Annotated in this window: 37 protein-coding genes; 4 read left to right on the plus strand and 33 right to left on the minus strand. The window is 43.6% G+C overall.

Annotated features, from left to right (window positions below):
* Nucleotides 1-192 precede the first annotated feature (192 nt).
* Both G587_RS0114095 and tnpA read left to right on the plus strand, forming a co-directional pair.
* A complete protein-coding gene (locus G587_RS0114095; RefSeq protein ID WP_026492793.1) occupies nt 193-1,515 on the plus strand; it encodes an IS4 family transposase in 1,323 nt (440 codons plus the stop codon).
* Nucleotides 1,516-1,739: 224 nt separating this feature from the next.
* Nucleotides 1,740-2,156 (plus strand): IS200/IS605 family transposase, encoded by a 417-nt coding sequence (gene tnpA / locus G587_RS22880; protein WP_081679465.1) that lies wholly within the window; start codon nt 1,740-1,742, stop codon nt 2,154-2,156.
* 598 nt (nt 2,157-2,754) lie between these two features.
* Here the strand turns inward: tnpA and G587_RS0114110 are convergent.
* From G587_RS0114110 to G587_RS0114205, 20 genes are all read right to left on the minus strand, one after another.
* Nucleotides 2,755-4,098, minus strand: a complete 1,344-nt coding sequence (locus G587_RS0114110) for a dicarboxylate/amino acid:cation symporter (RefSeq protein WP_026492794.1) — start codon at nt 4,096-4,098, stop codon at nt 2,755-2,757.
* A gap of 1 nt (nt 4,099) precedes the next feature.
* Nucleotides 4,100-5,620, minus strand: a complete 1,521-nt coding sequence (locus G587_RS0114115) for a clostripain-related cysteine peptidase (protein ID WP_026492795.1) — start codon at nt 5,618-5,620, stop codon at nt 4,100-4,102.
* A gap of 44 nt (nt 5,621-5,664) precedes the next feature.
* Nucleotides 5,665-6,168 (minus strand): hypothetical protein, encoded by a 504-nt coding sequence (locus G587_RS0114120; protein ID WP_026492796.1) that lies wholly within the window; start codon nt 6,166-6,168, stop codon nt 5,665-5,667.
* A gap of 173 nt (nt 6,169-6,341) precedes the next feature.
* Nucleotides 6,342-7,070, minus strand: a complete 729-nt coding sequence (locus tag G587_RS0114125) for a phosphatidylserine decarboxylase (protein ID WP_242830090.1) — start codon at nt 7,068-7,070, stop codon at nt 6,342-6,344.
* Nucleotides 7,071-7,162: 92 nt separating this feature from the next.
* Nucleotides 7,163-7,876, minus strand: coding sequence for a CDP-alcohol phosphatidyltransferase family protein (locus tag G587_RS0114130; RefSeq protein ID WP_242830091.1), 714 nt, complete (start codon nt 7,874-7,876; stop codon nt 7,163-7,165).
* The gene (locus G587_RS0114135; protein WP_026492799.1) at nt 7,855-8,898 is read right to left on the minus strand and encodes a lysylphosphatidylglycerol synthase transmembrane domain-containing protein; all 1,044 of its coding nucleotides are present in this window, start codon (nt 8,896-8,898) and stop codon (nt 7,855-7,857) included. Before G587_RS0114135 ends, G587_RS0114130 begins: the two co-directional genes overlap by 22 nt.
* Before the next feature lie 25 nt (nt 8,899-8,923).
* The gene (locus tag G587_RS22885) at nt 8,924-10,645 is read right to left on the minus strand and encodes a L,D-transpeptidase family protein (protein ID WP_051201052.1); all 1,722 of its coding nucleotides are present in this window, start codon (nt 10,643-10,645) and stop codon (nt 8,924-8,926) included.
* A gap of 101 nt (nt 10,646-10,746) precedes the next feature.
* Nucleotides 10,747-11,241, minus strand: coding sequence for a peptide deformylase (def, locus tag G587_RS0114145; RefSeq protein WP_026492800.1), 495 nt, complete (start codon nt 11,239-11,241; stop codon nt 10,747-10,749).
* Between the two features lie 67 nt (nt 11,242-11,308).
* A complete protein-coding gene (gene priA / locus G587_RS0114150; RefSeq protein WP_026492801.1) occupies nt 11,309-13,573 on the minus strand; it encodes a replication restart helicase PriA in 2,265 nt (754 codons plus the stop codon).
* Nucleotides 13,573-15,069: a UDP-N-acetylmuramoyl-L-alanyl-D-glutamate--2,6-diaminopimelate ligase gene (locus G587_RS0114155; RefSeq protein WP_026492802.1), complete on the minus strand. Its 1,497-nt coding sequence runs from the start codon at nt 15,067-15,069 to the stop codon at nt 13,573-13,575. The genes priA and G587_RS0114155 overlap by 1 nt, the downstream gene beginning before the upstream one ends.
* Before the next feature lie 194 nt (nt 15,070-15,263).
* Entirely contained in the window at nt 15,264-17,048 is a 1,785-nt protein-coding gene (gene recJ, locus G587_RS0114160) for a single-stranded-DNA-specific exonuclease RecJ (RefSeq protein ID WP_026492803.1), read from the minus strand.
* A 352-nt stretch (nt 17,049-17,400) separates the two neighbouring features.
* Nucleotides 17,401-19,680 (minus strand): protein translocase subunit SecD, encoded by a 2,280-nt coding sequence (secD, locus tag G587_RS0114165; protein ID WP_026492804.1) that lies wholly within the window; start codon nt 19,678-19,680, stop codon nt 17,401-17,403.
* 20 nt (nt 19,681-19,700) lie between these two features.
* Nucleotides 19,701-21,128 carry a thioether cross-link-forming SCIFF peptide maturase gene (gene scfB / locus G587_RS0114170; RefSeq protein ID WP_026492805.1) on the minus strand — a complete coding sequence of 476 codons (1,428 nt, stop codon included), beginning with the start codon at nt 21,126-21,128 and terminating at the stop codon, nt 19,701-19,703.
* A 122-nt stretch (nt 21,129-21,250) separates the two neighbouring features.
* Entirely contained in the window at nt 21,251-21,400 is a 150-nt protein-coding gene (scfA, locus tag G587_RS22890) for a six-cysteine ranthipeptide SCIFF (protein ID WP_022762634.1), read from the minus strand.
* 112 nt (nt 21,401-21,512) lie between these two features.
* On the minus strand, nt 21,513-22,817 hold the full coding sequence (locus tag G587_RS0114180; protein WP_035786831.1) for an HlyC/CorC family transporter: 1,305 nt from the start codon (nt 22,815-22,817) through the stop codon (nt 21,513-21,515).
* A gap of 2 nt (nt 22,818-22,819) precedes the next feature.
* Entirely contained in the window at nt 22,820-23,479 is a 660-nt protein-coding gene (locus G587_RS0114185) for an HAD family hydrolase (RefSeq protein WP_026492807.1), read from the minus strand.
* A 1-nt stretch (nt 23,480) separates the two neighbouring features.
* Nucleotides 23,481-24,872 (minus strand): MATE family efflux transporter, encoded by a 1,392-nt coding sequence (locus tag G587_RS0114190; RefSeq protein ID WP_026492808.1) that lies wholly within the window; start codon nt 24,870-24,872, stop codon nt 23,481-23,483.
* 148 nt (nt 24,873-25,020) lie between these two features.
* The gene (gene hisS / locus G587_RS0114195) at nt 25,021-26,289 is read right to left on the minus strand and encodes a histidine--tRNA ligase (protein ID WP_026492809.1); all 1,269 of its coding nucleotides are present in this window, start codon (nt 26,287-26,289) and stop codon (nt 25,021-25,023) included.
* Between the two features lie 101 nt (nt 26,290-26,390).
* Complete coding sequence (locus tag G587_RS0114200) at nt 26,391-26,663, minus strand: hypothetical protein (RefSeq protein ID WP_026492810.1); 273 nt, start codon at nt 26,661-26,663, stop codon at nt 26,391-26,393.
* Between the two features lie 132 nt (nt 26,664-26,795).
* Nucleotides 26,796-27,602 carry an alpha/beta fold hydrolase gene (locus G587_RS0114205; RefSeq protein WP_026492811.1) on the minus strand — a complete coding sequence of 269 codons (807 nt, stop codon included), beginning with the start codon at nt 27,600-27,602 and terminating at the stop codon, nt 26,796-26,798.
* A 152-nt stretch (nt 27,603-27,754) separates the two neighbouring features.
* Here G587_RS0114205 and G587_RS0114210 point away from each other — a divergent pair, with 152 nt between their 5' ends.
* Nucleotides 27,755-28,555 carry an FRG domain-containing protein gene (locus tag G587_RS0114210; protein WP_026492812.1) on the plus strand — a complete coding sequence of 267 codons (801 nt, stop codon included), beginning with the start codon at nt 27,755-27,757 and terminating at the stop codon, nt 28,553-28,555.
* A gap of 189 nt (nt 28,556-28,744) precedes the next feature.
* Here the strand turns inward: G587_RS0114210 and G587_RS0114215 are convergent, their stop codons facing one another.
* From G587_RS0114215 to G587_RS0114275, 13 genes are all read right to left on the minus strand, one after another.
* Nucleotides 28,745-30,052, minus strand: a complete 1,308-nt coding sequence (locus tag G587_RS0114215) for a GGDEF domain-containing protein (protein ID WP_026492813.1) — start codon at nt 30,050-30,052, stop codon at nt 28,745-28,747.
* An 82-nt stretch (nt 30,053-30,134) separates the two neighbouring features.
* Complete coding sequence (locus tag G587_RS0114220) at nt 30,135-31,415, minus strand: metallopeptidase TldD-related protein (RefSeq protein WP_026492814.1); 1,281 nt, start codon at nt 31,413-31,415, stop codon at nt 30,135-30,137.
* A gap of 134 nt (nt 31,416-31,549) precedes the next feature.
* Nucleotides 31,550-32,980 carry a TldD/PmbA family protein gene (locus G587_RS0114225; protein ID WP_026492815.1) on the minus strand — a complete coding sequence of 477 codons (1,431 nt, stop codon included), beginning with the start codon at nt 32,978-32,980 and terminating at the stop codon, nt 31,550-31,552.
* A 331-nt stretch (nt 32,981-33,311) separates the two neighbouring features.
* Nucleotides 33,312-34,196: an alpha/beta hydrolase gene (locus tag G587_RS0114230; RefSeq protein WP_026492816.1), complete on the minus strand. Its 885-nt coding sequence runs from the start codon at nt 34,194-34,196 to the stop codon at nt 33,312-33,314.
* Nucleotides 34,197-34,235: 39 nt separating this feature from the next.
* Nucleotides 34,236-35,585 (minus strand): MFS transporter, encoded by a 1,350-nt coding sequence (locus G587_RS0114235; protein WP_026492817.1) that lies wholly within the window; start codon nt 35,583-35,585, stop codon nt 34,236-34,238.
* Between the two features lie 107 nt (nt 35,586-35,692).
* Nucleotides 35,693-36,598: an AraC family transcriptional regulator gene (locus tag G587_RS0114240; protein WP_026492818.1), complete on the minus strand. Its 906-nt coding sequence runs from the start codon at nt 36,596-36,598 to the stop codon at nt 35,693-35,695.
* A 17-nt stretch (nt 36,599-36,615) separates the two neighbouring features.
* Nucleotides 36,616-37,983, minus strand: a complete 1,368-nt coding sequence (gene larC, locus G587_RS0114245) for a nickel pincer cofactor biosynthesis protein LarC (protein ID WP_026492819.1) — start codon at nt 37,981-37,983, stop codon at nt 36,616-36,618.
* 662 nt (nt 37,984-38,645) lie between these two features.
* Complete coding sequence (locus G587_RS0114250) at nt 38,646-39,413, minus strand: SDR family NAD(P)-dependent oxidoreductase (protein ID WP_026492820.1); 768 nt, start codon at nt 39,411-39,413, stop codon at nt 38,646-38,648.
* A 341-nt stretch (nt 39,414-39,754) separates the two neighbouring features.
* The gene (trxA, locus tag G587_RS0114255) at nt 39,755-40,072 is read right to left on the minus strand and encodes a thioredoxin (RefSeq protein ID WP_026492821.1); all 318 of its coding nucleotides are present in this window, start codon (nt 40,070-40,072) and stop codon (nt 39,755-39,757) included.
* Nucleotides 40,073-40,330: 258 nt separating this feature from the next.
* A complete protein-coding gene (locus G587_RS24610; RefSeq protein ID WP_051201053.1) occupies nt 40,331-40,879 on the minus strand; it encodes a LiaF transmembrane domain-containing protein in 549 nt (182 codons plus the stop codon).
* Complete coding sequence (locus tag G587_RS0114265; RefSeq protein ID WP_026492822.1) at nt 40,872-41,480, minus strand: hypothetical protein; 609 nt, start codon at nt 41,478-41,480, stop codon at nt 40,872-40,874. Before G587_RS0114265 ends, G587_RS24610 begins: the two co-directional genes overlap by 8 nt.
* A gap of 3 nt (nt 41,481-41,483) precedes the next feature.
* A complete protein-coding gene (locus G587_RS0114270; RefSeq protein WP_026492823.1) occupies nt 41,484-41,900 on the minus strand; it encodes a hypothetical protein in 417 nt (138 codons plus the stop codon).
* Complete coding sequence (locus G587_RS0114275; protein ID WP_026664930.1) at nt 41,897-42,463, minus strand: RNA polymerase sigma factor; 567 nt, start codon at nt 42,461-42,463, stop codon at nt 41,897-41,899. The genes G587_RS0114270 and G587_RS0114275 overlap by 4 nt, the downstream gene beginning before the upstream one ends.
* A gap of 448 nt (nt 42,464-42,911) precedes the next feature.
* On the opposite strand from G587_RS0114275, the gene G587_RS0114280 reads away from it, so the two are divergent.
* Nucleotides 42,912-43,802: a LysR family transcriptional regulator gene (locus G587_RS0114280; RefSeq protein WP_026492825.1), complete on the plus strand. Its 891-nt coding sequence runs from the start codon at nt 42,912-42,914 to the stop codon at nt 43,800-43,802.
* The last annotated feature ends 336 nt before the right edge of the window (nt 43,803-44,138 follow it).

The raw sequence follows: 44,138 nt of genomic DNA on the forward strand, positions 1-44,138 counted from the left end.
CCAATGTCATTAAGATAAGATGACGAACTAAGACCTCTATATCAGAAATGGTATAGGGTTCTTTTTTTTCTGCAAAAAAGCTTGACACCAAAGCTAAAAAGTGCGGCCGCTTTCGCTACTGATTATTTTTAGAGGTAGCGAAAGCGGCCCTTGAAATTAAGAGCAAATCTTATTTTCAAGGAGGGCACGTGTATGAGTCATTCAAAAACTGTCAAAAAAAGATTGCTATCCATCATTGATGAGATGGATAAGGTTCATTGGTTATTTACAAAGAACCCTGCATCGGATTTTAGTCGTACCAAGAAATGGTCATTTTCAGAGATGATGAAATTTATTATGGCTATGGAAGGTAAGGCTCTTAAAGATGAATTATTGGAGTATTTTGACTTTAGCAAAAACACCCCATCCAGCGCATCTTTTAACCAGCGTCGAGCACAGATTTTACCTGAAGCGTTTGAGTTTCTTTTCAATGAATTTACTCATGCAGTCTCAAAGCCTAAGCTTTATCAGGGATATCGTTTATTGGCATGTGACGGATCAGATTTAAACATTGCACATAATCCAAATGACGAAGCAACATACTTTCAATCATTGGCTGACTCAAAAGGCTTTAACCAGATTCACCTTAACGCTCTATATGATCTAAGAACAAAGACATATATAGATGCTATTATCCAACCATCACGAAAAGAAAATGAGTATAAAGCCATGTGTGACATGGTTGATCGGTATGATAGTGAAAATAAGGCAATCTTTATTGCGGATAGAGGATATGAGAGCTATAACATCTTTGCACATATCAGCGAAAAGCATCAGTTCTACCTTATTCGCGTGAAAGACCTTTATAGTAATGGAATTGTTGCTTCCGCCAAATCACTACTTCCTCAGGAAAAGGATGTCTTTGATGAGAACATTTCAATTACTTTAACAAGGAAACAGACCAAAGAAGTGAAGGCAGCTCCGGAAAAGTATCGAATAATCATGAAAGCAACACCCTTCGATTATCTGGATTTGTATGATAATAAGTTTTATGAAATAAACATGCGGATTGTCAGATTTCCTATATCCGAAGACAGCTATGAATGTATTATTACCAATCTTCCAAAAGATGAGTTCCCGCCAGAAAAGATTAAAGAACTCTATCATATGCGATGGGGAATAGAAACATCCTTTAGAGAACTGAAATACGCGGTTGGATTGGTAAACTTTCATGCAAAGAAGCTGAATTATATCAAGCAGGAAGTATGGGCCCGGATTATCCTTTATAACTTTTGTGAAGAGGTAACAATGCACACTATTGTGAGGCAAAGCTCCCGACATAAAAAGCATTCTTACCAGTTGAATTATACGCGAGCCATCCATATATGCCGTCATTTCCTATCCATAAAGAGAGAAGCTCCTACTGATGTAGAATATCTCATCAGTAAAGAGCTTCTTCCGGTCAGGCCCGGACGCAAAGACCCTCGCAAAGTCAAAGTCCAGACTGCCATAAGCTTTCTATACAGAGTAGCTTAATGAACTAATTATACTATTTATTGTGGCAGATAGACATCTGCTTGTTTGCCATGCCATAAAGAGATTGCTACCATCAAAAAAAGAGAACTGACCACCTTGTTAATTGGTATCAGTTCTCAATTCATTTTTCTCTGTCATCTTATCTTAATGACATTGGTATCATTGCCATAACTATGATATTTTTCTTTTTATAAATACTTAGCGAAAAAACCCCTTCCACTTGAATGCGGAATTTAATTCCGCATTCAAGTGGAAGGAAAAAGGTCATCACAGACGAGATGGGTGATTTCATGAAAAACCACGCCGCATATCTCTGTGGAAGGATGGACTGTGACCTGCTCTCAGCTGAAACAGACAGGGATCACATGCACCTTCTTATCTCAATGGCTCCAGATGTGGCACCGGTAAAGCTGATCAACACATTAAAGACCGGACTTTCACGAGAGGTTCATTTAAGATACAAAGAGCATATCGAAAAGTATCTCTGGGGTGATTCACCATTCTGGAGCGCCAGTTATTTCTGCGCTACTACCGGTTCCGTATCCATGGAAACCGTCAAAAAATACATAGAAGAACAGCGCACTGATGACCATCGAAGAAAATATGAGAAATCTGGAAAATATGTTAAAGCAAAGCGTTGAAGACCGGCGATTCATCCCCGACCGACAGCGTCGGAAGGGGTTTTCTCGCTTATTATTTATAATTTTACATTACACCTGTTAACACTTATTTCCTGATTTCGACTCAACTTCAATCTACCAGCCTCGATTCTTATTCCACCAATTATCTGTCTTCCTCTTCTTCTGGTGTAATTGCAAGTCTCAATATAATATTCCCAATACACCAGTTATATCTTTTTCCTATTCCTGACTCAACGAATTCTTCCATAGCAGAACATCTTTACACCAATTCCCTCTATTTCTTTGCTCCTGACGTAACTATAATCCCCCTACCTACCCCCCTATTACACCTATTATCTCTTCTTCTCTGCTTCTGACTCAACTGGTGTCCACTTACCTCAGTTCCCGTTACACCAATAATCTTTCCATTCCTTCTTCTGGTGGATCCACAGCTATCTGCAGCATATTTCCAGTACACCAGTTACCCCTTTTCTCCTATTCCTGACTCAACTGCTGCCCACCAAAAACACCACCGACACCCCACCGCCACGAGCCCCATACTGTATCTGTGCAATACCGCACTTCTGATTGTTCTTAGATTCCGAGCCGGAGATTCCCCCTATGCCTTAAATTTCTCCACATCCACAAGCTTCTCTCCTCTGGCAACAGCCAGAGTTACCACCGCATCTCCTGTTACATTGGTAAGTACCTGCATCATTCCCACCAAAGCATAAAGTCCCATGACTATGCTTATTGAATTTGACGGCACACCAATCTGCGGAACAAGAAGTGACAGGCAGATAAGCGCTGCTCCCGGCACCCCCGGAGCACCTACCGAGAGTATATATATTGAAAATACAAGCTGCAATATTATCGCAGGAGTGATTGAGATTCCATATATTTTTGCCATAAACAGAGAGCTTAACATGAGAGTAACGCAGCTTCCGTCCATGTTGATAGTTGCTCCCAGAGGCAGCGAAAATGCATATATCTTCTTGGAAATTCCAAGGGATTTCCCGCAGGTTTCCATTGAGGTCGGAAGTGCTGCATTACTTGAAGCAAGAGTAAATGCAACCACCATCGTAGGATAATATTTCTTGAAGAACGTAATCGGATTCAACCTTGCAAATATCATTATTATCAGGCTGTAGACTCCAAGCATCATGATATCTCCCAAATATATGACAGGAACCCACACAAACACTGACAAAAGTGACTTGATCTCCATGTTGAAAACCATCTTTGCCATTGAACAAAAAATTGCCAACGGCATGATATTTATTATTATTGTTGTAATCCTGGAGCAGACAAGATATCCGTCACTTATTATATCCTTGAAAACATGCAGCTTATCGGCCACCGCTGAAACTGCAACTCCCATAAGCACCGCAAGGAAAATAATCTGAAGCATATCTTCCTTCAAAAACGGAGACACAATCTCGCTTGGAACTATATCTATAATCTCATCGAGAACAGATGTAGATACATTTTGACCATTGGCAATTGTGGAGTCCGCCGCATCAGAAACAAGAGCCTTTAATGAGGGATCACCTATAGGAAAAATGAACCACACCAATGCTCCTATCCCAATTGCTATAAAGGATGTAATGGAATAGCCGGTAATTACCTTACCCGCAATGCGCCCAAGAGACTTCATATCCCCAAAATCCGCTATACTTGATGCTATTGAAAAGAATACCAGCGGTCCAACGATAACCTTCAGTGCATTGAGGAACATGGTAGTCACTGGACTTAGCAGATTCTTTATAAGCGCCTGTATTACATCATCGGGGCATATATTCTTAAGGATTACTCCAAATAATATACCTGCGAAAAGTGCTGAAAAGTTCAGTATAAGCTGTTTATACTTTGATTGTTCCATCTGAACCTTTCTCTTTTCAAAGAACTCCCGAGCATTCTTAATTAGCATTTCAATATCATTAGCATCATTCTTTTTCACCATTTTACCTCCTCGTATAGTATCGGACTACCAAATCCTGCTCAAAAACGCCATCCGTTACATTCAATAACTCAGTGGCTAACTTCCTGGCATCGCTTTCCGAAAGCAGATATGACTTTCCATATATGAAAAGCTCCTGCTTTATTTTGTCATATATCTCATCCACACTATTCTCGTTATCTTCCATAAGTCTTGCCGCTTCTCTCATGGCATTATACAGAGCTGCAAGCTCCCAATAACCGTCCTTTAGATAATCGTACTCAGGACAAAAATCCTGTGCTTCCTCATCGGTTCCCGGCCTCGCAAGTCCTATAACATAGCCATGAAAGGGCCAGGTCTTAAATCCATCTCTATGGCTCACCCTGTGACTAAATAAATATTTCTCCAAATTGGAATTATCAGTCGTTGAATCTGTATTTGGAAAAAATAAGGAAATTCCCGATATATCCCTGGAAAAAACCTCGGGCGAAGCATATAGCCTTATGATCATCTCCCTGATACTCTTTGCAAGCGCCTCATAATTGCTGATAAAGACCTTATCCGCACGCAAATATTCTGAAGCAGCAAGGTTCCTTGCCCAGAGCCCAAGGTCTACGCTATACTCATCAATTTTCTGGGACTTATCCCTTATCCCCGCAAGAAGCCTGTACATTTGGCCAGGTGCTTCCCTCATCCTTACCGCAAGGCATCTGCAAAAACGATTAAAAGCATTCTTAAATCCGTCAACAATATTTTCATCCAGATTGATTGATGTTAAAACCAGTCCCTCATGTTTATCCAATCCGACATATATTTTATCAAGTAATATCGGAAGAATCTTCTTATCAAAAGCACTGTCTGTAAGCTTAGTATCAAATCCATGGCATGCCGCAAGGAGAGTTTCTATCGTTTTTGACCTCATCCATCCGATACCCTCCTCATCCCCTTCTGCGGCTATCATGGTCCTGGCACCCTTTGCCCACGCTGTCACAGCTTCTATGTGAGACATTCTGCAGCTGTTATACCCGATGAAAGCCAGCTTCTTTCCTCCAAGTAATTCCCTTATCACAGGCATCATCCTGCACAGATCTGCAGAGATTATCATGTCATCATCGTTTCTCTCATCCTCGCCAAATCCCCATTGAGGGCCGCCTCCGTGTCCACAGAATATCAACGCATACTGCTCAGCAGGATATAAGGTCACCGCTTCAGTGAGCAAATCTATAAGTTCAATAACATTTCCCTCTTCGTCCTTTTCAGTCATCAAAACAAGCCCTTCTTTTTTAGGAGGGTTTTGAAGAGGCAAAAGCTCATTATCTTCTATTTTCCATCTCTCATTTTTATCCCAGGCGATCTTATCAAGGATCTCCAGCTTCGCCAGACTATCACCAGATGAAGCGCTGCCCTTTTCAGCTTTTGTTCTAAGCAGGTCCATAAAGTTTAGCTTTAAATCTCTGTAACGATCTCTTGCATCATCCTCTACCCCGCCTGTAACAGTGCACTCGGGATCAAGGCAGCTTCCTCCAGTCTCGGCTATGACCGCCACATCGTCTGCTTCACCTGTTTTCCTTAGCAGGAATCCACTATTATTCAGAGTTCCCTAATATATAATCCAAAAAATGTTCTATGATATCTTGCCAGTTCCTCTGTTGCCTCGATCAGGTCCTTTTGGGATTCAAGAAGCGCATCATGAGACTGCCTTATTTCATCCTGAACCTTGACCATGTGCTCGTGTTCCTTGTCCGCAAGCATAAGCAGCGTATCCGTTCTTGCCAGATCCTCCTTCAAGTCTGCATTCTTTTTGGCCATATCCTGAAGTTCCTTCTGAAGCTCAATTATCGCATACTTAAGCTCTTCGTTTTCTTCCTGAACACGTTCAAGCTCATGCTTTAAGTCGTCGTTATCCGACTGCATTACAATAATTCTTTTAAGCCTGTGCTGGTCAAGAAAATTGCAGGCATAGTCATCCATCACGCGATGGTTATCCTCTATTGTCACATGACCTTCGAGCTCTTCCTTATATTTCTGTGCCTGTGCTCTTACGCTTTCATAACTGATAGTACGACTCTTAGCGTATTCCTTTAATGTCATCATGATTGTAACTCTCCATACATAAGAAGCAAAAACCCCTTCTACACTTATAATTATAGTTTTGCCCCCCATATATGGCACATAAACTTTTCCTAAAAAAAGAAAGAACATCGTATAATCAAAAAATTAACGACGTTCTCAAAAAATTAAATAGATATTATCTATATCGCATTTATTCAGTTATTTTGTATATGCTTACCCACTGCTTCGCCGAGTTTTACTGATGTTTCAATGCCCTTTCGTGAATTCTCAAGGATATCTGCTCTGGGATTGAATTTACCCTTGGGAATAAGGACGATTATGGTCGATCCGCCAAACTCAAAGTGTCCCTTTTCCATTCCCCTTATAACCCTGCCGGCGCTGTGCTTCTCATTAGCAATTCTGCCAACCATCATTGCGCCTACTTCCATCTGAACACATTTGCCCAGCTTATCGCTGTCTATTACAGAGTACTGCCTGCTGTTTTCCGTAAACACAGGTATCTCCTCGAGGGCTACAGGTCTTACGGTGTGGTAAAAGCCATTTATCTTACGGTCAGGGAGCTTGAATCCATCAGTAAAGTAGACATATCTGTGATAATGATTAACGCAAAGCCTGTAAACAAGGCAGTATCCGCCCTCCAGGCTATCCGCAAGCTTCTTGTCACGGAGCAGGGTTCTTATTGAAAATCTGCTCTGCTTCACGTTCAGCACAGTTCTGTTCGTTATCCTGCTCACCTTAAGAAGGCCGTCGCAGGGCGCAATCACAGTATCTTCGTCAGGGCTGATGGGACGAAGTCCGCTCTTTATCCTTCTGCAGAAAAAGTCGTTAAAGGAGCGGATGTCATCAAGTATATAATCTTCCATCCTTATTCCGTTTTTTCTGGCAAAGGGCTTAATAAAAATAGCAGAAACCCCGGAATCCATAAAAGCCCCCATCATGTCTGACAGGGGTTTTAAGGTCAAAGGCTTAAGTAAAATTCTTCCGGTTTTTGTTTTATATAAAAAATCAAGTATGCTCATAAATTAGATACCAGTATGTAAACTACTGCTGAAAACTCAGCAACACCAATCAAAGTTCCAACCAAAATCATCTTAAGTCCGGGCTTAGGAATCTTAAAATTGCCAATAAAGAGAATCCCAACCAGGAGCAGCATAAAAAAGTAAAAGAAGGTAAGGTCAAGGATTGTAAAGTAATGGATGATCAGTGTAAGCGGAAAAATAAGGGCCGCTGCTGTAACAGGAAGTCCTGTGTAATACTCTCTTCCAAACTCCTGCTTCTGCTTTGCTCTCTCTCCTGCTGTGGCATTAAAATACGCAAGTCTTACAAGAGCTGACAGAACATAAAAAACAGCGATCAGTAAAAGAATCAAAACAAGAGATGTCTTGGCACTATTGCCGCTCTCCTTCATGACATCCCTGAAAGCACCATGTATTCTTAGCTGTGCAACACCTATAGATACAGGGAGCACGCCGAAGCAGATAAGATCAGAAAGTGAATCGATCTGTGCTCCGAACTCCTTCTCAAAATCGGTGCGGTTCTTCTTGGTCCTTGCAACCGTTCCATCGAAGGCATCAAAAAGTCCAGACGCCATCAAAAACAACGTTCCACCATAGGGATGACCAATTCCTGTCATGGTTATTATTATTCCAAGTGCACCTGATATAGTCGAAAGATATGTAAGAATAATCGTGTAATCATACACACCTATCAATTTTCTCTCTTTTTCCATAGATATCCTCCAAGCGTTATCAGACCGCTTATTGTAACGCAAATATAAAATGATATTGCTCTGCTGACCATATCCAGCTGCAGTGCAGCCTCATGTGTCATTATCTTTGAAAAGCCGTCTATCATCAGATAGTCTGCTATTCCCATAGCTCCGGGAACCGGAACAAAGTTATAACCGATTGTTATGAGACACTGCTTTGAAAAAAGCGTAATAGCATCTCTCTTAAATCCGCCAAAGGACAGGTTCATAAACATCGGAATCGCTATCTGTGATGCTCTCTGCAGGACATTCCATATAAATGCTTTTATAAGGATATCACTTCTTCCCGCAAACATCTTCGCACAGTTACTGTAGTCCTTGTGAGCTTTATCAAGTCTTGCAAGTCTGTCTTCGCCGTGCCTTAAAAGTCTTTTATCCTTCAAAAATACAACTACGCGCTTAAGAATACCAAAAACCTTGTCACTGTCCTTAAGCATGGTAAAGAACACCATAATAAGCAGGATAAGTACTACAAATCCAACCATTATAAGCGCTCTTGGTGCCAATCCGAATTCCCTGAAAAAGTCGGGATTAAGGATTATCGCAACAATCCCCAGAAATCCGATTGCTGCGGTATACATCATAAGGTTCAGAATCAGCGTGGCAGATACCACTCCTCCGGGAATACCATCTTCATGCATAAAATATGCACTGGCAGGCTGTCCTCCAGTTGCTGAAGGAGTTATCGCTGAAAAATAAACATCTGAGGTGCTATAGATAATACCGTTCCACAGATTCCTTTTATAGTTAATGCCGTTAAGGATCGAGCATATGGCAACCGCCTCAAAAAATACATATCCCGCGGCACATATTATAGCAACGATCAGATAGAACTTATTACCATCCGCTACCACTTCCAATAGCTTTGGCAAGGAAAGCGTCTTACTCTCTCTAAGTATGGTACACACTGTCAAAGCGGCAAGAAGGACGGAAAATAGCATCCAAAATATTTTTTTGAAATTTGACTTTTTATCCTTAGCCATTCCAAAAAAACCTTCCCAAGTATTTTTAATTTTGTGGTGTCGTTTCGCCACCCTCTGAAGGAGCAGTGCTTTCGCCTGTAGCCCCCTCTCCGTTCACATTATCCAAACTGTTTTCAGAAGGAGTCTCACCCTCTGTGGAAGCAGCTTCTCCTGCGCCTGTATTTTCTTCTGGTGTAGTACTTTCTCCCGAAGAAGTATTTTCTTCGGTAGTCTGATTCTCCTCAGAAGTATTATTTTCTGTAGAAGCCTCAGAATCAGTTCCGGCTACTTTACCATTGATAACAGGGCGCTTTTCAACCTTCACCTCACCTGTTTTGGGATCTGTCACTTCGACCTCCACAACAGGCACGGGAGATGTAAGTCCTCCGTATACGAGAACTGCTTCGCCCTTGGAAACCAAATCATATATTTTTTCGGCTTTTTCTGTGGGAAGATTAATACATCCGTGGGATCCGTTCAGAATATAGTCATATCCACCGAACTTGGATCTCCAGCTGGCATCATGCATTCCTACATTTCCATTAAAGGGCATCCAGTATTTAACAGGAGAAGAATAGTTCTCACCTACAAGTGTAGCATCTCTCTCCTTATAGGTAATTCCGTAGGTTCCCACTGGAGTCACTCTGGACTTGTTAACACAGCCTGATACGAAATCGGAATCCTCTACGACCTGTCCATCCTGGTAAACCCAGAGATGCTGCGCTGTAAGGTCGATCTCCACATAGGAGGTGCCGTAGTCCTGCTCACCATAGGCTGCCGCAGTTCCGAAATACACGGGAACGCGGGTACCCTTATCGCCATTTTTAATAGCTGCGATAAGCTCAGAAGTCTCTGTACTTCTGTCCATCCACCAACCGTAATCTCCGCCGGAAACAGTCACTTCCTCACCGCTGTGGGAAATGATGGTCCTGGTCTTACCGAAGGTGTCATACTGCCTTGCAATACTGTTTACAAAGTCCTTAACCTTTTCCTCATCAAGGCTGACCTCTGTCCCGTTTATGGTACACCACTCTCTTATCTTTGTGCCATCCACAACAACGGTATCAGCGCCAAATTCGTAGACAATATTGGCTTTGCAGAAGTTATTAAGGTTATCACACAGAGCTGTCATCTCCGGATTATCTGAAAACAGCTCCGGTGCTTTATAGCATTCATCGTCAAGTGTAACCTCAGGCTCTAAGACATCTATTGCAGAGCATATCTTCTCCACAACGATATCTCTTATGGGAGACTGACCATAATCCTCGGGAACAATATAGAAGCCGTCCTCTCCGGACTCCTCGGATACGTATGCATCAACTGGCTCCTTAATATTTTCAGGAGAAAAATATGCCAGGGAGTCTATCTTGTTCTCTACTGTTTCCTTTGAATACACTACGATATTATCTGTCGTAAGATGAGTGTCCTTGAACAGATATGCAGGCCACAAAAGAGGATTCTGCTCTTTTAATGCTCTGTCAAACTGTCCGTCCATTCGAAGTGAAAGATTTATATCGTTCGCAGAAATAGTCTCTGTGATATCTCCCCTTCCCTTGATGGTAAGGACGTATTTCATCAGTCCGTCAGTTACTTCCGTCTCAATTTCCTTTGCCGTCATCTTATATGCCGGAATATCATTCACGTAGACATTAAATGCAAAATGACTCATGAAATAAATCGATACTCCCATATAGAAGAGCAAAAATATAATAAATGTTATTCCCAGGATGATTCCTGCTATGCTTCGTTTAGCTTTTGTCCTACTCATATTGTCTCATAATGCGAATTAAGAAATAACATCCGCACCCCTCATTAAAATGTCTGCCATAAATACACTAAGTATCCATGGCAGTTAAATATCTTATATAATTATTCCTCTTCTGAAGGCTGCTGTAAATCTTCGTTATTTACAAGATCGCCTTCAACCTTCTCGACATACATATGTCCGTCGAGATGATCGCATTCGTGGCAAATAGCTCTTGCAAGAAGCTCTGTTCCTTCAAGCTCGAAGGGCTTCATATCAATATCAAAAGCTCTAACCTTAACATAATTAGGTCTTGTCACAACGCCGGATTTGCCGGGAAGTGAAAGACATCCCTCATAACCTGTCTGCTCTCCTGATGTCTCAAGGATCACAGGGTTTATTAAAAGATGAGGATCGTCACACTCAGGTGAACAATCAATAACAACTATTCTCTTCAAAACTCCAACCTGGGGAGCAGCGAGTCCAACGCCGTTAGCGTCATACATTGTCTCAAACATATCATCTATAAGCTCGCGGATCCTGGGAGTTACTTCCTTAACTTCCTTGCAGGGACGTGCAAGTACATCATCACCATATTCTCTGATTTCTCTAAGTGCCATTACTATTACCTTTCTATTGTGCAAAACTAAACATGTACATTTCAGTATATCACAATTTAATCAAACTTTACATGAAGTTCATGGGATCAAAATCAAACTGAACCTGAATCTGCCTTGTAATCCCCCTGCTTTCCCATTCATCCAAAATATTTTCAAGGGCATCCTTTATTTTTGTCAAAACATCAAAATCCGCATTTTTCACATAGATGACCATTCTGTAAACATCGTTTATCTTACTTATGGCGGCCATTGCAGGACCGATAATGATCGTATCCTCAATGCGCATTCTGTCGATGTATGCCCTTAGCTGATTGGCCTTTTCCTTACCAAAGTTCTCATCCTTGGCCCATATCTGGATAGCAAGCATATGAGCTGCCGGCGGATACCTGAGAAGGCTCCTGTAGGATATTTCCTCCTCGTAAAAGGCCTTATAATCCTGCTCCGCAGCGCTGATTATCGCATAGTTATCCGGCTGATAGGTCTGGATGACAACGTTCCCGGGGTGTGTTCCTCTTCCCGCTCTTCCCGCGGCCTGTGTCAGCAGCTGGAAGGTGCGCTCTCCGGCTCTGTAATCCCCTGCATTGAGGGACATATCAGCTGCCAGAATTCCAACAAGAGTAACATTAGGAAAATCGTGCCCTTTTACTATCATCTGCGTGCCCACAAGCACATCCGCCTCTTCGGAAGCAAAGGCAGAGAGTATCTTTTCATAACTGCCCTTGGTCCTTGTGGTATCAGCGTCCATCCTGAGCACCCTGGCCTTAGGAAAAATCTTGTTTACCTCTTTTTCTATCTGCTGTGTTCCCGCTCTGAAGGCTGAAACGTATCTTGAGCCGCACTCAGGGCAGGTTCTTGATATGGGCTGTGTATAGCCGCAGTAATGGCACACCAGCATACCACCTCTGTGCTCCGACATTGAGACGTCGCAGTGGGGGCACTTAAACACATATCCGCAGGATCTGCAGGACACGAAGCCAGCAAGCCCTCTTCTGTTTATGAAAAGCATGGCCTGATGACCGGTATCTAAAGTCTCCTGCATTTTTTCCTGAAGGCTTCTGCTAAATATCGAGCGGTTACCTGAGCGAAGCTCCTCCCTGAGGTCAGCAATCTCAACCTCCGGCAGTGTTCCTCCCGTAAGTCTTCTGTTTAATTCAAAGAGCTTGTATTCGCCATTCTTTGCCCTGTAATAGGCTTCAAGTGAGGGTGTCGCTGAACCAAGAACCACACTTGCTCCGCCCGGAACAAGCTTTGCAAGCTCTATGGCCGTCTCCCTTGCGTGGTACTTGGGCATGGTCTCACTTTTGTATGAGGTCTCATGCTCCTCGTCTATGATAATAAGTCCCACATTGGGAAAAGGCGTAAACAGCGCAGATCTCGGTCCGATGATAATGTCTATATCACCTTCCTTAGCGCGCTGCGCCTGGTCGTACTTTTCTCCGGGAGACAGTGTGGAGTTCATAACCGAAACCCTCTCCCCGAAGTGTCTGTAAAACCTCATAAGGGTCTGATAGGTGAGTGCTATCTCAGGGATAAGCACAATGGCCTGTTTTCCCCTTGAGATAATGGCATCTATCATCTCTATGTAAACCTCGGTCTTACCGCTTCCCGTGATTCCGTGAATGAGGTAAGTTCCGCGTTTTCCGGCATCGTAATCCGCTATGACTTCATCCGCGATGCGCTGCTGCTCGGGGCTTAAGGTGATATCCTTTTTATGGACATTAACATCACCCACAGGATTCCTGTAGTATTCCTCACTGTCAACAGCTATCACGTTCTTATCTGAAAGTGCCCTTATTACAGCTGCATTTACATTAAGCTTACCTGTGACAAGCTCGTAGGGAATCCTCTCTGAGGGGTTCTCCAAAAGGGCCTCTAAGAGCCTTCCTCTTGCCACCTGATGCTTTTTTACGCAGTTTTCATAAAAGGCTCTGGCCTCAGTCTCATCCATCATGAGCCTTATATATCTGTGTACCAGGGTCTTGGACTTCTTCCTTACGGGGATGACCGTCCTTAGCGCATTTATCATGGTTGAGCCGTAGCTCTCCCTCATCCAGGCAGCCAGCTGAACCATGATACCCTCGGCAGACATCTCACCCTCTGTGATATCAAGGATTTCCTTGGTCTTGGCCGGGTCGAACTCAGGCCTGTCAGTGATTCCGATAACATAGCCCTGCCTTACGGTGTTTCCCTTTCCAAATGGAATGCTGACGCAGCTCCCCGGGCGGATTCTGTCCTTTAACCTCTCAGGGATTATGTATTGAAAAGGTCTGTCCACTTTCTCGTGGGAGATATCGATTATTATGTTTGCAAAAGATAAGCTCCCTTTTTCCATCAAGCCTTTTCCTGTATCTCCTTCAAAATCTCCTGAATGAGCACTCTCTCATCCATGGGATATTTAACTCCCTTGATTTCCTGATAGTCCTCGTGTCCTTTACCTGCAAGAACTATGATATCGCCCTGCTCGCCGTGCTCGATGGCATAGCGGATGGCTTCCTTTCTGTCCTCAATCTTGATGTACTCGCCATCAGTCTTCTTCATACCTGTCTCGATATCGTTCATGATATCAGCAGGCTCCTCGAATCTCGGATTGTCAGATGTGATGATCGTGAAATCCGCAAGCTTACCGGAAACCTCACCCATCTCGAATCTTCTGAGCTTGGAGCGGTTACCGCCACAGCCAAATACGCTGACAAGTCTTGTGGGATGGTAGTCACGAAGAGTGCTAAGGAGACTCTTAAGTGCCATCGCATTGTGAGCGTAGTCGATCATAAGTGTGAACTCGTCTGAAACCTTCACCATCTCGATTCTGCCCTTTACGTGAGCCTTCTTAAGAGCTTCAGCGATCACATCCTCCTTGCAGCCAAGGTGCTTGGCAACATCAATTGCACAGAGTGCGTTGTAAACGCTGAATCTTCCTGGTGTGGGAACCTGTGCATGCATCTGAATAGCACCCTCAGTATCAAACATAACTCCAAGTTCACCGGGCTTATGAAGGTATGCAAGGTTGATCGCACGAAGGTCAGCCTGATCTGAGAAGCCATAGGTTGTAAGCTCACAGGTATGTCCCTCAGTAACGTCCTCTACGTGGGGATCATCCGCATTGGCAATACCTACTCTACACTGCTTGAAAAGAAGTCCCTTGCAGTGCATGTAGTCATCGAAGTCCTTGTGCTCTCCGGGGCCGATGTGATCAGGCTCAATATTAGTAAAGACACCAATGTCATAAACGAATCCCTGACTTCTGTGAAGCATAAGAGCCTGTGAAGACACCTCCATGACAACTGTGTCACATCCTGCATCAACCATTTTTCTCATATATTCCTGAAGATCGTATGACTCAGGTGTGGTGTTCTCAGCGTGAATGTGTTCATCGCCGATGATAACCTCGATGGTTCCGATAAGTCCGCACTTGTGTCCGGCGTCCTCGAGCATATTTCTGATAAGGTAAGTAGTTGTGGTCTTACCCTTTGTTCCTGTGATACCTACAGTCTTAAGGCTCTCAGCGGGGTTACCGAACCACTCTGCTGAGATGAAAGCCATGGCATATCTGGTGCTCTCAACTTTGACTACTACAGTCGATGTTCCCTCGGGAAGCTCCACATCCTTCTCTACTACTATAGCTGCAGCACCCTTTTCAGCGGCTTCCTTAGCTGCAGAATGTCCATCGAAGTTCATACCCTCTATACAGATAAAAAGGCATCCCTCGGTAATCTTTCTGTTGTCCTTTACAACCTCGGTAATCTCTACAGATGCTACATCTGCCTTAGTCCCTGAATTACCGACAGTTGCGTCATAATCAAGTTTTTTAAGCAGGTTTTCCAGTTTCATTTCCTCTTTCTCCTCTTTTATAAAATTTTTCTTAATAAATTCATAAATAAATCTACTGTTTTTCTTAAGTATTTGAACACAAACAGTTCACATTTAGAATGTATATTATAACCAAGATAGTTGATGAACTAACTATCTCCCCCTCATAAGAAACCGCAGACACACGCTTCCCAAAGAGCGTGTGTTTTGTGGTTTTATGGAAGAAAATCTTTCAAAACTATCTGAATGCTCTCTTCGCCTCTGAATTCATTTATCTTGGGCTGATACGCAATCTTAACTACCATTTTATCATGAAATCCTCCATTATATAGCTTTTCTCTCTGACTGACTCCAAAATTATTATCAAGAAATTCATTCCATCTATCAAAGAGACTTCCAAATACCATCATATCAAGACTTTGTCCCTCAGGATCTTTTACTACTATCTTTGCCACGTTGGCATTTTTACCCATGATTCTACCTTTAACAAGTTCAACATCCCTTGCTGCAAATACAGGCTCAGGATTGCCCTGTCCAAAGGGTTCAAGGGTCTTTAGCTCCTTAAGAAGTCCCATTGAGACATATCTTAAAGGAAGCTCCATATCAAGACGGATAATCTCAACAAAGTCATCCGCTGTAAGCTTACTGTTGGCATTAAGAGCATCCCTGAAGGCTTCGAGGTTATCCTTGGGGAGTGAAAATCCGGCTGCCATCTTATGTCCGCCGTACTTGGTCATAAGTTCTCTACATTCACTTAAGGCATCAAACATGTGATAGCTCTCAATTGAACGACCTGAGCCCTTAATCAGGCCTTCTCCTGCATCTGTAATTACAAACACAGGGTGATTAAACTCTTCTCTTATCTTACCTGCAATAATTCCCGCAAGGGATTCGTGAAGCTCTGGCATGTAAATAACAAGGACATCCGGAAGCTCATCTCCATAGCCATCCAGAATCTCCATCGCCTCATCCTTACCCTGCTGGGTCATATTCTTACGTTCATCATTTAACTGCTTAAGCTCCAGAGCTATTCTGGCTGCTTTATTTGAATTAGTCTCTGTTAAAAGCTCAAGCCCTCTCATGGCAGTATCAAGTCTTCCCGTCGCATTAAGGCAGGGTCCTATTACAAATCCATAAATATAGCAGCTAACCTTATCCGGCTCAATCTCGTTAACCATAAGAAGCGCTCTTACTCCGGGATTCTCAGTCCTTGAGATACACTCAAAGGACTTCTTCACAATAACTCTGTTTTCATCCTTAAGGGGCATTACGTCACAAACTGTAGCCCATCCCGCAAAGATGGTCATCTCATCAAAGAATCTCTCAAGCGCTGTATCCTTCTTAAGTCCCATCTTCTCTGTGAGCACCTGGATAAACTTAAACGCAACCATGGCTCCACAGATCTCATGATAGGGATACTCATCATCCCTGCGCTTGGGATCAACAACCGCATCAGCAGGAGGAAGAATCATCTTCTCCTTATCCACCTCACTGTAGCTAACCTCATGGTGGTCAGTAACTATTACAGTCATTCCCAGCTCTTTTGCGTGAGCAATCTGCTCTATCGCTGCAATACCGTTATCACAGGTTATAATGGTCTTCTTACCATCAGCATGAGCCTTATCTACGAGGTTGATACTAAGACCATAGCCGTCAGTAATTCTATGAGGCAGAACCACATCAACATTACCGCCACAGAGCTTAATTCCGGACAGCAAAATATAGGATGAACAAATTCCATCCACGTCATAGTCACCGATAACTCGTATGGGATCTCCCGCTTCTATTCGCTGCTTCATGATATCTGCAGCCAAATCTATATCTTTGAGCAAATGAGGGTTATGAAGATACTTCTCATCTGCCTTGAGGTACATTTCAATATCTTCATCCGTAACTACGTCCCTATTTCTAAGAATCCTTGCTGTAATAGGCGAAATCCCGTGTTCCTTTGCTATTTTCTGAAAATCCGCGCCTTTAGCTATTACTAACCACTTAGCCATTTATAACCTCTTAAATCATTATTTCTTTTATATCCTACAATATAAACTTTGTAATGAATATTGTTGTAGTCATTGTATTCTACATCCACAACGTTTCGGTAGGAATAAAAGGTCTGGGGCTCAGGTGCTAAGGCAAAAATATATAATACTTTGCGAGATTTAAACCACGGAGGTGAGACCAACAATCTCAAGTGCCATTGCACGCAGAGATTATGCTTTGGGCTCACCGGAGTTCTTGGTTTAACACGAGCAAATATTATATATTTTGCCGTTTCACCTGAGCCCCAGACCTTCTATCCCTAAAAAAATTATGGGCTGCCACATTACTGTGACAGCCCCTCATCATCTTGATTTATTTTGTGAACTTCTTCTTGAGATCAAGCCATACCGGTGATGCGATAAAGATTGATGAATATGTACCAGCAACAACACCGACCATAAGAGGAAGTGCAAAGTTGCGGATATCCGGCACACCGAAGATTGCAAGTGCAAGAACCATGATGAAGGTTGTTACTGATGTGAACAAGCTTCGTGTAATTGTCTGGCTTACACTCTTGTTAACAAGATCATCAAGCTGATCCTTACGATTCAGGAATACCTGGTTCTCACGGATACGGTCGAATGTAACGATGGTATCGTTTATGGAGTAACCGATGATGGTAAGAATTGCTGCGATGAATGTACCACCAACCTGAATTCTTGTAAGTGCATAGCATGTGATAACGACAAGTGCGTCATGTGCAAGTGCGATGATAGCTGCTGCACCAAACTTGATATCTCTGAATCTTACCCAGATGTATGCAAGCATAAGGATAAGAGCGATGATCATAGCTGATGTTGCGTCTGCACGCATCTCGTTACTGATTGTTGAGCTGATGGACTCAGCTGCGATGCTGTCAGCAGGCACTGAGTAATCAGTCTTAAACATGTTGTCTACAGCTTCACGCTGATCAACTGTAAGTGTTACTGTCTTAAAGATAACCTGGTTAGATCCTGCAACAGTCTGAACCTGAACTGAATCTACACCTGTGAGATCTCTGATCTTAGGAACGATCTCGCTGTCAAGCTTCTCTGTTGTCCACTGCTCGTTGAAGGTTACGCTTGTGGATGTACCACCTACGAAGTCAAGACTGTAGTTGAATGCGCCTTCTCCGCGTCCACCATTGATACCCATTACTACGAAGCCGATAACGATGATTGCAACGGAAATGCCGTAGAAAAGCTTTCTCTTGGTTGTGAAATCAAAGAGCTTAAGCTCCTTAGCTTTTCCATACCACTTCTTATCCTCAAGTCCAAGACCATAGAAGATATTTGTAATAGCTCTTGTAACAAAGAGAGCTGTGAACATTGATACAACAATACCAAGTGCAAGTGTTGAAGCAAATCCCTTAACTGTACCTGTTCCGCGAAGGCCAAGGATTGCTGCTGCAATAAGTGTTGTGATGTTACCGTCAAGGATAGCTGAAAGAGCTTTTCCGTAACCTGCCTTGATAGCAGCCTTAACATCCTTACCACTTGAAATCTCTTCTCTAATACGTGCGAATACAAGCACGTTAGCATCTACGGCCATACCTACTGAAAGGATGATACCTGCGATACCGGGAAGTGTAAGTGTGATCTCAAATGCTGAAAGAAGAAGTATCTCAAGTCCGCAATAGAACATAAGAGCAATACTTGCTGCAACACCGAGAAGCTTATAAACGATGATCATGAACAGGATGATTGCAATGAAACCTGCAATTGCTGCGATCATACTTGTATGAATAGCGTCAGAACCGAGCTGAGCACCTACTACGTTAGAACGGAGCTCGTTAAGCTGAAGCTTAAGTCCACCGATACGGATCATTGATGCAAGGTTTGATGCATCCTCGAATGTCTTCTCACCGGTGATGATAGCTCTACCGTCTGTGATCTCAGCCTGTACGTTAGGAACTGAGATGAACTCGCCGTCATAATAGATTGCGATAGACTCGCCGTTTGCAAATGCCTTCTTAGTAGCCTCAGCAAACTTTGTCTTACCTGCATCTGTGAAATCAAGAGAAACAACTACTTCCTGAGTGTTAGCTGTTCCGGAATTCTGGTAGCCTGCCTGAGCATCTGCTACATCTTCACCCTTAAGTACAATCGAGCCCTCTTTCTCAAGCTCTTCAATTGACTTGTTGAGAACGTAACCGATCTGGCCATCTTCGCTAAGGACGTAATTGCCATCCTCATCTACTGTGAAGCCTGAATTGTATGTGTAGTTCTCATTACCCTCACTATCAGTCTGTGCGATGAAGTAAAGGTTACCGGGCTGACCAAGTTCCTCAAGAATCTTGTTCGCATCTGTAACACCGGGAATCTCGATGTTAATTCTGTTTGAACCTTCCTGATAAACCTGTGACTCTGTACTGTACTGATCTACACGCTGCTGAAGCTTGTAGATTGTATCTGACATATCCTCAGCACTGGGTGTACCATCACCAAGTACTTCATAGGTGATACTTACACCACCTGCAAGATCAAGTCCGAGATTGATACTCTTAAGTGATCCTGACTTATCGCTTCCAAGACCGTACACTGATGTGTATCCAAGCCCTCCAAGCAGCAGTAATGCTACAAGCAAAGCGACTACTGATTTTACTCTTTTCATCTTTTCACCCTCCGTTTTACTCATTCGGCCTGTGCAGCTTTGATCATGATTGCGCACTCTACACGCTTTCTCTGAAGCTCACATCCCGTATGATAGGTTGTATTTATGTCGCCATTAAAGTTATAGGCGTTTGCAGCACAACCTCCGCTGCAATAATATCTTGCAAAGCACTTCTGACACTCAGGTCTGGAGTACACATTGCTCTCTTTAAACTGTTTCTGAAGATCAGGTCGTGTGATTCCTTCAAAAACATTACCCATAATAAAGTCTTCGTTACCAACAAACTGGTGACAGGGATAAAGGTCTCCCCAAGGTGTAACACCAAGATATTCACATCCTGAGCCACAACCTGAAAGTCTCTTGGCAACACACGGACCACCTTCAAGGTCTATGTTGAAATGGAAGAAGTTAAAGCCTTTGCCTTCCTTCTGTCTCTGGAGATAGAACCTGGCAAGCTCATCATACTGCTCACAGAGATAAGGAATATCCTCTTCCTTAATAGCATACCAATCTTCAGGCTTAGCCACAACAGGCTCAACAGATATCTGCTTAAAGCCGAGATCTGCAAGATGCTTAACATCCTCACAGAAATCCAGATTGTTATGTGTAAATGTACCTCTTACAAAGTATCTGAGCTGGTGACGGCTCTCCGCTACCTTCTTAAACTTGGGAACGATGTTATCGTATGTTCCCTGACCGCCACGCATGGGACGCATCTTGTCGTTGACTTCCTTACGTCCGTCTATTGAAAGGACGATGTTCCCCATCTCCTTATTGGCAAATTCAAGTATCTCATCTGTAAGAAGAGTACCGTTAGTTGTAAGTGTGAAGCGGAAGTTCTTATCGTGTTCCTTCTCAAGGCTTCGTCCGTACTCAACTATCTTCTTAACAACGTCCCAGTTGAGAAGTGGCTCTCCTCCGAAAAAGTCAACCTCAAGGTTCTTCCTTCCTCCGGAATGCTTGATAAGGAAATCAAGAGCAGCCTTACCGACCTCCTCGGTCATCAGTGCCTTTCTTCCGTGATACTCACCCTCGTCCGCAAAGCAGTATTTACATCTGAGGTTGCAATCATGGGCGATATTAAGACAAAGCGCCTTGATTACTGTATCTCTCTCCTTGAACTCTTCTACGTAATTCTCGTAAACATCATCCGTATAAAGCACCTCGCCTCTGCGAAGCTCAAGTATATCGGATATAGCATCAGATAAATCCTCTGTGCTGTACTGTGAAAAGCTGCCTGAAAGCTCTGAAACAAGCTCAGGAATAAGTGATTCATCACTTACAGCCTCCGCGCCCTCTGCAGTGATATCAGCAGACTTAAAGCGCTTTATCAATTGTTCCTCCACAGGATGAATAAGATCAAAAACAATGTCATCCACAACGTGAACGGAACCACTGTTTACATCCAGAACAATATCGTAGCCGTTGTTCTTGTATGCATGTACCATATAAAATTCTCACTACCTTTTCTAATTTAGGATTATTCGTGCATTTTTATCATAGTTTTCATAAATCAAGCAGCGGCATGGCCGCTGCCTGTTTTATTAAAACTATTTAGTTAAACACACAATTACTTATTAGCAACCTGCTCGCAGCTCTGGTTACCAACAGTGCAGGAAGTCTTGCAAGCAGACTGGCAAGATGTCTGGCATTCGCCGCAGCCGCCCTTCTTCATAGACTCCTTAAGATTTCTTGTTGCAAGTGTCTTTACGTGCTTCATAGTCTCGTCTCCTTTTCATACAGGATTAATACTGAAAAACAACAGTTTTCCACAGTTCTATAGTATACCATAGTTTAAGTCTTGGGAAAAGATATATTTTTCAAGTAAAAAATTACTTATCTTCTGAGCTTTGCTCGTTTTCAGCCGCGCTCTCCTTAACCTCAAAAGCGCCCTCCGGAATATACACAAGAACATCCGTGATACGGTTTCTCTTAATGCCGTTAGCTGTGAGTTCCACACCGTTTTCAAGCTTTGTGGTTTCTCCTCCTCTAGGAAGTCTGTCGAGGCTCTCGATCATAAGTCCGCCGATTGAATCATAATCATCGGATTCAAAGGCTGTTCCGAGAGCATCATTTACATCATCGAGCTTCATGTTACCTTCCACAATGAAGCGGCCATCGCCCAGCTCTCTGATCTGCTCTTCCTCATCAGAATCGTACTCGTCTCGGATCTCACCGACGATCTCCTCAAGAAGGTCCTCAAGAGTGATCATTCCGACAGTTGCTCCGTATTCGCTAAGTACAAAGGCTACGTTCTGAGCATTTTTCCTCATCTCCAGAAGAAGATCAGCGGTCTTTTTATACTCATAGGTGTAATAAGCCTCGCGGAGATAATCGCTTATCTTGAAGTTGTCCTTGTCAGACACCAGAACCATGTCCTTAATATTGATAAGACCAATGATATTGTCCTGATTATCCTCGTAAACAGGGATTCTTGTGTACATCTCCTGCTTGAAGATTCGAAGCACCTCGTGATACTCAGCATCGGAGCTCACGCAGACCATATCGATTCTGGGGATCATTACATCCTTTGCAACAGCGTCTGAAAACTCAAACACGTTGTAGATCATTTCCTTTTCACCACTCTCGATGACACCGTCCTCATGACTTACGTCAACGTAGGTCTTAAGCTCGTTTTCAGTCATGAGCTTGTGGCTGTTCTTATCAACTCTCAGCACCTTAAGGACTATATCCGCAACCGCATTGACGATCCAGATAACGGGAGTGAGTATCTTCATGATAAGAAGGATTATTCCGGCATAGAAAAGTGCCAGATTTTCCGCATAGGTTGTAGCGATTGTCTTGGGAATGATCTCACCGATTATGAGAACAACGATTGTGAGAACTCCGGTTCCGATACTTATCGCCCAGTCGCCCCATATCCTCTGAACAAAAATGGTCATAAGGGCAGACGCTGAAATATTGACAATATTGTTGCCGATAAGAACCGCAGAAAGCATGTCCTGATAATTATCAAGAATCTTCTGAACCTTGACAGCTTTCTTATTATTTTCATCCACAAGAGTCTTGATTCTCACCCTGCTGACGCAGCTCATGGCTGTCTCTGCAGATGAGAAAAACGCAGATAAAAACACAAGAAGAATCAAAACGATCAGCTGTATTATGTTCTGTTGCAAATTTATTTACCCCCTTCAACTATGTCAAAGATGTCCGCAGGCTTATTTGCAAAAATCACCCCACCTGCTTCTTCCTGTTCCTTCCTTGTTCTGAAGCCCCATTCAACGCATATACAGGGCATTCCCGAATTCCTGGCAGTGTTGATGTCCACGTCCGAATCACCTACATAGATGCATTCATCTGCTGTTACGCCAAGAATTTTCATAGCCTCAATAACAGTGTCCGGTGCAGGCTTTTTGCGGATATCCTTGGTCTCGCCGATAGCAACGTCTATCGTATCCTTAAAATAAAGCTTTGCCAGCTCCCTGGTGGCATCCATGAATTTGTTGGATACTATGGCGAGCTTGTAGCCCTGCTCCTTTAATCTTGCAAGTACCTCCGGTATCCCATCATAGGGACCACTGTTGTCGTTACAATGTATTTTATAATGTTCTTTAAAATCAGCAAATACAGCTTCAAATTCAGGGTTCTCTAGTCCCTCCGGAACGCATCGCTCCATCAGCTTCTGAACGCCGTTTCCAACTCTGTACTGAATTTCATGAAGGCTGCAGGTGTCCATCCCATGCTTTTCTAATGCGTAGTTGGCACTGTTTTTAAGGTCCTCAAGTGTGTACAGAAGTGTTCCGTCCAAATCAAAAATTACAGCCTTATATTGTGACATTTTATGCAGTTACTGCCTTTCCGCCGCCCATTTTGGAGACGACCTTTTTCTTTATAATAAAATAGCTTATGAGGTGAGCCGAGGCCGTGATGAACCAGGTCACCGGGTATGAAATAAACAAAACCGTAAGGTCATGATAAAGTCTGAACACTGTCAGGATCCAGACTATTCTAAGTCCGCAGGCACCGATTATGGATACGATCATAGGTACTGTAGAATATCCCATTCCCCTGAGACTTCCGCAGATAACATCCATGAAGCCGCACAGAAAATAAACCGTGCAGATTACAGCCATACGCTGAACGCCGTACTGAATTGTCGCGGGCTCCTTGGTGTAAATTCCAACAAGCTGACTTCCAAAAAAGTAGAACAGATTACCCATGGCAGCGCCTACAACGAACACCACCGCCAGACAGGTTCTAAGAACCTTACCGATTCTGTCAGACTTATTGGCTCCCACGTTCTGGCTTGTAAAGGATACGCAGGCCTGATAAACAGCGTTCATAGCCATGTAAACAAAGCCCTCGATATTGGCAGCTGCTGCGCTTCCTGCCATTGCCACAGAACCGAATTCGTTTATGGATGACTGGATAAGCACATTTGAGAATGAAAAGATGGTTCCCTGAAGTCCTGCGGGAAGCCCCACCCTGATGATTCTCTTTGCTTTATCAGCATTTACTCTGACCTTCTTAATATCAAGCTTATATATCTCATTTGTATTAACAAGAGCCTTCACTATCAAAAATGCAGATACTGCCTGTGAAATGATGGTTGCAAGAGCAACACCTGCAACGTTCATCTGAAATCCTATAACAAAAATAAGATTCAGAATCACATTTATAACACCGGCGTTCATCAGATAATACAGAGGTCTTCTGGTATCACCTGCTGCGCGAAGTACCGCTGCTCCAAAATTATAGAGCATTGTTACCGGCATTCCGATAAAATATATCTTCATATACGTTGTTGACAGACCGATGACCTCCTCCGGAGATCCCATGAGCTCCAGAATAGGTCTGGCAGCGACCAGGCCAATTATCGCAATGATAACGCCACCGATAAGCGCCAGGGCAACTGTAGTATGAACTGTTTCTTCAAGCTCCTTTTGCTGTCTTGCAGCATAGTATCTGGCTGCAAGAACGTTAACTCCCACAGACAGCCCCATGAACACGCTAAGGAGCATGTTTATTACCGAACCCGTTGAGCCGATAGCTGCAACGCAGTTGGCACCAAGTGTCTGGTCTCCTGAAAACTGGCCGACAACCACGATATCAGCCGCATTAAAGAGAAGCTGCATCACACTTGATAAAATAAGTGGAATGGAAAAAAGGAGAATCTTCGGAAGAAGAGCCCCCTTAGTCATGTCTATCTCGTAACTTTTGTTCTTTCTCATTTTAAATAATGATACCCTCATCCGTCAGCTTCGCTGACACCTGTCTCCGCTCCGCTTCGGTCCGCGCAGAACCGACGTCCACTGGACGTCGTGCGCCCCAGAGGGAGAAGGCTTGAACTGCATCAGCCTTCCATTGTGGAAGAATAAATCAGTGTTTTAATTCAGTCTTATAGAAATCCTTGAATTCTGTGTAGCCCTGAGTTGTGAGCTGCTCCTTCTGGAATTTCTTGTTCTTATTCATGCGGACAACAAGAACCTGTCTGCCGTCTGCTCTTTCCTTCTGAGCCTCAGCGATGATCTCTGAAAGCTGCTCTCCGCCGATACCCTTTTCAACAAGGAAGGCTACCTTGGCCTTTTCATCGGGAATCTGGAAGCCCTCGTCCATCATGATCATGATGATACGCTCAAAGCCGATGGAGAATCCACATGCGGGTGTGTCCTGACCTGTGAACTTACCAACCATCTTGTCGTAGCGTCCGCCGCCACCGCAGCTTCCGCCGTACTGAGGCATAGCAACCTCAAAAATAGTTCCTGTATAATATGACATTCCACGAACAAGTGTGGGATCAAATACAAGCTCAAACTCCGCGCTCTTGGTAGCATCAACGCTGGAGATGATCTCCTCAAGATTGCTCTTAACGTCAGCATCAAGGAACTCACCAAGCTCCTCAGCGAGGAATCTGATTCCGTCGATAGCGCCCTTACCCTCTACGTTCTTGAACAGGTTGAGGTACTTATCGATGCTCTCCCTGACAAAGCCGTCCTTTTCAAGTTCCTCAGCAACACCCTCTAAGCCGATCTTGTCCATCTTATCAAGAGTTATGAAAACTGAATCATAGCTCTCCTCCGGGAATCCGCTGTAGGCAGCCATAGCCTTGAGCATACGTCTCTCATTTATTCTGATCTGGAAGCCCTTAAAGCCAAGTCTTCCAAGTGTAGTTGTAGTTGCAAGGATAAGCTCTATCTCTGCAAGGTTAGTAGGCTCACCGAGAATATCGATGTCGCACTGCATGAACTGGCGATATCTGCCCTTCTGAGGTCTGTCAGCTCTCCATACATAGCCCATCTGAAGTGCCTTGAAGGGTGAAGGAAGCTCATTCTGGTGATTTGAATAATATCTTACGAGCGGAACTGTCAGGTCATAGCGAAGCCCTGAATCAGTGAGGTCGTTCTCCTCCTTAGCGCTCTCGAGCTTAAGCTTCTCTCCTCTTTTCATGATCTTGAAAATAAGCTTCTCGTTCTCACCGCCCTGCTTGCTGTTAAGGTTAGCAAGTGACTCAACACAGGGAGTATCTATTGAAGTAAAACCGAATCCCGCATAGGTATCCTTGATAATTCCAATCACGTAGTCTCTAAGTTTCATCTCCTCAGGGAGAATATCCTTCATGCCTGTTACGGGCTTTTTGATAAGTGCCATTACATACCTCTTTCTTTTTTCTTGTTGATAAGGAAGTTCTGCTCTCGCTACCGCTCGCCAGAACACGTTCAGACCAGGTTCGAAAATACCTCACCAAGTCTTCACAGCCAATTCAAGGGATTTGAAAGAACCTTCGCTCTTTTCACGATCTCCTCACGGTTGTGCTTGATGTAAAACTCAAGTGCAGCAATCTCCTCTTCCTCAAATCCGTCGGATTTCAGAATCTTGTAGCCCGGAATAATACCTTCCGCAGTATCATCCTCAGTGAGTGTCCTGCGGCGGGAAAAGTAAATCCTGATAAAGGTTTTCCCGGACTTGGAAGTAAGGAATCCTGTCTGTGTCATCTTAAGTTCCTGACCAAAGTTCTTTGCCATATTTCCCCCATAAGCAAAGGCTTTTAAATACAAGCCAAAATATCTTTATTAGAATACCACAAAAGATACGTCTCAAACATGATAAATGGACAGCGGCAAAAATACAAGTGCGGCACCGCCATTTTTCATAAATCATTCTCCTTCAAGGTAAAAATCCAGCACTCTCTGCTTGTAATCAGGTGCCGTGTCAAAGGCCGCATGACCGTAGCCAATGTACATGTAGAGCTTGAAATCAGGTCTTTCGTCAAGTTCCTGAGCTATTTCCATGGTGGCGTCGGCATCAAGAACGGAGTCCTCATAAACTCCAAGAGCAAGCACAGGACAATTTATCTTTTTAAGTCCGTCTGTCACATTAAACTTCGGAATGCTTTTTGCAAGGATTATGAACTTTTTAAGCTCCGCGTCAGTGACGGTCTTACTTACTTCTGAAAAATAGTCCTTAAACTGCTCGTAAACAGCGGGCGGATATATCTCTTTTCCAAATTCCTGGTAGAGCCCCTCTTTATCTCCGGCTTCAGCAAGGCTTATCCATTTATCTATAACCTTGCGCTGCTCGGGATGAATCTGGGATGAGGTTGAGCCGAGCGCTAGCTTTTTTACAAGCTCAGGATATTCCATTGCGATGACCATAGATATCATTCCACCCTGGGAAGCCCCGAAGAGATATGTGTCCTTAAGTCCAAGCTCCTTCATGGCTTTTGCAGTATCCCTGGCCATATCCTCTATGGAATAATCCTCCGGAACCTCTTTTCTTCTATCAAATACATAGGTTGTGAACTGATCCGATATGGTCTTATAGCTGTCCTCAATGACTGTGGCAGCGCTCATAACGCTCTGCACACTGAGTCCCGGGATTATTGCAAAAATCCTCTCACCATGTCCAAACTTGCAGTAATCCATTTCAAAATCTTTTGTTTTAACACAAGAAACTGTAGCCATATAATTACACCCCTCATTTTGTAATCATTATATAGAAACAACATATAAATTATACCATTCAAAAAGGTATCAATGCTTTATTTTTCTTTTATTCTTTCATAATTGCTACTGTAAACCATACCGTATATCATTAATATATGGAGGGCTTCTATATGATAAACACAGTAAAAATCAGTGATATGAGCTCACTTTTCTCAATGATTTCGGAACAGGATTTTCGTAGCGACCTCGGGAGATACAGGAATCTCTTCGTCTACAGAGGTCAGCCAAACTCAGAATTTAAGCTTGTGACAAGTCTCATGCGTAATTGCAAGAACATGCGAAAAATGCTGGAGCCCTGTATCTTAAGAAACTTCACCAAATATGCCGCCCTTGAGGAGCCCTCGATCGAGCGTTCCGTGTGGAGGCAGATGATATTCGGGCAGCACCACGGACTTCCCACAAGACTCCTTGACTGGTCCTACTCGCCGCTTATCGCACTCCACTTTTCAACCTCCGAGTTCGATATGAATCAGATGTCACAGCACGACAGCGCTGTGTGGCGAATTGATATACATGAGATCCACGATCTTTTACCTGAGAAATATAAAAAGGAAAGCGAGCGCCTTAGTAACACCGTATTCTCAGTGGACATGATGCAGGATGTCTGCGCAAGCCTTGAGATGTACGACTCAGACATGGGCGACAGGTCAATGGTCATCATTGAGCCGCCTTCCGTGGACAGGCGCATAGTTAACCAGTATTCCTTCTTCTCAGTCATTCCAAGCGACATGAATGATATAGAAGGCTTCCTTGATAAAAACACAAAAAACACTTACAAATACATAATCGATAAGGAGCTTCGATGGCAGATCCGCGATATGCTTGACCACCAGAATATCTCAGAGCGTATCGTATATCCGGGTCTGGACGGGTTGTCCAGATGGCTCGGAAGACACTACTTCGTTAAGTAAATCCTATATAAAGCAAAAAGTTTCCCCAAAACAATTTGAGGAAACTTTTTATTTGTTGCACAAGACCGGCAAGCGAATGGATGCTTGCATACAAATTCATTTGCCGGTTGTAAGAACATGGAGCACGAAGTGCGGAATGTTCGTGTGCGAAATCGAGTAGGAGTCAGCCTACTCGATTCATTATGAATTTTATAAAACTGTAACTCTGTTTCTACCGTTGTTCTTTGACTCGTACAGAGCTTTGTCCACACGCTTAAATGCGTCGTCGAAGGAATCCCCCTCTTTTATCTGTGTGACACCGATAGAGCAGGTGAGATGTCCAACCTCAGAAAAATCAGTCTCTTCCACATTTTTCCTAAGCTCCTCTGCACAGGGGCTGAGCTCTTCAAGAGTCTTCTCAGAGCAGACGATAAGGAATTCCTCACCGCCCCAGCGGCCTACAGAAGCCCTCTTGCCCTTTGCGGTTTCAATAAGAATATCCGCAAAAGCCTTAAGCGTCTTATCTCCTGCAGAATGTCCGTAGGTATCATTAACGTTTTTAAAGAAATCCAGATCAAGCATGATAAGAGACACAGGCACGCTATCCTTATTGAACATGTCGATAGCATTGAGCATCTCGGTCTTAATGCCGCCGTAGTTGTAAAGTCCTGTCAGCGGATCAGTAATCGCACGATTTTCATAGACCTTCAGAGTAGACATAATCTCCAGCGCATGTTCATGAATATTCTGAACCATGAACACGAAACGGAAATCATCCGGCATGGTGGTTTTTGTTCTGCTGAAGATCAGCTTTACCCAGATATAAACTCCCTCGAGGTTCTTCATCTGACAATCAAAGGTGGTGGTACGTCCGGGAGCCAGATTTTTCTTCAAATATTCAGGATCAGTCAGCTGAAGGAACTGCTCCTTGTCCTCCGGCCAGATCATTCCAACGACCATGGAACGCCACTGACTGTACTTTATGTTGTAATTAACTGTATCCTCGGATATTTCCGTAATACTAATACTGTTGGTAGTATCTCTCACCAGATCCACGTACATTGAAAACAGAAATGTATTCTGGATCGTATGAACCTTTTTGTCTGTCATAAGATCATCAACGGTTGTGATATCATCCAACACATTCAGGACAAAAATATACTTCTTCTCATCCTTCAACGGATAGACCGTCATCTGACCGGTATAAGGTTTGTTATTCTCACCGCCTACGATTTTAAATCTTCTGCTGTATTTTCCTTCGTATTCATCATAAAAAGAAATAAACGCCTTGTAGTCATCCGTTATCTCTTGATTAGTGTCATATAAATGAAACCATAGCTTCTGAATAAGTTCATGATAATCACCATATTCGTCAATGTAAGTTTCAAAAACGCCTTTGCGTCTGAGCGATCTGTATCTGTGTTCTTTGGAATCTACCAAAACAACAGCATCATAACTATCCTGAAGGAGCCCCAAAACTTCTTCCACTGAGTAGTTTTCAAGTGCTTTATTGCTCATACCCTACAACCCCTCTAAATCAAAAAAATATAGAACCATTTTACTCTTTTTATTCGCTGATGAAAAGATTTATCATGTTCTATTATTCAGCTCCTGTAACGCTGACATTCTCAAGCCTTGTGAGCGCAGGGATGTAGAAATTGTCGTACTGGCGCTTTTCTTTGGACATATACATCTCTTTTACAAAATCAGTCATGCAACCGGAGATAGAACCACCGCTTACAGGTGTCACCTTGTCTCCGTCGTGATAATAGCCAAGTCTGATCTCACCGGCGATATCGCCTGAGATGGGATCAACTTCAAAATCGGAAAACTCAACAACCTCAAGATACTTGCCATCTCTAATCTCTTCAGAGGTCTTGCTTCCGCCTGTCACATCAAAATTGCAGGCAAGATATGAATCCTTGATTCCAAGATAATATCTGAATCTTCGTCCGCCAAAGAAGGTCTTGGGCACATTGTTTTCGATTACTGTCATGTCATAGATAGGCGCACCCTCGTCGTCCACATCAAAGTTCCTTGATGAATTGGGAAGGTTCTTTACAGAGCAAAGTGTCACCTTGTCACCCTTTGCATTAGAAGCAATATCTTTTCCGATTTCCCAGTCAGAGTACTTACTGTAGATGAAGCCTGCGTTGCACTTCTCAACAAACCAGCTGTAAATCTGAACCGCATCGCTTGTGGGGAATACAACTGCTGCCTTACCAAGCTTGGGTGTGGGCTTAGCGATGAGCTTGTCCTTACCATACTTAAGAACCTCTGCAATCTCCTTCTTAAGGTTTTCGCCGTCGCAGCTTCCTGCTTTATAAAGGCGATACAGCTCAATCTCGTGCTCACCCTCTCTTGCATTAACAACAACCTCCACCATAGATGAAGGATATTCGAAGGTAATATCAATGCCTTCCGAATTAATGAAGTGTCTTATATTTTTCTCAGCAAAAATTTCGTAGGAGTTGATGTACTCAGTATCTGTCTCAGGTACGGACTTCATAGCTTCTACAAAGTTCTCGGCGATTTTTGAAACATCAACCTTCTCATTTTTGGATATATCAAAGTCTGCAGGCTTATTCAGTTCATAGAACGGATTCTTAACGTTCTCAGCTCGTGATATAAGCTTATCGACCTCATCCTTAATCTCATCCTCTGTGAGTGTAGGATAAATTTCACCTGATGCACTTCCAAGCATCTTGCCATCATCAAGCTTTTTGTAAACCTTGACGTTAATGTGCTGGACGTCTCTTACTCTGTTCTGATCCAGCCTGTGCTTTATGAAATAGAATTCGTATGCCAGTGTTGTTGTGTCTGTAATTTCAAAGCCATCTGCGTTTGAGGCTTTGAGTATATTTAGTAGTTTTTCTATCATCTCAATTACCCACCTTTATGTGTATTCCCCTCATCCGCCCTTCGGGCACCTGTCTTCGCTCCGCTTCGGTCCGCGCAAAACCGATGTCCACTGGACATCGTGCGCCCCCTAAGGGGGAAGGCTTTATAAAATACTTAACCGAGTCTTGCAACTGCCTTCAGGTACGGACCACCGTCGGAAACCTTAACCCATTCCTTGTGTCCCTTTCCGCAGCCGCCGTTTCCGAAGGATTCGCGGTCGGTGCTGACCATGGAAATTGAGCCAAGAAGGTCCGGTACATAGCCTGTCATAACCACGGGAGCAACCACTTTTCCTGTGAACTTGCCATCAATGATCTCGCGTCCTCTGGCCACAATACACTGAATACCCCAGTGCTTGGGATCCTCCATACCTGAGAACATACCCTCAAGGTAATAGCCCTTCTTCACCGAAGCGATCATATCCTCCTTGGAGTCGCTGCCGCTGTCAAACATTGTATTAGTCATTCTGGTGTAAACCTTGTGCTCAAAGTTCTCACGCTTACCGTTACCTGTGGGCCTGGTGCCAAGGCGAAGCGCAGCAAGAGCGTCGCATACACCGGTCTTTAAGATACCGTGGTCGATCTCAGTAACATCTCCTGCCAGAGTTCCCTCATCATCGAAGGCATAGCTTGCAACGTCAACAACGCAGTTTGCACCCTCGTGCATGGAAACAAGATCTGAACCCACGCGCTTGTCGATATACTCTGCGCCGAGAGCTCTTCCCTTTACAAACATATCCATCTCAACGCCGTGACCAAAGGCCTCGTGAGCAATAAGTCCTGTAACCTCAGGGCTTGTGATGATCTCGTATTCTCCGGGCACAACGGGTGAAGCATCAAGCATATCACCTACTGCGTTTACAGCCACTTCGATCTTCTCCTCAAGACCGTCTAAGATTCCGGCACCGGTACGACCTGAAACACCCTCGATTGTCATGGTATTTCTGCCGTTCTTTGCTCCGATCGCAAGGATGGTTCCCTCTGTGTAAACGTAGCTCTGACGCATGTCGCGGTTCTTGGTAAGGAACATCTTGCACACATGGGTTGACTTAGCGGAAGCAGGAGCGTCGATCATGTAATCCTTCATAGCCATTGCCTTGTCGCTGTAGCTCTGGAGCTTCACCATAAGTGCGCCAAGGTCTACATCCTTAGGAAGGATATCTGTCTCCATCTCAACAAAAAGCTCGCAGGGCTCGTCATCAAGCTTTGCTGTATCGAAAACCTCTGTTGAGGTTCTTTTTATAATTGCAAGCTGATCGTCGAGAATGCTCTTCAATTTTGCTGCCTGTGCACTGATATCTGACTCAGGCTTATTAAAGGAGTACTCGCTGTAAAGGCCATCCTTATATACTCTTACAACGCAGCCTCTCTCGGTTGTCATATTTTCACCGGTTATGGTCTTGCTCTTCTGTGATGCCTGAATGCCAAAGCCCTTGGAATCACTGGCAAGTATACTTACATAATCATAATCCTTTGAGAGCTCATCAATCAGCTTTTTAAGGCTGGGAGCGAGGCTCTCAAGGTATGTTGAAAACTTTGCTTTCATCTGTTTTATTTCCTTTCATTTTATTTAAGTAAAATCTCTGCAAGCTGAACTTTTTGGCGGCCTTAGCGGACATTAAGGCCACTTGTCCATTATAAATGTTCTGCCCTATTTACTCAAACCATTTCGCAGGCAAAATTATAGGACTGTGAACAATAATTTTCACAGCCCTGCTATATTATTGAATTATATTTTTAAATTATATTTTCAAGGCCAAAGTCCTCCTGTTAAGAAAATGTTAGCAAAAATATAACGGAAATTCGATTAAATAAGTCTAAAAAAATCAGCAAATAACGCCAAAAAATCCCCGGCCTTTCAGCCAGGGATTCGGTCATTATCTGATAAATGATTTAAAGAAATTGCATTCCTCGTCGTTGCATCTTGCAGCTTCATCAAGCTTCATATTGCAGTGGAAAACATGTCCCAAGGGCTGGTCGCCGGGAACATAGTAGTATCTGAATACGTTAGGAACATTGCACTCCATGAGCTTAGCCACAAGGGGAAGCTGTTTATCCTTGAGGAAATCACCATCTGCAGTCATAACAAAGGTTGCAGGATAATCATGGGTGATAAAGTTAACAACTGAGATGTTTTCAATCTCTTCGTCTGTTGCACCGCCGGGAAGGAGCTCCTTCATAAGCTGGAAGTCCTGGGACTCCTTATCATCAGAAGTAATTCTGGATACGCCACAGTTAAGGGCAACAGCTTTTAGTGAAAAGCCCTCAGGTGCCTTGAACTCATACTTATTAGCATATTCCTTGTTTGTAAGGAAGCCTGAATACAGTCCTAAAAGATGAGCACCTGCTGAATCTCCTACAGCAAAGATATTCTCTGTATCGAAGCCGTACTCCTCTGCATTTTTCATGACAAATTCAGCTACAAGGTTTGTATCCTCCAAGGATGACGGGAACTTGAATTCCGGTGCAAGTCTGTAAGTGAAGTTAACAACTGCAAAGCCGCGCTGTGCAAGACTCATGCAGTAAAACTGGTAGCGCTCCTTGTCGCCGTAAACCCAGCCGCCGCCGTGAACGCTGATGATGACGGGGAGCTTACCCTCTGCATTTTTCGGACGATACACATCCAAAACCTGCCACTCTTTGTCGCTTCCGTAAGCAATATCATCAAAGCGCTTTATATCTTCAGGAGTGATGAGACCCGCATCGCGGATATCATCACCCTCCTTGAACATTTTTCTTATCATATCTGATAATTCTGACATTTCATAACCCTCCAAATTTACTGTGTTTTTCCCAAATAATTATCTGATTCTCTTAGCCTCAAGGTCTCTCTGGATATCCTCGATGTACTTGTCGATGTTCATCATGATGCAGAGAACAAGGCAGATAGCACCGATGATAGCGCCGTTGTAACCAAATCCGAATCTGATGCTGTTAAGTGCAGTCTGTGTCTGAACCTCAGCCATTCCGTCGTATCCACCGAATGCGATGATCCATGTTCCAAGTGCTGAACCAACACCGATACCAACCTTCATACCGAAGGATGTGCAGCTGTTTACAAGACCCTCTGAACGGATTCCTGTTTTCCATTCACCGTAGTCAACAACGTCAGCTGTCATAGCAAAGATACCACTCATGATGGGTCCCATACCGATCCCCTTGATTACAAGACCTGTCATAACAAGCGGGATGCTTGCGCCTGCAGCGCCTACAACGATTGAACCGAGGATCATAAGAACACATCCACCGATCATCATCTTCCACTTACCAAACTTAGCGATAAGTCCGGGGAGAATAAGGTTTACGATCATGGCAGGAATTGTTGTTGCCATTGATGTAAGTGTAATAACTCCGATGTTACCAAGAATGTTATCGCAGAAGTAGAATGTCATTGTTCCTGTGCTTACAACTCCAACATAGAGGAAAAGGAACAGAAGACTCTGGATGAAGAAATATCTGTTCTTAAGAAGTGCTCCGAAAGCATCCTTAAGAGGAACTGTATCAACCTTAACTTCACCTGTTGCCTCGTTCTCACCGATGTGCTCCTTACATCCAAGGAAGCTTACGATGCAGAGTGCGCATGCGATAATCGCATAGATTACTGAAAGCTTGAACCATCCTGTTGACTCAAGAAGTTTTGATGTAACAGCGTTGATGATAAGTGTTGTGATCTGTGTCATTACAAATCTCATTGCTGCTGTGCTTCCTCTGTCCTGAACGTCAAGAGTCATACGGGAAAGAAGAGCATTGTAAGGCAGGTTGTTAGCTGTGTAAACGATGCAGCTCTGGAAAATGTATGTAAGATAAGCCCAGATAAGCTTGCCGCTATCGCTCATTCCTGCCGGAACATTAAAGAGAAGTACCAGTGACAAGCCCATAAGCGGTGCTGTCCAGAGAAGCCACGGACGAGCCTTACCCCATCTGGTCTTTGTCTTATCAACAATTGTTCCCATGAGAATGTCTGTAACACCGTCAAATACTCTCGCCAGTAGCATCATTGTTCCGATTGCCGCTGCAGCGATACCTACTGTATCTGTGTAATAAGCGGTAAGGAATGTTGAGCACATTGCTACTACAACATTCGCTCCGCAGTCACCCATACCATAAGAAACTTTTTCCCAAAATGATAGTTTTTTTGATCTACCTTCCATTTTAAAAAGACACCTCCTAAAATTACATAACGTCCTGTCCTCTTTGGGACAAGTAGGATTATATAAAATAGGTAGTGTCTTTTTCTTTGCTAATTCGGTCTTAAAAATTACCGTTTTTTGACATTGGAATGTGATTGCTCAGTTTTCCTGTATTGTAGCGGCGTAATTCCATATTCTTTTTTGAAGCTGAGTATAAAGCGTCTGCTATCAGAAAAACCGCACTCCAGGGCGATGTCCAATATGGACTTGTCTGTACTGATAAGCATGAACCTAGCCTGATGAACTCTGCATTTTGACACATATTCCACGAAGGTCATATTCATTGCATTGTGAAAGCATCTTGAAAAATAGCCGCTGGAAAAATAGAACTTTTTTGCTATTTCTTCCTGAGACAACGGTTCATCATAGTGATTCTCAATGTATGAAATTGCTCCCTTTATACGCTCAAAATTCTTAGCCTTGTTGATGGGAAATTCATCTCTTCTCCATGCCAGACGGTATTTCATAAGGCAGTAAAGAAGCTCGTAAACTATTCCCTTCACATACAGGTAATCATACTCTTCCATCCGCGGATTACCATCGATGTCATTACCGTATTTTGTCAGCCTTTTCATGATGCTGCCAATTTCTTCGCTGCCATTTTTACTGTCCGGAATAAAGTACATCTCTTCATATCGCGGAAGTGTTTCCTTAAGAAAAGTCCTGGAAATAATAAGGACCATAGCCGCAACATCACCAAACTCAATATCAGAGTAATCTGCAATAATGTTGTGGATACTGTCCGAATTAACTATTATCGTCTTCCCGCAGGTGTCGTTTATCTTCTGCCCATCCACCACGTGAACAGTCTTATCCCCCTTAAGTATATGGGTCAGCTCCAGCTCAGAGTGCCAGTGGTGCTCAAGCTTTTCAGCGCCCTCAGACATGTTGTTATTGTAGTAGACATTCAGAATCTGAAAGGGCGCTTCTGCGGTGTATTCAAATTGTTCGTAGCTTACGTTTTTTTCACTCATAGGTATTACTTACTTTTTTATAACGCTGTGTCATTCCTTCTGGCTATTTTTGCGCGGTCCTCGTATTCCTGCTTTTCCCGACTTACGCCATAGCCGCTCACCTTTTTTACCCTTATATCTCCATCAGGTGTGGTGATGGTATCCTCTTCACGCTTTAAAATATAGCGCTTGCAGATATTCTCACGAACCCCGATAGTTGTTGTGTATTTGAAGATTTTCCTGACAAAGCTGTCCTTCTCATTTTCTCTGCAGAGTACAGTCAGCATTGTACCCGGGCGGTTCTTCTTCATGCCAATGGAGGTCGTAAACACATCAAGGGCTCCCTCCTCCATGAGGCGCTCTGTTGCAAAGCCGATGGCCTCGGGTGTCATATCATCAAGATTGCAGACAAGCTCTGAAATGGTGTCGGTGATGTCAGAATCTGAAGCTATTCCTGTTTTATCTGCATCTGAATTTATGCCTGTTCCATAGAATGTCCTTACGCAGTTAGCCTGAGGAAAGTCTTTTTTGCCCATACCATAGCCGATTGCGTCAATGTTCATGGCAGGCTGAGCCCCGAATTCCTTGGCAAAATATTTAATGAGAGCCGCTCCTGTGGGAGTGCACAGCTCACCCTTTACGTCTGAACTATAGAAGGGAATTCCCTTAAGAAGAAGCGCTGTCGCAGGCGTCGGCACCGGAAGAATTCCATGGGCGCACTTCACCTGACCGCTTCCCACATTTATGGGCGAAGCGATTATTTTTCCAGGTGCAAGCTCATTCATGATAAGGCAGGTTGCAGATATATCCGCAGCTGCATCCATGCTGCCAACTTCATGGAAATGCACCTCTGATACTGTTGTTCCGTGAACAGTGCTCTCAGCTTCAGCAATAAGCTTGTAGACATTCATGATGTCCTTTTTAACTTCGGCGGTTGTGTTCAGGGAGCTCACAATATGCTCGATGTCTGATAAGTGCCTATGTGAATGGTGGCTGTGAACACTTGCCGAGGTTTCTTCGAGGCTAGTGTGAACGTGTTCCGTCGAACCATGCGAGAGCGGAACTTCCTTGTGATCATGGTGATGATGTTCCGTCGAGCCTTGCGAGAGCGGAACATCTTTGTGATCGTGGCTGTGTTCCGGCGAGGCATGCGAGTGCGGAGTTTCCTCATGATGGTGATGCTCCACATCCTCACTTATCTCTTCCTCACCATTTACCTTGACTGTAAGATGGCTTCCCATGATCCCACACTTCTCTGTCTTATCAAGTGAGAAAGTCACTCCGGGAATCCCAAGTCCTGCAAGCTTTCCCAGCATCTCATCCCTGTTATCGCAAAGCTCCAGAAGCGCCGCCGATAACATGTCTCCCGCAACTCCCATTTTGCATTCTATGTAAAGTGTTTTCATGCTCTATTCCTCATTTGTGTTATTAGGTTTAAGTCTATCTGCATTATCTCCCTTTACAGACTGACTTGTTGTTTAAGTCTCTCTTGCACGTTACGTCTATCATCTGATTATTCTTTTTCCCGGTTGACTTGCTATTTCATATCTGTGGACTGTGTTACGTCTATTGGAGCTATATATACTTTTCTGACTTACTAAAAATATGAATTATCAAAAGCCTTTAAGTCTATCCTATTGCTATTCTCTATTCTGACGTAACGGTTATTCTTCACTTCCGATTTCCGTTGCGTCAATTCCTAGGCCATTCTTAAAACCGGTGTAACAGCTTCTCTCCACTTCCATCCGCCGTTACGTCTATTTAGAGCCCAACACTATTCCCGGCGTAACAGCCTCTCTTCTCTCCGGTCCTCCGTTGCGTCAATTTAATGTCCAATCTTATTCCCGGCGTAACGGCCTCTTCAAAAATAAATTTCGATTACGTCTACTTACGCGCAATCTCACTTTCAGACTTACCGCCACCAGAAAGCCCCTCTGGAAGCAACCTGGAAATAACCCGCGGAAATAACCCGTGGAAATAACCCCAAACCCTAGAGCCCATCTGGAAACATCAACAACAATATATGTTTCAAGAGATTCCCAAATACAGCTAACCAGCTTAAATCATATCACTCCGCATATATCTTCTTTTTCTGCTGATGTCCCACCATGCTCACCAAAATACTGTCAGGCACAAAGCGCTGGAAAGCCACAGCAAGCTTCATTCGAAGAGTAGGTACTATCACTGTTTTTCTCCTATTCATTTCCCTTAGGCACTCGCGGACGCACTGCCTTGCTGAAATTCCCTTTAGTGCAAAGGTTACGTCAGCATTACTGTTAAACTCTGTATCCACAGGTCCGGGGCACAGGCAGCAGACGTAAACAGGGCTGCCCTTTTCCTTCAGTTCCCTGGCAACTGCCTTTGTCAAAGACACCACATAAGCCTTGGAGGCGTAGTAGGTTGCCATGTAGGGGCCGGCAGGAAGAAGCCCTGCTGATGAAGCAACGTTAAGGATGGTGCCCTTACCCTGCTTGTTCATCTTTGCAAGAACACACTTGAACAGAATGTGCATGGCTATATCATTGACCTTCACCATGGAAATCTCTTTATCAAGATCCGTCTCCAGAAAGATTCCGGCGGTTCCAAAGCCTGCATTATTTATGAAAATATCTATATGCTCATCATCAATTTCTTGAAGGAGCTTCTTGCAGTCCTCCTCCCCCGAAAGGTCAGTCGTTATAATTCTGCAATTGTCCCCAATCTTACCACGTATATCGTTTAGTCTGTCAGTACGCCTTCCAGTCAGGATAAGCCTGTATCCTTTGGATGCGTAAGCCTTAGCAAACTCTCTTCCTATTCCGGAGGTTGCACCGGTTATGAAAACCGTTTTGGTCATCATGGTCTCCTCTCATAAAACTTTTTTCAAGCTTACCAATTCTACATAGATAATTATACAAAAAATTGATATGTCAAACAATTAAGTTGCATTTATCAATTTGCACATATTCTTCATGCGCTGTGTTGTTTTCCAGCAGCGACAATCTCACCCTTTGCATTTTCATCATCCAATAATTCCATCGCTTCCGTAAAGTGCTCTTTCCTCGTCAAATACCTTATCCTTTATAGTCACGTAACTCATCTTATTTTACCTCTCTTCGATTATATTATGAAAATAGAGCGTCACCCTTGGGCGCACGCTCATATCCTAAAATTCTAATAGCTGTCAAGCCAATAAACTTACGCAATACTCTGTATTTTGCTCTCAAGTCTTGCCTTGGGAACTGCACCGAGCTCATCATCAACTATCTTACCGTTTTTAATGAATGCGAAATAGGGAATGCTCATTACTCCATACTTCTGAGCGAGCTGAGGTTCCTCATCAATATTTACCTTGCCAACCTTGATCCTGCCGTCATATTCCTTTGCAAGCTCATCGACAACAGGTCCCATCATCTTGCAGGGTCCGCACCAGTTTGCATAGAAATCAACCAGTACCGGAACCTCGCTGTTTACAACCTCTGCATCAAAATTCTCACTTGTGAATTTGTATTCCATATATATCACCGTCTCGCCTTTGTGGCGCCTTTCTCTATCTTTGTTGACAGTAAACTGCTTTTCTTAGTTGATACTTACATTATATGTGGTATAAAAAATATATCAACTACGCAGTTTGTATGTACCTGGTACGGAAAAGTATACTACACTAAAGAAAAGAAACCAGCGATACACAATGCGCAGATAGAAGTGTCCCAACAAAAGCAAAATCCTCATCCCATTCTTCCTTTTTAAGAAAAACGGGATGAGGATATCTTTTTACCAAAATACTTCTGCGTGCTTTAAGCATATATCTGCGAAGGCCATGCTCATGGAGAAAAATCCCATCATGATCATCATGAATGCGCCTGCCTTGTCATAAACAAAGGTCTTACAGAACTTGCTGGCAGCGAGAACTTCTATTCCAAGGGATATGAGGATCAGCGGCCATACAGAGAGGATATTTTCATAGGAAAACATACCAAGTGTGGTATGAAGCAGAAACGCAACGCCAAATCCGATAAAGCAAAGGCCTGTGGTTATCGTGCCGACGCGATGGCTGCTCGCACTTGCTGAGGTTTTATCGAAGCTAGTGCGAGCGTGTTCTGGCGAGCTCTGCGAGAGCAGAACTTCCTTGTTAACAGCACTTGCTGAGGTATTATCGAAGCTAGTGCGAGCGTGTTCTGGCGAGCTTCGCGAGAGCAGAACGTCCTTGTTAACAGCACTTGCTGAGGTATTATCGAAGCTAGTGCGAGCGTGTTCTGGCGAGCTTCGCGAGAGCAGAACTTCCTTGTTAACAGCACTTGCTGAGGTATTATTATCAGGCATTTTTCTCCTCCTTTTTATCATCCGCTATAAGAATAGGGTTTGATGAAGTGTCGGTTATGTAGAGCTGCTGCTTTTTTCCTAAAATAAGCTTCACACCGATCACGATGATAAGTGCACCAACCACACACTTAGGGAATGAATAAACAAGCTGATAAATGTATCCTGCGATTCTGCCGTGCTCCTGCTCATACATAAGATACTGCAGATAATCTGAGATCGGATCCCATACGATGTTCCAGAGCATGAGTACGCCCATAACTATAAGAGCCCATGCGCCGCACTTGCGGAGAGTCTCTGACTTGATATTGATTGCCTTGCCGGTAACCAGCTCATTCCAGAAGAAATCGTCCTTTAAGGATGCGAATACTTCCGGGGCTGCATGTGTAAGATTTCTCGCATGGAAAAATCCATAAAACCACATGATCATAGGTACTACCATGAAAATATCGTTAAGGCTAAGAAGCGGAATAAGTCCGAAGGAAATCACGAACACCGCCATGATGCTCAGTCCCATTTTCATAAAGCCCATATTCATCTCTGAAGCGCCGGGCATGAATGCGCATAAAAAATTAAATAATCCTCTTTTCTGCTGTGGTCTCATTTTTTAGTCCTCCATATTAAAACCTGTATTGGAAATAGTGTCGCTTATAACGTGGCTTCCAAAAATATTAGATATGTATTTTGTATTGTCATTTTTCTTTTCAAGCTGGGTTGTTGCTGCCGCTTCCTTTATTGCAACGAAGTTTTCATTGGCAGCTAAGAACGGTGCCACCAGTAAAAACAGAATCGCAGCGGCCATCGCCATACAAACCTGAAACCTGAATCTTGCATATTGCTTTTTCTTTTCCTCGAAGGAAATTGTGTTGTTACTTTCTTCGCTGGTTTTTGATTCATCCTGGTTAATTCTTTTCATTACAGATGCTTCAAAATCCGGAGGCGCCTGGAGCAGTCCTGCGCTTTCAGTTTCATCTATTAGCTTTTGTAATTCTTCATCGCTTAAATATTCGAATTCTTCATTCATGCTTCCAGCCACTCCTTTCTACAAGTTTTCTTCAGCATTTCTTTTGCCCTGAAGATCCTTGTCTGTATAGTTTTAAGATTGTCGCCCTTTTCTTCGGCGATCTCCTTTGCTGTCCGTCCTCTGATAAAGTGTTGCAGTGCTATGTCACTATAGGCTTCCGGAAGCTCTTCGCAACACCGGGTAAAAGTATTCATTACATCTTCTGTTTCATAAATATCTGCCGGATTATTAGCCGCTTCGCTGGCAGCCACGTAGGCGCTTTGTGCTGCAGTCGGCATCTCGTCCTCTGCCGTCGGTACCGATTTTGCAGCTGCGCTCCTTAGGTAATCAGTGCACTTATTGGCTGCGATCCTGCAAAGCCAGGCCTTTTCATTATTCCCATCAAACTTGTCCATGTGCATATATGCTGAGAGGAAGGTTTCCTGAGCAATGTCCTCCGCGGTAAAATAGTCACCGGTCATTCTCAGACAGATGGAAAAAATCAGGTTCTTGTACTCACCCATCCAGCGTATTAAGTTTTCATTCGCCTCTATTTTTTCCACCTCCCTTCGTGCTTTTTTCATCACTCATTACATATAACGAGTGTATCATAAAAATGTCTTCACGATTTTTTCAAAAAAGATAAAAAAATTTTTTAAAGCCTTTTTGGGGCAAAAAGAAAAGAGCCTTTCGGCTCTCTTCCAAATATGATTTTGAGGGGCATTGGGTTTGTGCCCTGATCAATCAACGTTATGCTCTATTCTGTAAATCTCCTCAAGTACTTCCTCAATCTTTGCAAAAAGTTTCTTCATAATAGAATCCCCCTTTCATGGATGAGTTATATAAAATTTTAAGTCTCCTTTATCGGCAGCCATCAGTTACTTTCTTTATCTGATTTAAGGATAGCACCTTGTAGAGCTATTGTATAATACATATAATAATAGATGTATTATACCTTTTGGGTATATCTTATCAAAATCCAAAGCGCACTTAAAATATACGTTTTTCTTATTAAAGAAGAAAGGGAGAAAAATGGAACTTAGACACATCCGATATTTCCTGACAATCGCAGAGGAAGGCAGCTTTACCAAGGCCGCTGAAAAGCTCTGTATCGCACAGCCTCCCCTTAGCCGTCAGATCCGTGACCTTGAGGAGGAGCTTGGCACGCCGCTTTTCGTGCGAAAGGCAAGGGGACTTGCACTCACTGATGCCGGGCAGCGCTTCCAGCAATACGCCCGCCGCATCAAGCAGCTCTCCGACCAGTCAATTGAGGACATACAGGAAATGAAGGAAGGTCTTACGGGCAGATTATACCTTGCTACCGTTGAGGGTCATGCGCCTGAGCTTTTCGCAAAATGGATCCACGAATTCAAGAAACGATATCCCCTCGTAGAATACGAGGTGTGGAACGGCAATTCCGATGATGTCATAAAAAGAGTTCACGCAGGGCTTAATGAGGTTGGCGTCATAACTCTTCCCTACGATGAAGAGGGTCTTGATGGAAAGCTCGTATACACAGAGCCCTGGGTCGCAATGATTCCACAAAATCATCCGCTGGCAAAGGAAAAAGGCGATCACATTCACCTAAAAAAGCTGGCGCCCTACGAGCTCATCATCCCTTCACGAAGATCCCGCAGAAAGGAAATTGAGAACTGGTTCGCACCATTAAAGTGCCAGCCAAAGATCATCTGCCGAATCGCTCATATGCTAAATGCCTACGAATTAACCTCCGAGGGCGTCGGCATCGCCATATATCCTGCATCTGCTGCCAAGTACATAAGCGGCGGCGTTGTCACAAAGGTGATACAGCCTGAGGTCTCTGCAGGCTACGCTGTTGTAAAGAGCGGTGACAGGGACCTGTCCAAGGTCGCAGAGGCCTTCTGGAATATGGTAAGCGACATGTATGATACGAAGAAAGCGTGATTTTACCGCTTTTCATATTGTTTGCAGAGGGAGAACATATTAAAATTATAGCGTTATTGTGATAGTGTAAAGTCTGCTATGGAAAAATGAGCCAAAGGAAAAAGGCTCAAAAGAACCTTGAAAATGTAGATATTGATACCGACAAGCTCTCCGAGGGCTTAGGGCTCCGCCCTAAGAACCTGCAAGGGACCAGTCCCTTGACCCGTTAAGCGGGCTCTGCCCGCACCCGTCCTCGCCGGAAGCAGGCCAGCAAGCACACTTGCTGACCAATGTATCAGGATTATCCGTGAACCTTATGTCAAGGAACTTTCGCGGCATATCCTCGCGGCGCTGCCG

This window comes from Butyrivibrio sp. XPD2002 (genome assembly GCF_000423945.1).
Taxonomy (GTDB): domain Bacteria; phylum Bacillota; class Clostridia; order Lachnospirales; family Lachnospiraceae; genus Butyrivibrio.

What these genes read in the sequence shown, in the direction of transcription:
- scfA (WP_022762634.1), bottom strand. Translation starts at nt 21,400, where the DNA reads ATGAAGCACGTAAAGACACTTGCAACAAGAAATCTTAAGGAGTCTATG.
- G587_RS0114215 (WP_026492813.1), bottom strand. Translation starts at nt 30,052, where the DNA reads ATGAGCAATAAAGCACTTGAAAACTACTCAGTGGAAGAAGTTTTGGGG.
- G587_RS0114135 (WP_026492799.1), bottom strand. Translation starts at nt 8,898, where the DNA reads ATGGCTAAGGATAAAAAGTCAAATTTCAAAAAAATATTTTGGATGCTA.
- G587_RS0114280 (WP_026492825.1), top strand. Translation starts at nt 42,912, where the DNA reads ATGGAACTTAGACACATCCGATATTTCCTGACAATCGCAGAGGAAGGC.
- G587_RS0114095 (WP_026492793.1), top strand. Translation starts at nt 193, where the DNA reads ATGAGTCATTCAAAAACTGTCAAAAAAAGATTGCTATCCATCATTGAT.
- G587_RS0114240 (WP_026492818.1), bottom strand. Translation starts at nt 36,598, where the DNA reads ATGAGTGAAAAAAACGTAAGCTACGAACAATTTGAATACACCGCAGAA.
- tnpA (WP_081679465.1), top strand. Translation starts at nt 1,740, where the DNA reads ATGCGGAATTTAATTCCGCATTCAAGTGGAAGGAAAAAGGTCATCACA.
- def (WP_026492800.1), bottom strand. Translation starts at nt 11,241, where the DNA reads ATGGCACTTAGAGAAATCAGAGAATATGGTGATGATGTACTTGCACGT.
- trxA (WP_026492821.1), bottom strand. Translation starts at nt 40,072, where the DNA reads ATGGAATACAAATTCACAAGTGAGAATTTTGATGCAGAGGTTGTAAAC.
- G587_RS0114190 (WP_026492808.1), bottom strand. Translation starts at nt 24,872, where the DNA reads ATGAGAAAGAACAAAAGTTACGAGATAGACATGACTAAGGGGGCTCTT.
- G587_RS0114235 (WP_026492817.1), bottom strand. Translation starts at nt 35,585, where the DNA reads ATGGAAGGTAGATCAAAAAAACTATCATTTTGGGAAAAAGTTTCTTAT.
- priA (WP_026492801.1), bottom strand. Translation starts at nt 13,573, where the DNA reads ATGGAAAAAGGGAGCTTATCTTTTGCAAACATAATAATCGATATCTCC.
- G587_RS0114200 (WP_026492810.1), bottom strand. Translation starts at nt 26,663, where the DNA reads ATGGCAAAGAACTTTGGTCAGGAACTTAAGATGACACAGACAGGATTC.
- G587_RS0114130 (WP_242830091.1), bottom strand. Translation starts at nt 7,876, where the DNA reads ATGGAAAAAGAGAGAAAATTGATAGGTGTGTATGATTACACGATTATT.
- G587_RS0114270 (WP_026492823.1), bottom strand. Translation starts at nt 41,900, where the DNA reads ATGAATGAAGAATTCGAATATTTAAGCGATGAAGAATTACAAAAGCTA.
- G587_RS0114275 (WP_026664930.1), bottom strand. Translation starts at nt 42,463, where the DNA reads ATGAAAAAAGCACGAAGGGAGGTGGAAAAAATAGAGGCGAATGAAAAC.
- G587_RS0114225 (WP_026492815.1), bottom strand. Translation starts at nt 32,980, where the DNA reads ATGAAAGCAAAGTTTTCAACATACCTTGAGAGCCTCGCTCCCAGCCTT.
- G587_RS22885 (WP_051201052.1), bottom strand. Translation starts at nt 10,645, where the DNA reads ATGAGTAGGACAAAAGCTAAACGAAGCATAGCAGGAATCATCCTGGGA.
- G587_RS0114185 (WP_026492807.1), bottom strand. Translation starts at nt 23,479, where the DNA reads ATGTCACAATATAAGGCTGTAATTTTTGATTTGGACGGAACACTTCTG.
- hisS (WP_026492809.1), bottom strand. Translation starts at nt 26,289, where the DNA reads ATGGCACTTATCAAAAAGCCCGTAACAGGCATGAAGGATATTCTCCCT.
- G587_RS0114155 (WP_026492802.1), bottom strand. Translation starts at nt 15,069, where the DNA reads ATGAAACTGGAAAACCTGCTTAAAAAACTTGATTATGACGCAACTGTC.
- G587_RS0114110 (WP_026492794.1), bottom strand. Translation starts at nt 4,098, where the DNA reads ATGGTGAAAAAGAATGATGCTAATGATATTGAAATGCTAATTAAGAAT.
- G587_RS0114230 (WP_026492816.1), bottom strand. Translation starts at nt 34,196, where the DNA reads ATGTCAGAATTATCAGATATGATAAGAAAAATGTTCAAGGAGGGTGAT.
- larC (WP_026492819.1), bottom strand. Translation starts at nt 37,983, where the DNA reads ATGAAAACACTTTACATAGAATGCAAAATGGGAGTTGCGGGAGACATG.
- G587_RS0114220 (WP_026492814.1), bottom strand. Translation starts at nt 31,415, where the DNA reads ATGATAGAAAAACTACTAAATATACTCAAAGCCTCAAACGCAGATGGC.
- G587_RS0114120 (WP_026492796.1), bottom strand. Translation starts at nt 6,168, where the DNA reads ATGATGACATTAAAGGAATACGCTAAGAGTCGTACTATCAGTTATGAA.
- recJ (WP_026492803.1), bottom strand. Translation starts at nt 17,048, where the DNA reads ATGGCTAAGTGGTTAGTAATAGCTAAAGGCGCGGATTTTCAGAAAATA.
- G587_RS0114210 (WP_026492812.1), top strand. Translation starts at nt 27,755, where the DNA reads ATGATAAACACAGTAAAAATCAGTGATATGAGCTCACTTTTCTCAATG.
- G587_RS0114205 (WP_026492811.1), bottom strand. Translation starts at nt 27,602, where the DNA reads ATGGCTACAGTTTCTTGTGTTAAAACAAAAGATTTTGAAATGGATTAC.
- G587_RS0114250 (WP_026492820.1), bottom strand. Translation starts at nt 39,413, where the DNA reads ATGACCAAAACGGTTTTCATAACCGGTGCAACCTCCGGAATAGGAAGA.
- G587_RS24610 (WP_051201053.1), bottom strand. Translation starts at nt 40,879, where the DNA reads ATGCCTGATAATAATACCTCAGCAAGTGCTGTTAACAAGGAAGTTCTG.
- scfB (WP_026492805.1), bottom strand. Translation starts at nt 21,128, where the DNA reads ATGGTACATGCATACAAGAACAACGGCTACGATATTGTTCTGGATGTA.
- secD (WP_026492804.1), bottom strand. Translation starts at nt 19,680, where the DNA reads ATGAAAAGAGTAAAATCAGTAGTCGCTTTGCTTGTAGCATTACTGCTG.
- G587_RS0114125 (WP_242830090.1), bottom strand. Translation starts at nt 7,070, where the DNA reads ATGGATTCCGGGGTTTCTGCTATTTTTATTAAGCCCTTTGCCAGAAAA.
- G587_RS0114265 (WP_026492822.1), bottom strand. Translation starts at nt 41,480, where the DNA reads ATGAGACCACAGCAGAAAAGAGGATTATTTAATTTTTTATGCGCATTC.